General features: G+C 59.7%; 55 protein-coding genes and 1 tRNA gene (1 of these 56 only partly in view). 30 read left to right on the forward strand and 26 right to left on the reverse strand.

The window, feature by feature from the left end; all coding sequences use genetic code 11:
* The first annotated feature begins 57 nt into the window (after window positions 1–57).
* The 6 genes from AAFH49_RS10450 (at window position 58) to AAFH49_RS10475 (ending at window position 4,775) form a co-directional block, all read left to right on the forward strand.
* Window positions 58–384, forward strand: coding sequence for a helix-turn-helix domain-containing protein (locus tag AAFH49_RS10450; RefSeq protein ID WP_342297906.1), 327 nt, complete (start codon window positions 58–60; stop codon window positions 382–384).
* A 328-nt stretch (window positions 385–712) separates the two neighbouring features.
* Window positions 713–1,936 (forward strand): hypothetical protein, encoded by a 1,224-nt coding sequence (locus AAFH49_RS10455; protein ID WP_342297908.1) that lies wholly within the window; start codon window positions 713–715, stop codon window positions 1,934–1,936.
* Between the two features lie 170 nt (window positions 1,937–2,106).
* Entirely contained in the window at window positions 2,107–3,195 is a 1,089-nt protein-coding gene (locus AAFH49_RS10460) for a DUF6371 domain-containing protein (RefSeq protein WP_342297910.1), read from the forward strand.
* 68 nt (window positions 3,196–3,263) lie between these two features.
* Window positions 3,264–3,851, forward strand: coding sequence for a hypothetical protein (locus AAFH49_RS10465; protein WP_342297911.1), 588 nt, complete (start codon window positions 3,264–3,266; stop codon window positions 3,849–3,851).
* Window positions 3,852–4,026: 175 nt separating this feature from the next.
* Window positions 4,027–4,395, forward strand: coding sequence for a hypothetical protein (locus tag AAFH49_RS10470; RefSeq protein WP_342297913.1), 369 nt, complete (start codon window positions 4,027–4,029; stop codon window positions 4,393–4,395).
* 11 nt (window positions 4,396–4,406) lie between these two features.
* Complete coding sequence (locus tag AAFH49_RS10475; protein ID WP_342297915.1) at window positions 4,407–4,775, forward strand: hypothetical protein; 369 nt, start codon at window positions 4,407–4,409, stop codon at window positions 4,773–4,775.
* Window positions 4,776–4,997: 222 nt separating this feature from the next.
* On the opposite strand, the gene AAFH49_RS10480 is transcribed toward AAFH49_RS10475, so the two are convergent.
* Window positions 4,998–5,888, reverse strand: coding sequence for a hypothetical protein (locus AAFH49_RS10480; RefSeq protein WP_342297917.1), 891 nt, complete (start codon window positions 5,886–5,888; stop codon window positions 4,998–5,000).
* Between the two features lie 593 nt (window positions 5,889–6,481).
* On the opposite strand from AAFH49_RS10480, the gene AAFH49_RS10485 reads away from it, so the two are divergent.
* The 3 genes from AAFH49_RS10485 (at window position 6,482) to AAFH49_RS10495 (ending at window position 8,974) form a co-directional block, all read left to right on the forward strand.
* A complete protein-coding gene (locus AAFH49_RS10485; RefSeq protein WP_342297919.1) occupies window positions 6,482–6,859 on the forward strand; it encodes a hypothetical protein in 378 nt (125 codons plus the stop codon).
* Between the two features lie 67 nt (window positions 6,860–6,926).
* Window positions 6,927–7,094 carry a hypothetical protein gene (locus AAFH49_RS10490; RefSeq protein WP_342297921.1) on the forward strand — a complete coding sequence of 56 codons (168 nt, stop codon included), beginning with the start codon at window positions 6,927–6,929 and terminating at the stop codon, window positions 7,092–7,094.
* A gap of 470 nt (window positions 7,095–7,564) precedes the next feature.
* Window positions 7,565–8,974, forward strand: coding sequence for a T9SS type A sorting domain-containing protein (locus AAFH49_RS10495; protein WP_342297922.1), 1,410 nt, complete (start codon window positions 7,565–7,567; stop codon window positions 8,972–8,974).
* An 88-nt stretch (window positions 8,975–9,062) separates the two neighbouring features.
* Here AAFH49_RS10495 and AAFH49_RS10500 read toward each other — a convergent pair whose 3' ends face one another.
* Window positions 9,063–10,457: a T9SS type A sorting domain-containing protein gene (locus tag AAFH49_RS10500; protein WP_342297924.1), complete on the reverse strand. Its 1,395-nt coding sequence runs from the start codon at window positions 10,455–10,457 to the stop codon at window positions 9,063–9,065.
* A 531-nt stretch (window positions 10,458–10,988) separates the two neighbouring features.
* On the opposite strand from AAFH49_RS10500, the gene AAFH49_RS10505 reads away from it, so the two are divergent.
* Window positions 10,989–12,764 (forward strand): T9SS type A sorting domain-containing protein, encoded by a 1,776-nt coding sequence (locus AAFH49_RS10505; RefSeq protein WP_342297926.1) that lies wholly within the window; start codon window positions 10,989–10,991, stop codon window positions 12,762–12,764.
* Between the two features lie 72 nt (window positions 12,765–12,836).
* On the opposite strand, the gene AAFH49_RS10510 is transcribed toward AAFH49_RS10505, so the two are convergent.
* Window positions 12,837–13,271: a hypothetical protein gene (locus tag AAFH49_RS10510; RefSeq protein WP_342297928.1), complete on the reverse strand. Its 435-nt coding sequence runs from the start codon at window positions 13,269–13,271 to the stop codon at window positions 12,837–12,839.
* Between the two features lie 135 nt (window positions 13,272–13,406).
* On the opposite strand from AAFH49_RS10510, the gene AAFH49_RS10515 reads away from it, so the two are divergent.
* Window positions 13,407–13,874 (forward strand): hypothetical protein, encoded by a 468-nt coding sequence (locus tag AAFH49_RS10515; protein WP_342297929.1) that lies wholly within the window; start codon window positions 13,407–13,409, stop codon window positions 13,872–13,874.
* An 82-nt stretch (window positions 13,875–13,956) separates the two neighbouring features.
* Here the strand turns inward: AAFH49_RS10515 and AAFH49_RS10520 are convergent, their stop codons facing one another.
* Entirely contained in the window at window positions 13,957–14,250 is a 294-nt protein-coding gene (locus tag AAFH49_RS10520; protein WP_342297931.1) for a hypothetical protein, read from the reverse strand.
* Window positions 14,251–14,372: 122 nt separating this feature from the next.
* Between AAFH49_RS10520 and AAFH49_RS10525 the strand changes: the two genes are divergently transcribed.
* Window positions 14,373–14,510: a hypothetical protein gene (locus tag AAFH49_RS10525; RefSeq protein ID WP_342297933.1), complete on the forward strand. Its 138-nt coding sequence runs from the start codon at window positions 14,373–14,375 to the stop codon at window positions 14,508–14,510.
* An 18-nt stretch (window positions 14,511–14,528) separates the two neighbouring features.
* Here AAFH49_RS10525 and AAFH49_RS10530 read toward each other — a convergent pair whose 3' ends face one another.
* The gene (locus AAFH49_RS10530; protein WP_342297935.1) at window positions 14,529–14,798 is read right to left on the reverse strand and encodes a hypothetical protein; all 270 of its coding nucleotides are present in this window, start codon (window positions 14,796–14,798) and stop codon (window positions 14,529–14,531) included.
* Window positions 14,799–14,890: 92 nt separating this feature from the next.
* Between AAFH49_RS10530 and AAFH49_RS10535 the strand changes: the two genes are divergently transcribed.
* The 4 genes from AAFH49_RS10535 to AAFH49_RS10550 all read left to right on the forward strand — a co-directional run bounded on the left by AAFH49_RS10535 (window position 14,891) and on the right by AAFH49_RS10550 (window position 16,669).
* A complete protein-coding gene (locus AAFH49_RS10535) occupies window positions 14,891–15,181 on the forward strand; it encodes a hypothetical protein (RefSeq protein WP_342297937.1) in 291 nt (96 codons plus the stop codon).
* Window positions 15,182–15,315: 134 nt separating this feature from the next.
* Complete coding sequence (locus tag AAFH49_RS10540; RefSeq protein WP_342297938.1) at window positions 15,316–15,801, forward strand: hypothetical protein; 486 nt, start codon at window positions 15,316–15,318, stop codon at window positions 15,799–15,801.
* Window positions 15,802–15,923: 122 nt separating this feature from the next.
* Window positions 15,924–16,184: a hypothetical protein gene (locus tag AAFH49_RS10545; RefSeq protein WP_342297939.1), complete on the forward strand. Its 261-nt coding sequence runs from the start codon at window positions 15,924–15,926 to the stop codon at window positions 16,182–16,184.
* Window positions 16,185–16,186: 2 nt separating this feature from the next.
* The gene (locus AAFH49_RS10550; protein ID WP_342297940.1) at window positions 16,187–16,669 is read left to right on the forward strand and encodes a hypothetical protein; all 483 of its coding nucleotides are present in this window, start codon (window positions 16,187–16,189) and stop codon (window positions 16,667–16,669) included.
* A gap of 56 nt (window positions 16,670–16,725) precedes the next feature.
* Here the strand turns inward: AAFH49_RS10550 and AAFH49_RS10555 are convergent, their stop codons facing one another.
* From AAFH49_RS10555 to AAFH49_RS10575, 5 genes are all read right to left on the reverse strand, one after another.
* Window positions 16,726–18,567 carry a hypothetical protein gene (locus tag AAFH49_RS10555; protein ID WP_342297941.1) on the reverse strand — a complete coding sequence of 614 codons (1,842 nt, stop codon included), beginning with the start codon at window positions 18,565–18,567 and terminating at the stop codon, window positions 16,726–16,728.
* A 208-nt stretch (window positions 18,568–18,775) separates the two neighbouring features.
* Entirely contained in the window at window positions 18,776–19,048 is a 273-nt protein-coding gene (locus AAFH49_RS10560) for a hypothetical protein (RefSeq protein WP_342297942.1), read from the reverse strand.
* Window positions 19,049–19,082: 34 nt separating this feature from the next.
* On the reverse strand, window positions 19,083–20,222 hold the full coding sequence (locus AAFH49_RS10565) for a Fic family protein (protein WP_342297944.1): 1,140 nt from the start codon (window positions 20,220–20,222) through the stop codon (window positions 19,083–19,085).
* 505 nt (window positions 20,223–20,727) lie between these two features.
* Window positions 20,728–20,800: transfer RNA gene (locus AAFH49_RS10570), tRNA-Met, on the reverse strand.
* A gap of 149 nt (window positions 20,801–20,949) precedes the next feature.
* Window positions 20,950–22,050 (reverse strand): acyltransferase family protein, encoded by a 1,101-nt coding sequence (locus AAFH49_RS10575; RefSeq protein ID WP_342297945.1) that lies wholly within the window; start codon window positions 22,048–22,050, stop codon window positions 20,950–20,952.
* 119 nt (window positions 22,051–22,169) lie between these two features.
* Here AAFH49_RS10575 and AAFH49_RS10580 point away from each other — a divergent pair, with 119 nt between their 5' ends.
* The 7 genes from AAFH49_RS10580 to AAFH49_RS10610 all read left to right on the forward strand — a co-directional run bounded on the left by AAFH49_RS10580 (window position 22,170) and on the right by AAFH49_RS10610 (window position 32,282).
* Entirely contained in the window at window positions 22,170–23,426 is a 1,257-nt protein-coding gene (locus AAFH49_RS10580; protein ID WP_342297946.1) for a TCR/Tet family MFS transporter, read from the forward strand.
* A 68-nt stretch (window positions 23,427–23,494) separates the two neighbouring features.
* Window positions 23,495–23,923 carry a hypothetical protein gene (locus AAFH49_RS10585; protein WP_342297947.1) on the forward strand — a complete coding sequence of 143 codons (429 nt, stop codon included), beginning with the start codon at window positions 23,495–23,497 and terminating at the stop codon, window positions 23,921–23,923.
* Window positions 23,924–24,077: 154 nt separating this feature from the next.
* Window positions 24,078–24,458 (forward strand): BlaI/MecI/CopY family transcriptional regulator, encoded by a 381-nt coding sequence (locus AAFH49_RS10590; protein ID WP_342297949.1) that lies wholly within the window; start codon window positions 24,078–24,080, stop codon window positions 24,456–24,458.
* Between the two features lie 2 nt (window positions 24,459–24,460).
* Window positions 24,461–26,053 (forward strand): M56 family metallopeptidase, encoded by a 1,593-nt coding sequence (locus AAFH49_RS10595; RefSeq protein ID WP_342297950.1) that lies wholly within the window; start codon window positions 24,461–24,463, stop codon window positions 26,051–26,053.
* A 156-nt stretch (window positions 26,054–26,209) separates the two neighbouring features.
* Complete coding sequence (locus AAFH49_RS10600; RefSeq protein ID WP_342297951.1) at window positions 26,210–28,306, forward strand: M13 family metallopeptidase; 2,097 nt, start codon at window positions 26,210–26,212, stop codon at window positions 28,304–28,306.
* 178 nt (window positions 28,307–28,484) lie between these two features.
* On the forward strand, window positions 28,485–30,329 hold the full coding sequence (locus tag AAFH49_RS10605; RefSeq protein ID WP_342297952.1) for a T9SS type A sorting domain-containing protein: 1,845 nt from the start codon (window positions 28,485–28,487) through the stop codon (window positions 30,327–30,329).
* 189 nt (window positions 30,330–30,518) lie between these two features.
* Complete coding sequence (locus AAFH49_RS10610; protein ID WP_342297954.1) at window positions 30,519–32,282, forward strand: T9SS type A sorting domain-containing protein; 1,764 nt, start codon at window positions 30,519–30,521, stop codon at window positions 32,280–32,282.
* A gap of 214 nt (window positions 32,283–32,496) precedes the next feature.
* Here the strand turns inward: AAFH49_RS10610 and AAFH49_RS10615 are convergent, their stop codons facing one another.
* The 4 genes from AAFH49_RS10615 to AAFH49_RS10630 form a co-directional block, all read right to left on the reverse strand.
* Entirely contained in the window at window positions 32,497–33,567 is a 1,071-nt protein-coding gene (locus tag AAFH49_RS10615; protein WP_342297956.1) for a chorismate mutase, read from the reverse strand.
* A 53-nt stretch (window positions 33,568–33,620) separates the two neighbouring features.
* Window positions 33,621–34,466 (reverse strand): prephenate dehydrogenase, encoded by an 846-nt coding sequence (locus tag AAFH49_RS10620; RefSeq protein WP_342297957.1) that lies wholly within the window; start codon window positions 34,464–34,466, stop codon window positions 33,621–33,623.
* Window positions 34,463–35,641 (reverse strand): pyridoxal phosphate-dependent aminotransferase, encoded by a 1,179-nt coding sequence (locus AAFH49_RS10625; RefSeq protein WP_342297958.1) that lies wholly within the window; start codon window positions 35,639–35,641, stop codon window positions 34,463–34,465. The genes AAFH49_RS10620 and AAFH49_RS10625 overlap by 4 nt, the downstream gene beginning before the upstream one ends.
* A gap of 143 nt (window positions 35,642–35,784) precedes the next feature.
* Complete coding sequence (locus tag AAFH49_RS10630) at window positions 35,785–36,687, reverse strand: prephenate dehydratase (RefSeq protein WP_342297960.1); 903 nt, start codon at window positions 36,685–36,687, stop codon at window positions 35,785–35,787.
* Between the two features lie 571 nt (window positions 36,688–37,258).
* Between AAFH49_RS10630 and AAFH49_RS10635 the strand changes: the two genes are divergently transcribed.
* A complete protein-coding gene (locus AAFH49_RS10635; RefSeq protein ID WP_342297961.1) occupies window positions 37,259–38,350 on the forward strand; it encodes an NADH:flavin oxidoreductase/NADH oxidase in 1,092 nt (363 codons plus the stop codon).
* Between the two features lie 86 nt (window positions 38,351–38,436).
* On the opposite strand, the gene AAFH49_RS10640 is transcribed toward AAFH49_RS10635, so the two are convergent.
* The gene (locus tag AAFH49_RS10640) at window positions 38,437–38,976 is read right to left on the reverse strand and encodes a DinB family protein (protein ID WP_342297963.1); all 540 of its coding nucleotides are present in this window, start codon (window positions 38,974–38,976) and stop codon (window positions 38,437–38,439) included.
* A 48-nt stretch (window positions 38,977–39,024) separates the two neighbouring features.
* Here AAFH49_RS10640 and lysA point away from each other — a divergent pair, with 48 nt between their 5' ends.
* The gene (gene lysA / locus AAFH49_RS10645) at window positions 39,025–40,269 is read left to right on the forward strand and encodes a diaminopimelate decarboxylase (protein ID WP_342297965.1); all 1,245 of its coding nucleotides are present in this window, start codon (window positions 39,025–39,027) and stop codon (window positions 40,267–40,269) included.
* A 130-nt stretch (window positions 40,270–40,399) separates the two neighbouring features.
* Complete coding sequence (locus tag AAFH49_RS10650) at window positions 40,400–41,107, forward strand: DUF1345 domain-containing protein (RefSeq protein WP_342297967.1); 708 nt, start codon at window positions 40,400–40,402, stop codon at window positions 41,105–41,107.
* Between the two features lie 55 nt (window positions 41,108–41,162).
* Here AAFH49_RS10650 and AAFH49_RS10655 read toward each other — a convergent pair whose 3' ends face one another.
* From AAFH49_RS10655 to AAFH49_RS10670, 4 genes are all read right to left on the reverse strand, one after another.
* Window positions 41,163–41,495 carry a hypothetical protein gene (locus AAFH49_RS10655; protein WP_342297968.1) on the reverse strand — a complete coding sequence of 111 codons (333 nt, stop codon included), beginning with the start codon at window positions 41,493–41,495 and terminating at the stop codon, window positions 41,163–41,165.
* A gap of 157 nt (window positions 41,496–41,652) precedes the next feature.
* Window positions 41,653–42,069 (reverse strand): hypothetical protein, encoded by a 417-nt coding sequence (locus tag AAFH49_RS10660; RefSeq protein WP_342297971.1) that lies wholly within the window; start codon window positions 42,067–42,069, stop codon window positions 41,653–41,655.
* 128 nt (window positions 42,070–42,197) lie between these two features.
* The gene (locus tag AAFH49_RS10665) at window positions 42,198–43,049 is read right to left on the reverse strand and encodes a pirin family protein (RefSeq protein WP_342297973.1); all 852 of its coding nucleotides are present in this window, start codon (window positions 43,047–43,049) and stop codon (window positions 42,198–42,200) included.
* A gap of 163 nt (window positions 43,050–43,212) precedes the next feature.
* Window positions 43,213–44,556, reverse strand: coding sequence for a Gfo/Idh/MocA family protein (locus tag AAFH49_RS10670; RefSeq protein ID WP_342297975.1), 1,344 nt, complete (start codon window positions 44,554–44,556; stop codon window positions 43,213–43,215).
* A gap of 190 nt (window positions 44,557–44,746) precedes the next feature.
* Between AAFH49_RS10670 and AAFH49_RS10675 the strand changes: the two genes are divergently transcribed.
* The 4 genes from AAFH49_RS10675 (at window position 44,747) to AAFH49_RS10690 (ending at window position 50,726) form a co-directional block, all read left to right on the forward strand.
* Window positions 44,747–46,837 carry an ExeM/NucH family extracellular endonuclease gene (locus AAFH49_RS10675; protein WP_342297977.1) on the forward strand — a complete coding sequence of 697 codons (2,091 nt, stop codon included), beginning with the start codon at window positions 44,747–44,749 and terminating at the stop codon, window positions 46,835–46,837.
* A gap of 188 nt (window positions 46,838–47,025) precedes the next feature.
* On the forward strand, window positions 47,026–47,634 hold the full coding sequence (locus AAFH49_RS10680) for a pentapeptide repeat-containing protein (RefSeq protein WP_342297979.1): 609 nt from the start codon (window positions 47,026–47,028) through the stop codon (window positions 47,632–47,634).
* A gap of 248 nt (window positions 47,635–47,882) precedes the next feature.
* Entirely contained in the window at window positions 47,883–48,920 is a 1,038-nt protein-coding gene (locus AAFH49_RS10685) for a LacI family DNA-binding transcriptional regulator (RefSeq protein WP_342297981.1), read from the forward strand.
* 144 nt (window positions 48,921–49,064) lie between these two features.
* Window positions 49,065–50,726, forward strand: a complete 1,662-nt coding sequence (locus AAFH49_RS10690) for an MFS transporter (RefSeq protein ID WP_342297982.1) — start codon at window positions 49,065–49,067, stop codon at window positions 50,724–50,726.
* A gap of 92 nt (window positions 50,727–50,818) precedes the next feature.
* On the opposite strand, the gene AAFH49_RS10695 is transcribed toward AAFH49_RS10690, so the two are convergent.
* From AAFH49_RS10695 to AAFH49_RS10725, 7 genes are all read right to left on the reverse strand, one after another.
* The gene (locus AAFH49_RS10695; protein ID WP_342297983.1) at window positions 50,819–51,250 is read right to left on the reverse strand and encodes a hypothetical protein; all 432 of its coding nucleotides are present in this window, start codon (window positions 51,248–51,250) and stop codon (window positions 50,819–50,821) included.
* Between the two features lie 95 nt (window positions 51,251–51,345).
* Window positions 51,346–51,690, reverse strand: a complete 345-nt coding sequence (locus AAFH49_RS10700) for a DUF433 domain-containing protein (protein ID WP_342297984.1) — start codon at window positions 51,688–51,690, stop codon at window positions 51,346–51,348.
* Window positions 51,691–51,737: 47 nt separating this feature from the next.
* Complete coding sequence (locus AAFH49_RS10705) at window positions 51,738–52,376, reverse strand: HAD family hydrolase (protein ID WP_342297985.1); 639 nt, start codon at window positions 52,374–52,376, stop codon at window positions 51,738–51,740.
* A gap of 69 nt (window positions 52,377–52,445) precedes the next feature.
* Window positions 52,446–53,213 carry a creatininase family protein gene (locus AAFH49_RS10710; protein ID WP_342297987.1) on the reverse strand — a complete coding sequence of 256 codons (768 nt, stop codon included), beginning with the start codon at window positions 53,211–53,213 and terminating at the stop codon, window positions 52,446–52,448.
* A 32-nt stretch (window positions 53,214–53,245) separates the two neighbouring features.
* The gene (locus tag AAFH49_RS10715) at window positions 53,246–53,797 is read right to left on the reverse strand and encodes a GNAT family N-acetyltransferase (protein WP_342297989.1); all 552 of its coding nucleotides are present in this window, start codon (window positions 53,795–53,797) and stop codon (window positions 53,246–53,248) included.
* A 108-nt stretch (window positions 53,798–53,905) separates the two neighbouring features.
* A complete protein-coding gene (locus AAFH49_RS10720; protein WP_342297991.1) occupies window positions 53,906–55,147 on the reverse strand; it encodes a TPM domain-containing protein in 1,242 nt (413 codons plus the stop codon).
* A gap of 73 nt (window positions 55,148–55,220) precedes the next feature.
* A protein-coding gene (locus AAFH49_RS10725) for a NanQ anomerase/TabA/YiaL family protein (protein ID WP_342297992.1) crosses the window boundary here: on the reverse strand, window positions 55,221–55,761 show its 3' portion. 83 nt of this gene lie beyond the right edge of the window; 541 of the gene's 624 nt are visible here — the last part of the coding sequence; its start codon lies off the right edge, out of view; the stop codon is at window positions 55,221–55,223.

The raw sequence follows: 55,761 nt of genomic DNA on the forward strand, positions 1-55,761 counted from the left end.
ATAGGGGCTTTTGCTTTGTAAAACTCGACCGGCGCACTCCCCGGCGAACACATACAAATGCAGGCAATTATCCCTGTGGGCGTTGATTACGCCCAACTACTCGAAGACGTGCGGGCCATGTTTCGCCACGAATTCAACAACGCCGCCCCGGCTGCTCCCGTTGCTGGCACCCCGCCCGCCGACGAGCTACTAAGCATCCAAGAGGCGGCCGGAATGCTAGGCGTAACGGTGCAAACCGTACACGAATGGAAGCGGCGCGGGCTACTGAAGTATCACAAACTGGGCAGCCGTTCCTATTTAAAGCGGGCAGATGTATTGGCCGCCCTGCAAGGCTACCAACGCAGCGAAAAAACTGGGCGAGGCACTAACAAAAAGGGCCAGTAACCATGAGTGGCTCTGACCCTTACAATGCTTTTTCTTTGCCTGGACAGCAAGACAAAGTTACCACAATCGAACCGATAAATCGAGAAGAAAACGCGAAATTATTCGCGTTTAGCCCCGAGGGCCTCCGTAATGTTTGCCGCCGCTTTGGTATCACTGACGAGAAGCTTGAGGCAACACTGTTAGACTATGTGCGGCCCGGCGAATACGCTATCGAAGCCGAACGCCGCGCCGCTGATATAGCCCGTGTGCTCGGAGCCATTGAGGCCGTGGTAAAGTCCGCGCCGAAACACAAAGCTGCCATGAAGGGCAAGCAGAAAGGAGGCGCTACATGCTAGGCACCACCGCCCCTACCTATAAGCCTGCTCTGCTTGCTCATTTCAATCAACTTGCCGACCAGCCACAAACGGCAAACAATTGGCAGCCCCCTACGGCAAAGCCAAGTCCCCCACCGTTCAATTGGGTGCCGCAACTACTCGAAAACCGCGAGAAGCTACGGCACCGTAGCACTGAGGCCGTGCGCTTTGCCGTGCCTTTGGTTTTTCAAGATGACGAACCGGTTATTTGGCCGCGCACCCTCAACTTGATTCAGGGCCAGACCGGCTCCCATAAAAGCCGTGTAGCAGCTTTGTTCGCCACGGTCATGATAGCAGCCGGGATTCCTGCATGCGATGCAGTGGGCTTAGCCCGCCACGGCGAGGAAGGTCAATCTTACACGCTCTGCTACGTTGATACGGAACGGAACGCGAGCGATGATTTCCCCTTCGCCATCCAGCAGATGCGGGAACGCGCCGGGTACGCCCGCAACGAGCACCCGGCCTGCTTCGACTTCATTACCCTAGAGCCTATCCCCCGGGCTGAGCGCTTAAAGGCACTGGGGCAGTACCTCGAATACGTCCGGGGCAAGTATCAGAACCATTTGGTCATTGTGTTGGACGTTCTAACCGACTGCATTTCCAGCTTCAACGATGAGAAGGAAAGCCTGCTGCTAGTGGATATGCTCAACCGGTTTATCAATAGCCGGGACGTTACGTTTCTCTGCGTCATTCACGAGAACCCTGGCGGGGTGAAAGCACGGGGCCATTTGGGTACCGAAGCTCAGAACAAGGCCAGCACCGTCTTGCAGGTGGCGTACATGAAGCAAGCCAACGGCGAGGCCACCGACGTGATAGAGATGCGCTATCTGAAGCGCCGCAATGGTAGCCCTGGCCTCTCCTTTCACGTTGCCTATGACGAGGCCACGAAGGGACTGATTCGGGCCGATGCAACTGCTGTGGCACAAGCCACCGCGAGCCGCCGCGCCAAGGCCACACCCAACGAATTAGCACCCGCCTTAGCCACCGAGCTGGCGTTTGGACCGTTGGCTTCTGGTGAATTAGAAAAGCGCCTGGCGGCTCGCTTGGGAGCTAGTGCCCGAACCATTCGTGAAAGGATAGCCGAGCTAGCCGCTACTGCCGAAAAGCTGCCCAATATGGCTGGCTGCGAGTGTGTGTTGACTAAAGCCAAAGACGGGAAAGAAACTCGCTATTCGCTGACACCCGTCGGGGCCGACTGATGCCCAAAGACGTTGGCACGTTGGCAAAAGCATATAGGCGCTTTTCCAGTCTGCCAACGTCTTTACTGCCACGCTGCTACTACCGGAACGTTGGCACATTGGCAGACCCCATATAAGACTTTGCCAACGTGCCAACGTCTTTTCACCCTACTACCCTCCCCTTTCAATTAATGCCATACGAACGTTTTACTCCTTTGCCTTGGGCTGGAAAAAAGTCCCGCCTTACCTGCCCCAATTGTGACCGCCCGCACTGCTTCCGGCCCTATGTTGATACCGAAACGGGTCAGCTACTGCCCGACATATACGGCATGTGCGACCACGAGGTGAGCTGCAACTACAAGCTCAGCCCGTACTCCCGCCCGGCTGGTGGTGGACTGAGCTACGCCACAGCCACGGAACGCAACGACGAGCCCCAATGGTCACCCCTACTGCCAACGCCGCGCCGTGCCGTGCTCGCTGCCTGCCCGGTTGATGCGCTGACCATCCCGGCCGATGTATATGCCGCTTCACTGGGACACTACGAGGCCAATACCTTGGCCGTGCTATTGCGCGAGCACTTTGGTTGGGGCATAGCCGCCGAATTGCTTCAACGCTTTCACTTGGGCACCTCTGCCCACTGGCCGGGAGCTTGTGTATTCTGGCTGCTCGATGAACAAGGCCGGGCGCGGGGTGGGCAAGTAGTGCTCTATGATGCTACAGGCCACACCGTAAAGACCCCGCACCGGCACACCACTTGGGCGCACACAGCCCTGAGCACCGCCTACACCAAACGCGGAGAGGCCGCCCCGTCCTGGCTAAGCGATTACGCTGCCCACGCCCAAAAGAGCCCGTGCCTGTTTGGCTTGCCGCAACTGACCACAGCCCCGCTGCACATGCCGGTGGCTCTGGTGGAATCCGCTAAAACTGCCATTCTCGCCACGCCCTACGCACCACGCTTTATTTGGCTGGCTACGATGGGGCTGAGCTACCTCACGGCCGAACGGCTGGAGCCTTTGCGGGGTCGCCGCATTGTGCTTTTCCCCGATGCCGGGGCCTACGAGAAATGGCAGACCAAAGCCATCTCGCTGCAAGCGGCAGGTTTCAACATCAGTGTGTCAGCCGAACTGGAAACTACCGCCACCGAAGCAGAAAGAGCGGCTGGGCTGGACGTGGCCGATGTGCTACTGAGGGAATGGCAGGGCTACCCGCCAAACTGGGACGATTTGCCCCCGCGCCCCGCTGAGCCTAGCCAAGCAACGCTTCTATCAAATGCGGCTTAACTCCGTGCCAGTGGGCACACCCCAACCCCATCCATCGAATCAACACATTTACCCCAAACCTCAAACCCATGCGTACCAATACCCCCAAACTCCCCACCACCCTTACCCAAGCCCTGACAGCGGCAGAAGATACGCTGACCGCCGCTTACCACCTCAAACTTGCTGACTTGCTGAGTAGCACCGCCACCGATGCCGAGCGTGTGCAGCTCCTTGCCGAGTTCGGCGGCATCGCTGCGGCCGGCAGTGAGTTGGACTCCATCATTGCCCCTCTCGGTGGGCTGCGCGACCTGTGCCGAAAGAAGAAGCCCACGGCCAGCACTTACGAACTTGTGCGGTATTTGCTCGACACCGAAGCCGCGCCGCTGTCGGCTATCACCACTGACGTACTGAATCACCTCTCGTACCTGGCCGCCGTCGTGGCCGAAGACCGGGCCGCCTACCAGTACAAGCCCGACGAGGCTTTCCCAAAGCGTAACCGCGACTTGCACCCGCGCAAGCTCACGGTGGGTGAAACTAACCAAGCCATTGCTGATGCCCGCGAACGTGCTACGGCTGCCAAGACACTACTGGCGGGGCTGCCGGCCATCCTTACCCGCGTGCGGGAACTGGCCGAAGCCGGCAATGACCTCACGCCCGCAGCCGCCTGGCTTAAGTAGGTGGCATCCCAAATCCCACCGTCCCAAAACATATACTAACGGGATGGTGGGATATGGGACGGGCCTCAAATGGGCTGATGCAAATTCTGTGGTTGTGTATGCGAACGACGACTAGGCTATCCATCTCTTTTCTGCAATTCAATTCCCAATACCAAACATCTCACCACGCGACACTGTGCCGAAAACCACTCCCCTAACCGCCGAGGCTAACACCCTGATATTGATTACCGCTGAGGCCGAGGCGCGTAGAAAAGTCGCCAGGCAAGCCAACGTCCCAAGCGGTGCTCTGCCTGTCCTTGCCTTGGTGGTTTACCGGCGCGAGCAAAGCAAAATCACCCGACCCGCCGCTGTGTACGCCGCCAACATTGCCAATGAGGCCCTAATCAGGAGCTACATCCGGCAGTTGGTGGCCGCTGACCTCTTGGCCCTAACCGTGCGCCGAGGCCGCCGCACTTTGGCTCCCACATTGGCCGGGTTGGGATTAACCGCCAAATACTACAGAGCAATCCGCGAAGGCTGCCACCAAATCAACACCCAAGACTAAATCATGTCAACATGAACAACAGTACCCCACCACTATTTTACCTCTCAGAGCCTCAATTACTGCCCATCATGCGCCGTGCCTGTCACCTGTACGCTTTCCTGCTTCCACCTTGGCAAAAACCCGACGAGCAATGCGCCTTGTTTTGCGCTACAATGCTTGCAGCGGGTTCAGTGGGCAATATCGTTTTCTGTCTAGGCCGGGCTTTCTCGGCAAAGATGCTTCCGCTATTGGTCGAGGCAGAAGCCTTCGAGCTAGTCATGGGACTAGAAAATGCTATCGCCCATGGCCGTAGCCTACTAGATGAAGCGGGCAGCCTCGATGCGGAAGGCTTGGAACTGGACCCCGCCATGCAAGCAGCAAGGAGGGCTGATATTATTTAAAAGCCTTTGAGTAGCTTGGCAGCTCACATTTCATAACTACCCCAAATGGCAGACAAAGACGCCCATTTAACCCCAGATGAAACCGCATCCCTTACGTTGGACATGGTGGGCCACTGGGCGGGTTGTAAGGATGCCGAGTTAGCCGCCTTTATTCGCCAGCAGCGGCGGTAGGCGACGAAACACAAAACGTTGACAAACAATATATTGTTATTGCTTAAAGCTTTACTCCGTCTTATTTCCGAACGTTTGAGGAAAGTCCCTATCCCTATCCCTATCCCTAGCCCGTTTAAGCATACGAGCTTGCCGAGCTTTCACTTGGTTTTGGTATTCGTCTACGGGTGTCTGCTGAAATGGAGATGACTTTATTTCCGTGATTGCGCCTTGACTCATTGAGTCCAATCGTCTAAGCATCCTGTCTTTTTGCAAGGCAGCAATTGCATCACTTAAAGGAGGTATTTGCAGCGGTTTTAGTGGCAATTCTTCGGCCGTAGCTGACTGCTTGCGTTCAAGCGTATACAGTTGCTGCGCGGGGTTCATGCCAACCTGCCAAGTATGCTCAGACACAATTTTGACTTCCGGAAATCTTTCTTCTCTGTGCTTAGGTCGAATAGCTCCATAAGTAGGCGATGTACGGCGTCTTGAGCGTTGTTGAACGGGAATAATTGGAAGCTCAGATGCATTAACAGGCGCTTGACTGGGCACTACTAACGACGAGGCTGAGTCAGGCGTCGCTACGGCTGGAGGGGCTACTGATTTGTTTTCTGGTCGAACGACTGGCTTATTATCGGATGGCTTGGTTACTGGCTGGGATGTAACACCCCCGTCTTCTACTTCGAGTCCGCCAGCGGTATAACCTTTTAGTACAGTAGCTAGAATAATAACTGCGCCTAATACGGCAAAGAAGGTTCCTGGAGCTGCATTGGTGATACTCAATTTATAACCGCCCGGCCCTTCTCCAGCCGCACCGCCGGCCGATTGTCCCGGCCTAAACATCGATGGCTGGGTAAATAATCGATACCCAAGAAACAGGCAAAATATTCCCGCTGCAATGGAAATCAGCTTGTAGCAGAATACCAGCAGCATTGGCAGTTGGCCATAGTCTTGATTTTCCATAGTGCTAGAGTATAGAGATTGAATACCTATCGCCTGTTGCGAAATTTACGATATTTATTATTAATTTATATATTTTATATGTGATAATCTGCGTAAAATGAGCTGAACTCCTTTGCATGGTATAATACGCGCACGCTGTAGGGGCCGGTGGCCACCACCCCTGTGGACACACCGGAATAACTGGGTGCTTCCCACAAGGCCAGTGTCCGCTACACAAACCTAGTGGGGCCGTTCTCCCTGATGGAGTGTCCTCAAAAAAAGAGGCCGTCCCCTAGACTGGTTATCGAAAAAATAAAATTGTGGTGTAGGTGCGCTAATCGACCAGACGGGGTATCTGAGAGAGGCCGGGGCAAACGGGCAACCGGAACCATTCGACCCGGTACCCATCCTTCGAGAGCCGCCCGGCCCTGCTGGCATATTCAGGTTCCTACCTATTCTCAATTGCCAACCGGCGAGCACCTGACACGGGCGTACAACATTGCGCCACAATTAATATGCAATGCACTACGCGTGAGCAATTTACAAATAACAAAATTGGCACGACTTAGAAAGTATGGGATACTTTTGCCGCTTATCTCACCAAAGGCAACAGCATGCAAGTACCCAACTTTAGCCGGCCGCCGGCTCAACACATCATCAACTTCGGAATCGACCCACCTACTCCGCTTCAACTAGTCCTCTGGGAACACATCGCCCCTCTTATCGACTACATCCAAGCACTTGAAAAGAGGGTAAATCAAATCGAGCGGGGACAAAGTGAATGGGTAAGCACCAAGCAGGCGCTGCAAATAACCGGCATCAAGTCCGGCGATACGCTGAAGCGATTGAGAGAGCTTCCGAATGCCATTATCATTGTTCGGTTCGAGGGAAAAACCTCCAAACAACCCAAATACCTGCGTGCCTCGCTTATTGCCTACTGCGAAAGTCGCATCCGAAAACCCACGCAGCCCGGCCGAAACCTCGCTGCGTAACCGGTTAATGTTCCCTACATAACTCACGCAATCCGCCGCCACGAACCTCAACAAAGGGGTGCAGACGATGGCCGCATTCGGCGCTCAGGCCCGCAACTCCTACCCCGCGCAGAACACGCCCCGCATAGGCTCCGGCGGTCCCGCGCAGGGCTACGATTCGGGCGACCCTTATATGGGCGCAGGCGGCTTTAGCCGGCGCAATCGCTACAACATGGGAATGGGCTCCGGCCAATAACCCCGCCTCACCCTCAATGAAAGCCCGGCCCTCATCACTGGTCGGGTTTTTTGTGTCCTGGAAATCGGGAAAATAGAAATTGATGATGTAGGTGAGAGGTGTGACCAGGCGGGGCACGCAGCGAAGGCCGGGGGCTTTGGGCAACCGAAATCCCCAAACCCGGTGGGCCAGATTCAGAGGCCACGCCCCCTACTGGCCGGCAAGCGACCCATTATGTGCCGCCGTGCCGCCGTGCCGTCCACCGGCAACTTCGCAATGGGTAATCGCAATGGATGGGCGAGCAACGGGATGAGGGCAGGGAGGAAAATGGCGCAGGTTCAGAACCATAGCGGCAATGTAGCACTATGGTTAGAAAGGCTTTACCTGCTGTAAAACTTCCGGGCATCTTCCCGGCATTGCCGAGCTTTTCACCAAACCATCACCCGCCGGCCGGTAGATTTGTCCCCCTTGTTTCCCACCCATTTAATTCCATGCGTTCATTCTTTACGTTCCTTGCCGGCGGCCTGCTGGCCTTCACTGGGGCCCGCGCCCAAGCACCCGCCTACAATTTTTACTACGGCAACCTGCACGCCCACTCGGCTTACTCGGACGGCAACCAGGACTCGACCAGCTCGGGCAAAAGCACGCCACTGCAGGACTACCAGTTTGCCAGCGCCTCGCTTCATTTCGACTTTTTGGGCCTTTCGGAGCACAACCATGCCCAGGCCGGTATGCACTTGGTCAACTACGCCCGGGGCCGTGCCCAGGCCACGCAGGCCACTACGCCCACCTTCGTCGCCCTGCACGGCACGGAATGGGGTGTCATCAGCGGTGGGGGACACATGCTCGTCTACGGGATGAGCCAGCTCATCGGCTGGGAAGCTGGCAACTACAACGTGTTCGTGGCCAAAAATGATTACCAAGGCCTGATGCGACAGATTAACCGGGTGCCGGGGGCTTTTGCCCTGTTCGCCCACCCACAGAGCGGCGACTACGGCAACCTGGCCGGCAGCGCGGCCTTCAGCCCCCGCGCCGACTCGGCCTTAGTGGGTGTGCCCCTGCGCTCGGGGCCAGCCACCTCGGCCTCGACACTGTACAACACTGTGGGGACGAGCTACGAGAGCACCTACCGCACGATGCTGGCCAAGGGCTACCACGTGGGCATGAGCCTGGACCACGACAACCACGAAACCACCTTCGGCCGCACCACCCATGGCCGGCTCGTGGTACTGGCCCCGTCGCTGAGCGAGGCCAACCTGCTCCAGGCCCTGCGTGCCCGCCGCTTCTACGGCTCCGACGACTGGAACGCCCAGGTCACGCTCACCCTGGCCGGACAGCCCATGGGCACGATTGCCCGGGGACCGGCCGCCGCCGCGCTGGCCGTGGGCTACGCCGATGCCGACAACGAGGCAGTGAGCAGCATCACGCTCATGCGCGGCGTGCCGGGCTCGGGCACGCAAGCCGTGAGCGTGGCCACCGCAGCTGCCGGGGCCGTGGCCCTGAGCTACACCGACCCGGCCCCGACGGGCACGGCTTACTACTACGCCGTGATTGTGCAGGCCGATGGTGACCGCATCGTCACTTCCCCCATCTGGTACACCCGGGCCACGGCCATGGCTACCGTGGCGGCCCAAGCGTCGCTGCCGGTGGACGTGTTCCCCAACCCGGCCGTAGCTGGTGGCCCGGTGACCGTATCCTATTATTTGGAGGCGACGGCTACGGTGAGCGCCGACGTGCTCGACGAGGTGGGCCGTCCGGTGCGGGTGCTGGCTTCGGCACAGGCGCAGGGCGCGGGGCCGCACACGCTGGACGTGTCCACGGCCGGGCTGGCGGCTGGGCTCTACACTGTGCGCCTGGTGCACGATGGAGCGGCGACCTATCGCAAGCTGATGGTGGAGTAAAAGCCCTGATTGATTGAAATAAAGAAGCCCCGACCTAGTGGTCGGGGCTTCTTTATGCCTGCTTGCGCTGAATCAGTGACTAACTGAATCAGTGACTAATCTGAATGCGCTGTGTAGACACTTTGCCTTGCTGGATGATACGTAACATGTACAATCCATTGGGCAAAGAATGGACATCTAAGCCTTGTTTAGTTGATGCGCCAAACTGTTGCACGACTACTTTGCCTGAGCCATTAAGCAATTCGGCTTGCTCCACCTTTTGAGAAAGCATAATTCGTTCCGTTGCAGGGTTGGGGTAAATGGCAATAGGTTCTTGTGTAGGAGCCGCACGATACATTACGCACTGGTTCCCATCCTCGTCTTGACTGGCAATAGTCAGGCTACGATAACATGCGCCCGCAGGGCAGCTTCCGTAGCTGATATTGCATGTTACGTTTACGTTGCGGTAGATGTAAGGATAAGTAGAAACAGGCGTGAACGACATCGTACCGCCGTTTTCCGTATAATTACGCACTTCGCTTGTGTTGGTCACATCGTATCCACTGACTGACCACTGGAATCCGGTGGCGTATCGACTAAATGCCTCCGGAACTGTGAATGTGAACGTTTGCGAGTAGCAGTAGTCATCGTAGTTATTTATAGAACCTGGATTCTGCGGGTCTGCCATTGGACCAAAGTCCGTGGCCAAATCTAGTGTGCCACCGTTACCACTGGTAGGGGGGCACCCTTGGTCTACAATGGACACGTCGTCAATGACATATTGAACCGGCCCACTCCCACCGTAGGGATAATACCGGACGAATTCTAAGGAATTGTCAGATACCATAGGCGACCCTTCAAAACCAATAGCAATCCAAGCGTCCGTTGTTTGTGCTACAAACGTCCCCGTGACGTGAGTCCAATTATGAGTATCAGTGATATAATCTGCAGAAGTAATGCTGGCATAAGGCGTCGGTGCCAAAATGGTGCCTACTGCGTAGTTTCTGGTTGGCATTGCACTGTGTACTGTCAAAGACACCTTGCTTTTAGACGTAGTAGTTGGCCGCCTTAATACATAAAAATCGGCCTGATAGACATGACTAGCAAGCAAACCCGTCAGGTGCTGGCCAATGAATTCGGAAGTGGACACGCCAGGAGGGTCGCACACGATACTGGCACAACCTGTCCCGCTACGAGGAAAGAATGGCGCGTATTGATGAGGCGTCCCATCAGGGTTGGTTTCGTCGGTATTGTACTGGGTGTTTGAACTAAGAACAGGAGTAGTTGAGGTCAAATAATCAGGTGTATTACTGACATTGAACCAGTTAGACAAATCATCATAATCTGAATTTGGCGCGATATTCCTTTGCCCTTGAGGCTCATGATTGCGCGATTCGAAACTACCATTAGGAACCAAGTTTAGGCCGGTTTGGGCGGATGCTGTGCCAAATGCTCCTAAACCGAGGGCCAAAGCAGCAAGGGTTGAATGTAGGGCTGTTTTCATAAGGGCAAATGGGGTTTGTGAAAAGTATTCACAAATCTTACCCGCACATGACTCATCTATCAAGGACAGTTCGCCCCTGTTTGCGACTATAATTTTTCCATTATCCCTATCATTATTTCTGCCATAGCAGAAGGTGATAAAGCCATTGTGAAGTGCTGAGTTGGCGCTTCTTTCAGCAGGAAAGTCGAATCGGTGACATTGCCTTACCAGCGCTAATAATTTGAAAAAAAACGAGTGTATCCAAGTACAACAAAGTCCGGCCGGTTAGTCGGGGCTTTCTTGTAGGCCTAATTTAATTTATTACTTGTCCTATTTGGAGCAGCAGGCAGTAAATGTCATTTTTTACTTGGAAATCATATGACAAAACACTCCGCCTGCAACGCCATGGCGTGATGCCTTCATTTTATTCTATCAATATATTAAATAGGCCTAGTCGCAACCAGGGCCATATAGTCCTTTTTAGGGTGAAGAATAGCGAGCAGCTTTGCTTATTCATTTTTCACACCTTTTCACCCTTTACCCGACTACCCTATGAAGCATTCCTTATCTCTCCCCTCTGTCGGTCTGTTGCTCTTCGGGGCCGGCCTGCTTGGCCAACTGCCTGCTCAGGCCCAGACGCGGCGCTCCAATCTTCCGTCTGCCCGTCAAGCGGTTAGTCAAGACACAATCCGCCGATACGCGGCCACGTATCAGGTTCAGCAATTGCAAGAGCAGCCTACGACAACCTCGCAACGGAACGGTCCCTGCGACCTGCTGACCAACGGCGATTTTGAAACGCAGGTAGACAACACTGGGCCTACGCGCATCAATAATTTGGGCGGCGGCTACACCGTGGCCAATGGAGCGGTACCACCCAACGATATCATACCGACTCAATTGACGGGATGGCTTTCTGCTAATACTGCTGGCACTCCAGATTATTACGCCAGCAATGCCAGCCCGAGCAACCCTCAAGTCATTCCCAACAGTGGCATATATGCCACATTCACCCCTATTGGAGGTCAAGGAGGTAGCGTGGGTCTGGGTACCTACGAAACGGCCAATCGTCGCGTGTCGGAATACATCAGTACCCAAGTGCCAAACCTCAGCTCAGGGGCTCGCTATTATGCCAGTTTCCAGGTACAGGTGAGCAACGGCGGCACTTTACGGACAAGTGGCGGTGGCAACGTAAGCACTAGGGGAGTAACGAGCGGGTTTGGGATGCTTTTTTCCAATGGGGCATTGCCTTCCATGACAGTTAACGGCAGCGATGACTTCTTGCTGCCAACCGGAGCGGATGGGGTGTTAACCACCACTGCACTCACCAATGCAAACGTCGGGGTATGGACGCCCGTCTCCGGACAATTCACTATGCCTGCCGGGAGCCAGACCATAACCATTGGCCTATTCAACAGCAATTTATCCGACCGAAATAGCTTAATTCTTACCGCCAACGGCGGTACAAGTGCTGATATCGCACGGACGTACTTCTTGGTGGACGATGTCGAGTTGTTCCGCATCCCCACAGCTGGTCCACCAGCGAGCTGTTCTGGTACGGGTGTTACTATAGGGGAAGGATGCTCTATCCCAGGGGCGACCTATTCGTGGAGCCCTGCGGCGGGCCTCAACGCCACCACTAGCCTCAATCCAATAGCAAGTCCGTCTGTCACGACGACCTATACACTCACAGTCACCCTGCCGGATGGTTCAACATCTGTTTCATCTACTACCGTTGCTGCGTGCCCCTGCGCACTTCCAACCACACCGCAATTATCAGGGGATTTGAGTTCTGTGCCTTGTGAATTACAACGGGTGTACATGACCATTACCAATTTCAATCCTGCCTACACCTACACCATGGTCGGCACCGATGTCAGCCCTCGCCCGAGTGCGCTTGGGGCGGGTACGTCTGTTCCCAACAGTAGTAAGTTCTTTGTACAGGGCAATGCAACCTGGACCCCAGGAGGCACCTTTACGATTGTTGCCTCAAATAGCTGCGGCTCAAGTCCGGTGCAGCAATTTGACGTAACCTATCCGCCCTGTGACCCAAATCCTTACGAACGGTATGCCATCTCTCCAAACCCGGCCGCCGATGAAGTCGTCGTGCATACGAACGAGTCGAATTCAGCCAGCAAAGGGCGCGCAGCCAACGGCCTCACTTCCGTGCAGATATACGACAGCTATGGCACCCTGCGCTTGGAGCAACGCGGCGAGAATGCCTTAGACGTTCGCCTGCGGGTCGCCAAGCTGCCTGAGGGCCTGTATACTGTCCATCTATTACGTAATGGTAAAGTAGTCGAACGCCAGAACATCCAGATTAAGCGGTAACCATCCGCACGGCATCACATCATAACGAAGCCCTGGCCAACTGGTCGGGGCTTTTTCGTGGGTACCTCCCTTCTACTTGCGGGATTTGTGCACGGGCTTGGCAGCCGCTGGCGCAGGAGACACGGGCGGCACCGGCGCATGTAGCTCGTCATTGAGCACGGCCTCTTCCAGGGCGGCCAGCCGGGACACGATCATCTGCTGCCGCCGGCTGCGTTCCTTCTGACGCGTGGTCGCACTCTGCTCGTGCTGCTGGTGGAGTCGGCTAATCATGCCCAGTGCTTCATTTGACAGCTTCAGGTGCGTGACGAGAATACGTCCCCGGACCAACTCGCTCGGCATGTCATCCGCCGCTTTAGTGGCAATATGTTCGGCCGCGTCCTGCCGGCTGAGGCAATTCTGCAGGATGAGGTAGTAGCCCCCGCCGGCCTCGTAACGGCGGAGGGTGATGCGGCGGTTGTGGAGTCGCTCGACGACGACGTGAGCCAGGGCAGGCAGTTTGAAGCGCATGGAAAGGAGTTTGGCGCTCAACGGCTATCGAGCACATTTCGTGTGCCAAAGGAGCGAAAGTTCAGTGCTAGCACTGATGTATAAAAAATTAAATAGTTATTTATTGTTACATTATTAATATCCAAACAAATACCCATGAAAAACACCAAAGCAACTCGCCCCAGGGTTTATACGGAAAAGGATGTTGCGGCTGACCCAACCGTTAAAGAAGATGGCTACCTTCAAAAACTCGTCAAGTACATTCCTATCGAAATTGTGACGGCTTATACTGCAACCTCATCTGCCGTTCAGAATAAAAATGGGCCGCTCTTATTGGTTATCTATTACTTTTTACTGGCGCTGACCCCGCTATACACGTGGTTCCTTACGCAGGAGCCCAACAAGCCGAAACCACTATTTCAGACTATTATTTCTCCCATTGCATTCTCTGCATGGGTTTTTGCATTGGAAGGCCCTTTTGACAAGGTTAAAGAACACTGGAATGAACCCGCCATGGGCACTTTTGTACTGACTGGCACCGTGCTTATGATTCCTGTGCTGGAGAGAATATTCTTAGCCGTGTTTACCAATGGTAAGCAAGGCAGCACACCAGAACCAGCCTAGTCCTTCAGAGTGGGATGCCATTACTCCCCTACTTCGTTGCCAAGGGCCCAAGCACAAAAGAGGCCCGCTAGTGAACGTTTTGTTAGTAGCACCACTTGCACGGGTCCATCGCCTGCTGGGCCGAAGCCAGGCTCATCGGGACCACGCTGGCCCCGCACCGGGCGAGGCCCCGGCAGCCGGGCGAAGCGTGGTACTTGACCGTATTGCCGCTGTTGCAGTAGTACACCACCGGCCCGGTAGTGTGCTTGGTCTTGACCTTCACTTTGGCCGCCGCGTGGTGGGTGACGGTTTTGCGGGTCGTGCGCGGGTGATGCGTCTGGGCCGGCGCGGCGAAAGAGCACGCGAGCAGGGCCGCCTGGAGTAGCAGGTGTTTCATGGAGGCAAGCGACAAAAAAGCCCCGATGGGTGGGCTTATCCGTGACGTAACGATTTGATAACGTCCCCGTCGCAACCCTGCCGGCGGAGCGGCGGTTTACTGGATTGCCTCCTGCCCGTGCCATGAAATTCCGCACCCTACGTACGCACCTCAATGCCCTGCGTGCCCGCCAGTCGCGGGTCGTCTACGTCCTGATGAGCGGGACGGCGGCGGCCGGGTTGGTCTGGGCCTTGTGGGAGCATCACCTGCTGGCCTTTTAAACGGCTGGCCCGCCTCCCCTACAAGTCCTCCAACTCATCGAGCTCTTCCGGCAGGGTGATGTAGTGGGCGTAATCTTCGAGCGGGGCCGAGCTGACGAAAGCACGCAGGTGGGTGATGTGGTTCGCCGCCACGTCGTAGCTGAGTTCGGCCCCCCCCCCGCTGGGCAGGTGGTAGAGCAGCACCGACTCGTTCAGGCCCTCCCAGCGAGTAGCCAGGTAGGTGCCCGTTTCGTGCACGGTCGCCAGTTGCGCTTCGTCGGGCAGGGCGCGGAATTGGTAGAGGGTCATCGGGGAGCCAAGGTAGGGAGTTGGCGCAGGTAGCTGTGAAATGATGCGCAGACAATATCTTAATTAGCGTATCAAATGGTTACATTTACGTCATGACCATTCAGACCGACCAGCCCCTTCCTCGTCGCCCAGGCCGCCCGCCCGTGGCACAACCTGAGGGCCGCGACCTAGCTACTGAGGTGAACCACCTAAAGGCGTGGCTGCTTACCATGCCCGCGATAAATGCAAGTACCATCTCCGTAGCGGCGGGCTTGCTACGCGGCGACCTTGGCAATGTGCTGCGCGGCAACCGCAGCCCGCAGGCCCACAAGCTAGATGCTATATATAAGGTACTCGTACCATATGGCTACAAAAACATATCACCTGATAACAAAAATATTTAACCTAATAATGAGTGACTTACATATAAGCCACTCTTTTTTTGCCTAATTATGTTATCAATTGATACTTTAATTAAATCATTCTTCTACCTTTGTCATGTCGCCGCAACGAAGCGGCCGCGTTAACTCTGAAAAGGATGCAAACCCTGACCATCGCCGCCGACTTCGCCCCCGTAGACTTCAACAACCCCGCCATCACCTTCGGCAACTACTTGGCCCCGCTGCCCGCCGCCATCCACAACGCTTTCCCCCTTGCCCCCGACGAGCAGGGGTGCAAGATTCTCGCGCTATCGGCCGACTGCCGCCATGAAGAAGACGAGGCCACCACGGGCCGCTTCGTTGTAGCCCGCCCCGTTGCCCGCGAGGATTGGGCACGCATCGAGCACGGCACCCCGATTATCTACACCGGGCTTTACCGCTGGAATGAAGCTGACCTCGCTCAATACCCGAGCGAGGTTGGGCAGTACTCATCGCACGTTGGCACATTCATTTTGTGCGACGACAAGCGCGGGGCCTTCTATGCTTCATCGTGGGCCATGACGGGGGACGACGAGCCCCAGGACTACACCGCCGCCGATGTGTTCGAGGTGTACACTATCGAGCGGTTTATTGAGATAGTGTAGCACTGTTCAACGAAGCAAATCGCCCCGGCCTCAAGGTTCGGGGCTTTTTCTTGCCCATTACCTTGCAATCATTTGACAATCTGCTATATTCGGACCGAGATTCTACCCCATCTCCTTAGCTTATGAAGCGGTTACTCCTGGCCCTGTTGCTGCCTATCGTGGGCACCATCACCGCCGCCCCTGCCCCGCCCTACAATTCCGGCTTTGCCCAAGTAAAAGCCCACCGAGCTACGGCAGTCTATCTATGCGCCAACGGCAAGAGCGTAGTTTACCACAGTAGCCGCACCTGCGCAGCCATGCGCCGCTGTTCGCATACCGTGCGGGTTGTGTCAGTTAGTGAGGCCACGGCCACAGGCCATCGCAAGTGCATGAAATGCTACTAGATATGAAGCCCCAACTCTTAATCCTTGCTCTTTTTGCCTGCATTTCAACTGCCTACGCGCAAGCTCAACACGATGAGTTCGCGCACCTGGGGAATGCCCATGCCCGCCATACTTACTGGTGGCTTTACTCAAGTGCCACCATCCACGATAGCATGGCCGTTCATAAAGAGTGGCAGCTCGCGAGCCTGGGTGACCAGCAGAGCAAAGACGTTGTTGCGTATGTGTCAAAAGATGGGAATACTGCTCGTTTCTTCACTTTTATCGAGGGGCTGCTGATAAAGCAGTCATACCTAACAGTGCCCGGAACTACAGACTATGATAGGATGGACGGCTGGTTTGCCAGAACAATTGCACTGGGGGACGGAAGCCGATTTGACCGCAATTCAGGCTTGATATTGAACAAAAAAGCCACCAGTCAAGGTACCATGTTTACCATTGAGCCTGATTGGCAAGACGAGGCAGCTATAAAAACGAGTAAGCAATAAACAAAGCCCCGGCACATTACACGCCGGGGCTTTCTGCATCTGGTTGGAATAGAAAGCTAGTATAGGCCGCCCGTGTTTGGTTTGGGCGTGTACACCTTACCGCCCCGGCCCCAATTAACGCCCGTCGGCTTGGAGTCGCCAAAGCCCAAAGGGTCGGCCTTCTCTTTCGGTGCGGGCTTCGCGGTTAGGGCTTGCGAGTATGGCGTAACGAGCCGCCCGCCTTTCGCCCGTAGTGCATCAATAACCGCCCGCTGTTCCTTCGTGGGAATGCGTGGGTGCCACTTGCCCCCAGTAGCCTGCACGAGCTGCGCGTCAGTGTATTGGTCGGCAGGCACAATCACGCTGTATCGCTTTTCACTTGTGCCGTTGTCGTAGGTCGGGCCGCCGTTGGCGTTATTGCCAATGGCTTGCGGCTTGCCTCCCAAACCGTCGCCCGCTGTCTTTTCCTTATCCACCACTGCGCCCCGGTACTCGGTGCGTAGCTCTGCCTTGCGGGCCTGTTCGGGCGTGAGGTCGTGAATAGTGGAAAGCAGGTGTTGATACGCTTCAGCGGGCGTGGCAAATGGTTCGCGCCGGCCTACCCGCTTGCCTCCAACGTACAGGCTATAATCCCGGCTCGTGAGTTGCATTTGAATCTTGCCATTCGGCGCAGCTTTCGGCAAGTGCGTCGGTTTGCCATCCTGGCCCACAATTTCGGCGCGGGCATTGTCCACCACCACGGGCGTAAACGGCTGGCGGGCGCTCCCAAAGGATTGCCCGACGGTGGGGTAATGGTTCGCCACCAACGTAGCCGAGCCGGGCTTCGCGCCAAGCGTGCGGGCGATTGCGCCGGGCTGCTGACCGGGTTGTTCGTAGTGCGAGAGCTGAAAGCCCACGGCGGGTGTTACCATCACCTCGTCACGGCTGGGCTTCGCAGCGGCGCGGGGTTGTGGTGGGCGCGGGTTCAGTGCCTCCTCGTGGGACTGAGAGTAGGCCAGTTGCGGTCCGAACATCATCGAGAGGTGCCCGTTGCGGCTAATCTTTGGGAGGCTGGGCAACGTGGGGTCAGTCTTACGGGCTTCCTCCCTTGCTTCCCGCTGCTTATTATAGGCAGCTTCCCGCGCATCGGCCAACAACTTCACCGTGCCTTGGTCGAGCAATGCAGCTGCGCCTCCGTCGAGGTTCAGCCGGGGCGAGCCGTCGGCGTTCAGTGCGGGCTTGCCGTGCTCCATGTAAAGCAGTTGGCCCCGTACCTGGTCGGCGTAGTGCTGACCGCCCAATGTGCCCGCTTCGGCTACCTTTTGGGTAATCGTGGGCACCACGTCATGCAGCACCTTCGCCACTACGGCCGGCTCGTTGTAGGTCGTGGGGTCGTTGTCGAGGGCCGCCGCTGTGGCTTCGGGGTCGTGGGCCGTAGCCAGTACGCGCTTGCCATCGGGGCCGATTAGGGTACGCCCTAGCGCTGTGGTGTAGTTGGTGAGGTTACGGGTAGGGTCGTGGGCCAGCTGCCCTGTGCGCTCATCCCAATACCGTTGTTTTTCGGTGCCGTGAATCCGTAGGGCTTCGATTTCCCGCTTGTACTGCGCGGCTTGGCGGGCGGATTCGGTTGCGTCAATCTTGCCAGCCATTTCCTGCCGTTTGATGCCCGTCAGCACATCGTAGGCGTTCGCCGTTTGCTCATCGAAAGCAGGCTGAAACAGGCGGCCGGTTTCTGTCTTGTACTTCAAGTCTTCCTGGTGGGCCTTACCAATTTGTTCGGCCTGCTTCTGCTTGGCTTCGGCTTGCTTCTGCTGGGCAATGTCGCGGGCACGTTGGCCGGCTGCTAGTAAGGATAACGCATCAGGGCCGGTGCGCCCAAGTATGAAGGCTGCGCCGTTACCGGCACTAGGGGCAATTGCTTCGCCGTTGATTTCTGACATTTAGTAGATGATGGTCTACTTGCAAGATAACTCCTAGCACAGGATTTTTTTCTGTCAGCAATCCGTGTGCTGTAGCTGTTCATTTCGACCAAGCGGGGTTGCTGTAGAGATGCCGACCAATTAGGAAACCCGAACCTAAGAACCCGGCACTATCTTGTTAGATGCTACCATCCCTACGCGGCAAGTATCCATCAATGGCATGGCTTTTTTATTCAGTATAAGGCCCCCATTCCGGCAGTTCCACAAATATGGCGTAGTCTGGTAATCTGTCGTCCTCCCCTCCCGCCTCGAAGGCAAATAGGAACTCGATTTCGTTTTTCTCTGTGTCATAGTTGACCTCGACAAAGAAGCCGCTGGGCATCCGGTATAGGTTCACCGCTTGGTGAAAATCATCCCAGCGCCGGGCCAAGTAGGTGCCGCGCTGAAAGACGTTGGCCAGTTGCACCTCGGCGGATAGGTGGTTGAAGTCATGGATGGTCATGGGTAGGCAAGGCAGGGCGCGGGCATAAGGCTTGTTATGATGCGTTGAACGCTTTCATATACGGCTCAAATATGAATAATCTATTCCTACTTTGCCCAGTAGCCTCTCTTAGGTACCCGCTTTCCTGAAGTTGAGCAACTAACTTGTTGGCGGCGCTGTAGCTCAAGTCGCAAATAGTAGCAACTTTCTCGACAGTAACAGCTGGATTTGCGAACAAAGCCGGTAGAAGTCGTAACGCAGATGTTGCACGTTTACCGAAGCTTTTGTGAAAATCCTCTTCCATCTGAGCCTTTAGCTTCAATATTTCGGATAAGGTCTGAACAGCCTGTGTTGCTGTCTGCTCAATTCCTACTAGGAAATATTTGAGCCACTGCACTAGGTCATTCTTCTGACGTACAACAGTTAGGTTATCATAATAAAGACCCTTGTTCTTCTCAAAGTATGCTGAGAGGTAGAGCAGAGGCTTATCTAGTATTCCCTCGCTCACTAGATAAAGTGTAATCAACAGTCGACCAATCCGCCCATTACCGTCTAGAAATGGGTGAATAGTTTCGAACTGATAGTGTGCCATACCAATACGAATAAGTGCAGGCACACTGATTTCGTCATTGTGGAGAAAAAGCTCTAAATCGCCCATCATCTCATTAACATACTTATCATGAGGCGGAATAAATCCTGCATCTGCTAGGCTGTTGCCTCCAATCCAGTTCTGGCTACGTCGAAACTCCCCTGGCTGCTTATGCTCTCCCCGAACGCTGCTAAGCAGTATTTGGTGTGTTTGACGTAGAAGACGAGAGGACAGAGGCAGAGTCTTGAGTTCGTCAATGGCCATATTCATGGCTTTGATGTAATTATTAACTTCCTGCCAATCATTGCGCCGTTCAGGTTGTACCTCCTCCTCTGGCAACACTGCCTCATCCATATTGGTCTGTGTTCCCTCAATACGACTAGATACCACTGCTTCCTTCGTGACGTGAAGCTGAATGAATAGACCAATATTAGGGACCAGTCTAGCGAAGGAATTCAACTCACCTAGCTTCACCGCTGCCTTTTCTAGCAAAGCATTAAGCGATGCTGTACGCCAGGTCCATTCCTGATTGATAGTTGCTGGAACGAAATAGCGGTATGCCATTCCCTTCTCAAGTCTGCCCGCTACAAAGTCTTCTAGGTTCATGTGTATCTATGCTTAAGGAAGTGTACACGAAACTACAATAAGAAAGTTGTTATTATACTTTAACCCACCCAAAGTATAATAACAACTTTCTTATTATAGTTTCGTGTATCATGCACTAAACTACTTGACTAAGAGGAAGCACACTAAAGAAGCATTGCTTAAAAACGTGATTATCAGCGAATAATACACGCATAGAACTATCGAGAACGTTCGCAGGATAAGTTATTGATAGTTATTTCTATAATGAATGAAACTTTTTATAAAAGTTTCATTCATTGAAAACACTGTGACATAGACGACATAGTGTTTCGCACACTATGTCGCACACTGACAATAAAAAAGCCCCTCACAAGATTGTGAGAGGCTTTTATGTGGCAACAGTTGAAGCCACACAAATGAAGCCACACAAAAAGCCTTTTGCATGTCTAGGTTTAATAGTGTGTACCCCTACGCGTACCCTAAGAAAGAAAAAAGGCCGTTTCCTTATTGGAAACGGCCTTTTAGGTAGCGGGGACTGGACTCGAACCAGTGACCTTTGGGTTATGAGCCCAACGAGCTACCAACTGCTCCACCCCGCACTGTTTGGTTCTGCAAAGGTAGAAAAATTTTCTTGTAAAACAAGCCCTCCGTAATCATTTCGCCCTTTTGACGTGTTTTTCTTCTGCTACGGCCGGCGACGCGCCGGCATTTCGAGGGATAACGCACAGGTTATCGGCACTTTGGTTAGCTAAGCTATTTCAGCAGCCACGACAGACGGTTTCTGATACTGGAAGCGGTTTTTGAACCGGTCGAGAGGTTCTTCCATGAAATGCCAGGAAGCGGCGGCCAGCCCGGCCAGCACCGGGCCCAGCACCAGCAGCGTGGGCAGCGGCCCCATCCAAGTGGTGCGCCCGGCGGCATCGGGCACGAAATGGTACACCAGCCGCTGCCAGAACACGAACAGGGGCAGATGGTAGAGGTAGAAGCCGTAGCTGCGCCGGCCCATCCACTGCGCCACGGGCTGCAAGAGGCCGAGCCGCCGGGCGGCGTCCGGGCTGCCCAGCAGCCAGTTGATGGTGAGGAAAGCCGCCCCGGCAATGCACGTCCCGAAGCTGCCGTGCCAGGCCAGCGCCCACGGCCCGCCATCGAACACCCGCACGCCCACGGCCCAGCCGCCCCAGGCCAGCAGTACCAGCCAGCCGCTGCGCCACCGTGCCAGCCAGGCCTGGCGCTGGCCCAGCCGCAGCAGCGTGCCCAGCGCAAACAGGTCGAGGCTGGAGGGCAGCAGCAGGTGCATCATGCCCGAGCCGAACTGCGTCAGCCAGAACAGTCGGAACGCCCAGGCCACGGCCGCCAGCCCTAGCAGCGGCCACACCCGCCGGCCCACCAGTCCCAGCACCAGCGGCCAGAGCAGGTAAAACTGCTCATCTACAGCCTGGGTCCAGTAGTGGCCGCAGCCGTCGCCCCAGCCACGCATTTTGTAAAACAGCAGGTTGGCTCCCGGCAGCAGAAACCAGCCCAGGTGCTGCTGCACGGTTTCGAGGGGCAACAGGTAGCAGCCGGCCAGGGCCAGATAGTAGGGCGGAATGATGCGCAGCACCCGCCGAATGAAAAACGTGCGCAGCTGCGGGCCCCAGCCGCCGGGCGCACCCACGTAGGCCCCGTACTTCCAGATAATGCCCGACACCAGGTAGCCGCTGAGTACGAAAAACAACGCCCGGCCCATCTCGCCAAACGGAAACGGCGGGTGCACCCAGTGCTGCAGCACCACCACGCCCACGGCCACGGCACGCAGGCCATTGAGCTCGGGGCGAAAAGCAAGGGGCGAGGACGGCGGCGCGGTGGGCATATCGAATAAAAGGCCCGCGAAATTACGCGGCAGCCAGCCGGCCCGAATCGGGTAGCCGGCTTTATGCGGACCTTTGCCCTCCCACCCGGCCGCCCTGCGGCTTATTTGCCCGCTTGCTTATGTCTGACAAACGCTCTCCTGCCCTTGGTTTCATTTTCATCACCATCCTGATTGACGTTATCGGGCTGGGCATCATCATTCCGGTGGTGCCCAAGCTCATCGAGCAACTCACGGGCGAGGGGCTGAGCCGGGCCGCCATCTATTCGGGCTGGCTCACGTTTGCCTACGCCAGCGCGCAATTTTGCTTTGCTCCGGTGATGGGCGGCCTCAGCGACAAGCTGGGACGGCGGCCGGTGCTGCTGACCTCGCTGCTGGGCCTGGGGCTCGATTATGTGTTCGTGAGCTTCGCCCCAACGCTGGCCTGGCTGTTTGTGGGGCGCGTGATTGCGGGGGTGGCGGGGGCCAGCTTCACCACGGCCACGGCCTACATTGCCGATATCAGCACGCCCGAGAAACGGGCCCAGAACTTCGGGCTGGTGGGGGCAGCGTTCGGCATTGGCTTTATTGTGGGGCCGGCCATGGGCGGGCTGCTGGCGCATTTTGGCCCCCGCGTGCCGTTTATGGTGGCCGCCGGCCTGAGCTTGTGCAATGTACTCTACGGCTATTTCGTGCTGCCCGAGTCGCTGGCCCTGGACAAGCGCCGGCCGTTTGAGTGGCGGCGGGCCAACCCCGTGGCCTCGCTGCTGCGGCTGGGCAAGTACCCGGCCGTGTCGGGGCTGGTGGCCTCGCTGGTGCTGCTGTACCTGGCGGGCTCGGCCACGCAGTCGGTCTGGACGTTTTACACCATGCTCAAATTTGGCTGGACCGAAAAGTTAGTAGGCATTTCGCTGGCCGTCATCGGGCTGTTTACCGGGCTGGTGCAGGGCGGGCTGGTGCGCGTGGCCATTCCGAAGCTGGGCGCGGCCCGCGCCATCGTGACTGGGCTGCTGTGCTACACGGTGGGCTTCGTGCTGTTTGCCTTCGCGCCCAATGGCTGGCTGATGCTGGCCTTCCTGGCGCCCTACTGCCTGGGCGGCATCTCGGGGCCGGCGCTGCAAAGCACCATTTCGGGCCAGGTGCCGGCCACCGAGCAGGGCGAATTGCAGGGCGCGCTCACCAGCCTCATCAGCGTGACGGGCGTAGTGGGGCCGCTGATGATGAGCTATTTGTTTGGCGAGTTCACACACAAAGGCGCGCCGATATACTTTCCGGGTGCGCCCTTCATTCTGGGGGCGGTGCTGGCGCTGGCCAGTGTGGGACTGGCCGTGCGCTCGCTCCGCAAACACCCGCCGGTGGCCATCAGCGCGGTGCCGGCCGAGGCTATGCCGGCGCACTAGCGGCGCAACGGCAAAATCCCGACTGCCGCCCGGGCCGTACTTTGCCGTTCCATTATTTTGCCCAGCCTATGACGACCGAAACGCCGCAGACCCTGCTTGAGCTTACTCACCGGCCCGATTTGGATATTCTCGTTGGCCGTTGGGCTTACCAGCCGGTTGAGCAGGAACTCCCGGCCGTATACCAGCACGTTGAGGCCGTGGCCTTGCAGGAAGACTGCCGTTTCTGGCTTCAGGACATTCGTCGCCGCACCCTCAACGACCCGCACACGACGGGGTGGCTGCTGAACGACTTTTTTCCGCGCATGGCCCGGCAGCTGGGCGGCCGGCTGTTTGTGGCTTACCTGGTGGGGCCGGCCCTGCACGCATCCATCGTGCAACACCCCAATTACATCTCGGCCGAGGCCTATGACGACAAGCCCTTCGCCATCTCATTTTTTGGCGATGAGGGCGCGGCCATCCGCTGGCTGCAAATTCAGCAAACCGACAAGGTGCACTGAGCCAGCATTATTCCTGACTAACTTTTTATACACTCAAAAGGCTGTTTCCTTATCAGGAACAGCCTTTTTTGCTTTTAGCCAAAATTATTTCAAGGCAGGGGCAATCGCAATTACGAAAACTTCGTAGATTTACGACATAATCGTATCACAGCTTATGTCCACCTCCCTCGAACGCCTCACCCAACCCGAAGAAGACGCCCTGCGGGTGCTCTGGCCGCTGCCCGCCGGCAGTTTTGTGAAGGATGTGCTCGACGGCCTGCCCGCGCCGCCGCCGCCCTACACCACCCTGGCCAGCACCCTGCGCAACCTGGAGCGCAAGGGCTACGTGCGCGCCGAAAAGCTGGGCAACTCCTACCGCTTCGTGCCCCTGATTTCGGCCGATGACTACCAGCGCCGCTCACTGGGCACGCTGGTGAAACAGCATTTCCAGAACTCCTACAAGGACCTAGTGTCGTTTTTCGCGCAGGAAAACAAGGTGAGCGCCGCCGATTTGCAAGAGATTATCAAGCTCATCGAAAGCAAAAAGGAGGACTAGCCATGCTGCCGATTCTCGTTTACCTGCTGAAGGCTAATGTGGCGCTGCTGCTGTTTGCGGCGGCGTATTTCGGGCTGCTGCGTCGGCTCACGTTTTTCACCTTGAACCGGGCTTACCTGGTGTTCGCGCTGCTGTTTGCGGCGGGGTACCCGGCCCTGCCGCTGCCGGCTCTGCTGCCGGCCGAGGCCACTCCCACCGTAGTCTTTGCGATGGTCGAAGCTACGGGGGCCGCTGCTGGTGCCGCTCCGGCGGGGCCCGTGGCCCCAGCGGTAGATTGGGCCGCCGTGGGAGTGGCCTTGTACGCGGCGGGCGTGGCCGTGCTGCTGGCCCGGCTGCTGGTGCAGCTGCTGGCGCTGGCCCGGCTGCGGGCGCGGGCGCGGCCGGCGGTGGTGCAGGGCCGGCCGGTGCGGGCGCTGGCGGAGGCGGTCAGCCCGTTTTCCTTCTGGCAAACCATTTACCTGAACCCCGCCCAGCACCCCGCGCCGGAACTGGCCGCCGTGCTGCGCCACGAGCAGGTGCACGTGCGCCAGTGGCACACCCTGGACGTGCTGCTGGCCCAGCTGGCCCAGGCGGCGGCCTGGTGCAACCCGGCGGCGTGGCTGCTGCGCCGCGCCCTGCTCGACAACCTCGAATACCTGGCCGACCAAGCCGTGCTCGAAACCGGCCTGGTTGACCGCCGGGCTTACCAGTATAGCCTGCTACGCCTCAGTCACGCGGCGGCCGGGCCTTCCCTTGTTTCCCATTTCACATTTCCAACCCTCAAAAACCGTGTTATCATGATGAATTCTCCTGCTTCTGCATTGGCCCAGACCGGGCGCTACCTGCTGGCCCTGCCGCTGGCGTTGGGCCTGGCCCTGGGCGTGGGCGCGGCGCTGTCGCCCGCCGTAGTGGCCGCGCCGTCGGCCGCTCAGGCTGCTGCGCCCGGCCCGGCCGTGTACTACCTCGATGGCAAGCTCAGCGACAAAGCGGCGGTGTACGCCCTCGACCCAAAGAGCATTGCCTACATCCACATGCTGGATGAGAAGCAGGCCCGGCAGGTGTTTGGCGCGGCTAGCGGGGCGGTGGCCATCGTGGTCACTTCTACCAACCAGAACTCGGACGCCGTACTGGCGCTCAACAAGAAAGTGGATAAAGTGGCCCCGCTGATGCCGGCCACGCCTGAGCAAAAAGCCGCCATTGCCGCCGCCCAGGAGTATTTGCAAAAGACCTATCCCAATGCCAAGGTGAATTTCATTGGACCTGACCGCAAGGCCGGGGCTGACGCGCCGCGCTACCGCGCCCAGTTTGAGGACGGCGGCCAGACCAGGCAGCAATATTTCGACGCGAAAGGCCAGCCCGTGGGTGCGCCCACCGCTGGCAAGCCGGTTGGCGCAGTGGCCCCGGCGGCCCAGCCTATCCCCTACCTGGCCGCGCCCGCGCTGGCATACATCACCAAGAACTACCCCGATGCCCGCCTGCTGGCCATGACCGAAGTGCCGGCCGCCGCTGGTAATCCATCGACTTACAAGGCGGAGCTGGCCGTGGGCCGCCGGCCGGTGAGCCTGCTGTTTGATGAGCGGGGCGGGTTTATTTCGGAGGTTTCCTCGGCGCGGTAGGGCTGGTTGGTTTATCAGGACGGTGAAAAGAACGGTCATGCTTCGCCTTTGCGCTACATGACCGTTCTGCTTTTTAGGCAAGGCTCCGTGCAATCATTGGGCAACGGCCTGGGTCTTTGGCGCTACTTTGCGCTTCAAAACCTTGCCCGCCCATCCATGAAAAAAAACCCTACTTATCTCGGCTTAGCCACGGCGCTGGCGCTGGCCGGCTGCACCAGCACCAAGCCGGCCACTACTGCGACCACGGCCACTGTCACGCCGGTAGCCGCCGCGGCCCCGGCCCCCAAAGGCGTAGGCCTTGACATGGCTGACATTGACCGGGCGGTGAGCCCGTGCGACGACTTCTTCCAGTTTTCGGGCGGCAACTGGCTGCGGAATAACCCCGTGCCGAGCTACGCCAGCAGCTGGGGGCCGCGCAACCAGCTCGGCGACCGCACGCAGGCGCTGCTGCGCAGGATTCTGGAAGACGCGGCGGCCAACCGTAGCGCCGCGCCCGGCAGCAATGCCCAGAAAGTGGGCGACTTCTACGCCGCCGCCATGGACACGGTGGCCATCGACCGGGCCGGCCTCACGCCCATAAAGCCGGAGCTAGACCGCTTGGCCGCCGTTCGCGACGCGGCCGGCCTGCGCGCCGAAATCGCGCATTTGCAGGACATCGGGGCCAGCGTATTTTTCCAGGCCGGGGTGGACGTGGACGAGAAAAACACCACCCAGTATGCCGTGCAAATGGGCCAGGGCGGCCTTACCATGCCCAACCGCGACTTCTATTTCAAGGAGGATGCGCGGACGGCCAAGGTGAAGACGGCCTACCGCACGTACATGGCCCAGCTGTTTGGGCTGCTGGGCGAGGCCCCGGCCGTGGCCCAGCGCAACGCTGCCACCGTCGAACGCATCGAAACGCGGCTGGCCAAGGCCTCGCGTACGCCAGTGGAACTGCGCGACCCGCAGGCCAATTACAACAAGCTGACCCTGGCCGCCGCCCAGCAGCGCTACCCCGCCCTCGACCCCAAGGGCTTGCTGGCGGGCATGCAGCTGGGCAAAGCCCAGGAAGTCATCATCGGTCAGCCGGCGTTTTTCGATGAGGTGAATGCAGTGCTGAAAACCGAGCCCCTGGCCGACCTCAAAACCTACCTGCGCTGGCATGTAATGCGCGTGGTGGCCAACGCCCTGCCCACGCCCTACGCCGAAGCGGCCTTTCATTACAACCAGGCCCTGACCGGGGCCAAGCAGCAGGCCGCCCGCTGGAAACGCATGCAGTCCGCCACCGACCAGACCCTGGGCGAGGCGTTCGGCCAGCTCTACGTCGACCAGGCGTTTTCGCCCGAGGCCAAGGCCAAGGCCCTCGAGATGGTGGCCAACATCAAGGCCAGCATGGCCGAGCACATCAAGACCAACACTTGGATGAGCGCGCCCACCAAGACCGAGGCCCTGAAGAAGCTGAACGCGCTGCGCGTGAAAATCGGCTACCCCGACGTGTGGAAGGATTATTCGGCCCTAAAAATCTCGCGGGAGAGCTACCTGAAGAACATTCTGGCGGCCCGCGCCTGGGAGAGCCGGCGCGAGGCGGCCCACTTCGGCCAGCCCATCGACCGCAACGAGTGGGGCATGACGCCGCCTACCATCAACGCCTATTACAACCCAGCACTGAACGAAATCGTGTTTCCGGCCGGCTACCTCCAGCCCCCGTTCTTCGACCCCAAGGCCGATGACGCCATCAACTACGGGGCCATTGGCGGGGTGATGGGCCACGAGATGACCCACGGCTTCGACGACCAGGGCCGGCAGTACGACTCGGAAGGCAACCTGCGCGACTGGTGGACGCCGGCCGACGCGGCCGAGTTCACGAAGCGCGCCGCCGTGGTGGGCAAGCAGTACAGCGCCTTCTCGCCCCTCGATTCGGTGCACGTGAACGGCCAGCTCACGATGGGCGAAAACCTGGCCGATTTCGCCGGCCTCACCGTGGTGTACGGGGCCCTGGAGAAGCAATTGCAGCAGCGCTACGGCAACGGCCCGCGCCCTAACTACGACGGCTTTACGCCCGAGCAGCGCTACTTCCTGAGCTGGGCCCAGCTGCGCCGCACCAACATCCGCCCCGAGGCCCTGCGCCAGCAAATCGCCACCGACCCGCACTCGCCCGGCCAGTACCGCACCATCGGGCCCATCATGAACATGCCGCAGTTTCAGCAGGCCTTCGGCTGCCCCGAGGGCAGCAAGATGACCCGCAGCGCGGTGGATAGGGCGGTGATTTGGTAGCGCACTATTTGGTAGCGCACTAAATCATCAGGGCGGATGAAATGGAGAAGCCCCAGGTGCCAGGCATCTGGGGCTTCTCCATTTTTTTTCGGCGTGGAAGCAGCCTTTTAGCGGGCTGCGCGGTCTGCGGGGTATTGTTGTAATCGTATCCTTGTTAACACATTTTACTTTCCAAACCATGAGACACATTACTCCTCTCGCACCGGGCCGCTGGCTGGCCGGGTTGCTGCTCCTGCTGACTGGGCCTGTGGCCCGGGCCCAGGCCCCGACCTGGCAAATGGCGGTGGCGACCAACCAAACCGGCAGTTATCGCCCCCAAGTGAGCGCTACTGCCACCGATGCCAGCGGCAATGTCTACCTCACCGGGAATTTTTCGGGCACGACCAGCTTTGGTTCTATCACGCTCACCAGCGCACCTCGCATTACCACTCCCGGCAGTACATCTACCTATGACGCCGATATATTTGTAGCCAAGTGGAGCCCAATCAGTAATGATTTTGTGTGGGCCCAGCGCGCTGGCGGAGGTGGGTATGATGCGGCATCTGCCATTGCGGTGGTGGGCACCAATGTATACATAGCCGGAGCCTTTAGTGGGCCTACCGCTACATTTAGCGGCACCACGCTGGTGAATACTACCTACGATGGTACCTCATCCACCGTCTACAATGGCACCGATTTATTCGTGGCCAAGCTCACTGACCTGGGTACCACGGCCAGCTTTACGTGGGCCCAACGGGCCAGCGGCACCAGCAACGAGTTTGCCACCGGCCTGGCCGCGAGTGGCTCCAATGTGTACGTGACCGGGTGGTTCAGCTACAGCCCCGTCACCTTCGGAACGACTACGCTAACGGACTACAGTGCCTTGGGCCACCCGTTTGTGGCCAAGCTGGTGGATAATGGGGCGACGGCCAGCTTTGCCTGGGCCCAGCAGGGCGGCGGCCCGAACGGCAGCGTAGCCACCGCCCTGGCGATAAACGGCCCCAATGTGTACGTAACCGGGCATTTCAGTGGCGCTACGGCTACGTTTGGCCCTTTTACCTTAACCAATGCCAATACCGTCACGGGTCCCATATACGGCAATAGGTCCGATGTTTTCGTGGCGAAGCTCACCGATGCGGGCCTCACGTCCAGTTTTACCTGGGCCCAGCAGGCCGGGGGGGTTGGCTTCGACCAGGCGCTGGCGCTGGCCGTCAATGGAACCAGCGTCTACATCGCCGGGTACTATGGCAGCTACAGCTACAGCCTGAGTGGCGACCTGGGCAATACGCCCGCCACTTTTGGCAGCACCAGCCTGCCCAGCATTGGCGAATACGATGCCTTTGTGGCGAAACTTACCGATGCCGGGGCGACAGCCAGCTTTACCTGGGCCCAACGGGCCGGCGGGACGGGCATCGATTCGGCCACGGCCATTGCGGTGCGGGGCAACAACGTGTATGTAGCCGGAACGTTCCGCAGTACCCAAATCAGCTTTGGAGCCACCACGCTGGCCAAGGCCAGCGGAGCCAGCAACTACTACCGGGATGTATTTGTAACCAAGCTGCTTGATGCCGGCAACGCTAGCAGCTTTGCCTGGGCGCAGCAAGCCGGCAGCTCCACCGACGACTTTGCCACCTCGGTGAGCGTAACCGGTGCCGATGTATATGTGGGAGGAGCCGTTGGCCCAACGGCCAGCTTTGGCAGCCATAGCATCAATAATTCTACTACGCAAGCCGCCTTCCTCGCCACCCTCACCGACCCCACCCTCACCGCCACCAGCGCCGCCCAAAGCAACTTAAGTTTCGCCCTCGCCCCCAACCCGGCCCGCACTGCCGTCGCCCTCACCCTGCCCGCCCTGCCCGGCACCGCCACGGCCACCCTCACCCTGCGCGATGCCCTGGGCCGGGCCCTGCGCACTGAAACCCTAGCCCTGCCCGCCGCCGGCCTGCGCCACGAGCTGGACCTGCGCGGCCTCGCTCCCGGCATCTACGCCGTGCAGGTGCTGGCCGGGCCGGCCACCGCTACGCGCCGCCTCGTGGTGGAATAAACCCTGGCTTTTGCTGCTCATCGGGCTTGAATCTCACTTAAATCGTCGGACCTTTGCTTCCTGATTTGGCAGCCTTTAGCTTTATTCCGGCCCTTGTTATCGAAAAGCCCCGGTGCCCGGCATCGGGGCTTTTTTGCGGCCCAACTTTACCCGATATGCTACGTATTGTCGTGCATATCTCTTATTAAAATGAAATACGTTATCAATTTCTTATCAGGCAGCTGGTTGGCGGGCGTACTGCTGCTGGCCGGGTTGCTGGCCGGATCCGCGGCCCAGGCCCAAACCCCTGCCCCCCTCTGGCAGTCGGCCCTGGTAGTGGGCGGCGGCAGCTCCAATCTATCCATTAAAGCCACCACTTCCAACCTCAGCGGCGACCTATACGTGGCGGGGTCTTTCTCCGGCATTGTTACCATTGGCAGCACCACGATGATTAGCACCGGCGGCACCGACGGCTTCGTGGCCAAGTGGAGCCCGGCTACCAGCGCCTTCGTGTGGGCCTACCGCTTCGGCGGCTCCGACCTCGACCAGGTAACGGCCGTGGCCCTAAGCGGCACCCGCGTGTACGTGGCCGGCACCTTCATCAGCCCCAATGCCGCCTTCGGCACCCTCAACCTGGCCAACTATGGCAGCGCCAACTCGGTGACCACCGATGCCTTCGTGGCCCGCCTCACCGATACCGGCTCTTCGGCCACCGTCGATTGGGCGCAGCAATTTGGTGGCACCAGCCAGGACGCGGCCAATGCCCTAGCCGTGGCCGGCACCAGCGTGTTTGTGGGCGGGCAGTTTGCCAGCGCCACGGCCCAGTTCGGCAGCACCACGCTGACCAGCTCCAATACCGGCACGGCCTACGACGGTTTCGTGGCCAAGCTGACTGATGGCACCACCAGCGCCAGCGTGAACTGGGTGAAGACCATCACGGGCTCGGGCAGCAAGTACGTCAACGCCCTGGCCCTGAACGGCTCCAGCGTGTACGCCACCGGCTCCATCGGGGGCCAGAATGCCACCTTCGGCGCTACCACCGTCCCGAACGGCGGGGCTTCCAATGCCTACGTAGCCAAGCTGACCGATGCGGGCACCACCGCTACCTGGCAGTGGGCGCTGCGGGCCAACGGCGCGGGCACCGACCAAAGCAATGCCCTGGCCGTGAACGGCCCCGTGGTGTACGTCGCCGGCACCTTCTCCAGCACGGCGCTGGCCACGGGCAGCCACACCATCACCAACGCCGGCCCCACCGGCACCACCGATGCCTTCGTGGCCGCCGTGCAGGATGCCGGCAGCACGGCCGTCTGGAGCTGGGCCCGCCAGGCCGGCGGCCCCGACGACGACAAAGGCACCGGCCTGGCCCTCTACGGCAACAGCGGGGTGTATCTGGCGGGCAGCTTTGCCAGCAGCACGGTCACCATCGGCAGCACGACACTGGCGGCCGGCAGCGGTGGCGCCCTGGTGGCCCGCCTCAGTGACGATGGCACCAGCGCCACTGTCGACTGGTCGCAGCGCGGCGGTAGCCCTACCAACACCACCGCTTCGTGCGTCACCATGAGCGGTACCCGCATGTACCTGACCGGCAATTTCCAGAACACGGCCACTTTCGGCAGCCAGACGCTCAACAGCTCCTCGGCCGGCCAGTCCACCAATTTCATGGCCCACCTCATCGACCCCTCCGCCCTCACCACCACGGCCACTACCTCGGCCCTGAGCGGTTCGGACTTTGCGCTCTACCCCAACCCGGCCCACGGTACCTCCACCCTCACGCTGCCCGCGCTGCCCGGCACGGCCACGGCTATCCTCACCCTGCGCGATGCAATGGGCCGGGCCATCCGCACCGTAACCGTGACCCTGCCCACCGCCGGCTTGCGTCAGGAAATGAACCTGACCGGATTGCCGTCCGGCATCTACGCCGTGCAGGTGCAGGCTGGACGGAACACCGCCGCCCGCCGCCTAGTGGTGGAGTAGACGCTGTCGGAGCGCGTCGCGTCTGTCATTGCGAGCATTACGCGCATCAAGCGGCGACGAAGCAATCTGTCCTGTCAACACCAGACATTTTCTTATACCAGAAAGCCTCGGCACTGCACAGTACCGGGGCTTTTCACATCTCAGGGCTTCGCACATTGTACCGGATTGCTTCGGCTACGACTCGCAATGGCAGCACTGCTGCAATGACAAACAACTATCCTTCCATCACCTTATTCTGGCGATTGATGGACTCCAGATGCACGGCAGCCAGGTATTGCTCCACAAAGTCACTGGTGAGGCCTACCGAGGCCCCTTGGCGCTGGGCGCGCTCCAGCACCTCGTTCCAGCGGCTGGTCTGAAGGATGGTTATGTCGTTTTCCTTCTTGTAGAGGCCGATTTTCTCGGCCACAGCCATGCGGCGGCCCAGCAGCTGCATAATCTCGGCATCGAGCTGGTTGATTTGCTCGCGCAGGCCGGAGAGAGCGGTGAGGAACTCGCGCTGGTCGGTGGTTTCGTGCCGCCACACCAGGTCCTGAATCAGGTCGCGCAGCACCTCCGGGGTGATTTGCTGCTTGGCATCGCTCCAGGCGTGGTCGGGGTCGATGTGGCTTTCAATCATGTTGCCATCGAAGCCCAGGTTGAGGGCCTGCTGGGCCACGGCAAACAGTGTATCGCGCCGGCCGCAGATGTGGCTGGGGTCGCAGAGCAGCGGCATTTCGGGCATCCGGCGCTTCATCTCGATGGGCAGGTGCCACATCGGCGCGTTGCGAAAATCGGTGTTGCCGTAGCTCGAAAAGCCCCGGTGAATAAGGCCCACGTGCGTGAGGCCAGCCTTTTGCAGGCGCTCCACGGCCCCTACCCACAGCTCCAGCTCGGGGTGAATGGGGTTTTTCACCAGCACCGGCACGTCCACGCCGCGCAGCACATTGGCAATCTCCTGCACCGAAAACGGGTTGCCCGTGGTACGCGCGCCCACCCACAGAATGTCCACGCCAAAGGCCAGGCAGTCCTCCACGTGCTTGGCCGTAGCCACTTCCACGGCAATGGGCAGGCCGGTTAGCTCACTGGCTTTCTTGAGCCAGGGCAGCCCTTTCGTGCCCACTCCCTCGAAGCCGCCGGGCTTGGTTCGGGGCTTCCAGATGCCGGCACGCAGGGCCTGTACCTTGCCGGTAGCAGCCAGCCGCTGGCAGGTTTCGAGCACCTGCTCCTCCGTCTCAGCCGAGCACGGCCCGGAGATGAGGTAAGGCTTGTCATCGGGCTGGCGATTGAACAGGGCGGATTTCATGGTTGGGTTCATGGTATTGCTTTTAGTATTGATTGATTTCTTGATTTCGTCTATCACGGCAGAATCTTCCGAATGTGATTAGCCTGCCGAATCTGCTCGGCCAGCCCGTCGTAATCTTCCCGCGCCAGCAGCTCGCGCAGGTGCTGTAACTGATGCAAATGCTCATCAAGCACATCGAGCACGTTGAGCCGGTTTTGCCGGAAAATGGGCACCCACGTAGCCGGCGCGCTCTTGGCCAACCGCACCGTCGACTCGAACCCGCCGCTGGCCAAATCGAAGATGCGCTGTTCCTCTTTCTCCTTCTCCAGCACCGTGAGCGCCAGGGCAAATGAGGTGATGTGCGAGATGTGCGACACGTAAGCCGTGTGCACGTCATGGTCGGCCCCGTTGAGGTACAGCAGCCGCATGGGCAGCGCCTGAAACAACTTTTCCACCAGTTGCACGGCGTCATCATCGCTGTGCTCCACATCGCAAAGCACCACCGTTTTCCCCTCAAACAAGCCCGAAACCGCCGCTTCCGGTCCCGAGTGCTCGGTGCCGGCCATGGGGTGCGCGGCCACAAAACGGCCCCGGTGCGGGTGCCCGGCCACCGCCGCCAGCAGTGCCTGCTTGGTCGAGCCGACGTCGATAACCACCTGCTGCGGCGTGATGATGTCCAGCACCGGTGGCAACACGGCCACCATGGCATCCACGGGCACGGCCACCACGATGAGGTCGGCGCGGCGCACGGCAGCCGTCAGGTCGGTTTCGATTTCATCAACCAAGCCCAACTCTAAGGCGCGGCGCGCGTGGACCGGGCTGTTTTCAACGCCGATGAGGTGCTGCGCCAAACCGTGCTGCCGCAGGCTCAGCGCCAACGAGCCGCCGATAAGGCCTAATCCGATTACAGTAACTTTCATGATTTGACAGACTGAGAAGCAACTTGAATGCGCTCCAGCGCCTCGCGCAGCAGCGCTTCCGGCTGGCACAGGCTGGCCCGGATGTAGCCGTTGCCATTGCTGCCGAAAATGCCGCCCGGCGTGAGAAACACGCGCGCCTCGGCCAGCACGGCATCGCTCAGGGCGAAGCCATCGGCGAAGCCAGCCGGCACCGCCGCCCAGATGAACAGGCCCGTCTGGCCTGGCGCGGGCGCGCAGCCCAAAGCTTGCAGCAGCTCTACCACCAGCTCGCGCCGGGCGCGGTAGGTGGCGTTCAGCTCTTGAAACCAGTCGTCGCCCAGCGCAAGGGCCGCCACTGCCGCCTGCTGCACCGGCAGAAACATGCCCGAATCCATGTTACTCTTGAAGCGGAGTACATCGGCGATAACATCGGCGCGGCCGGCCAGCAGGCCCACGCGCCAGCCCGCCATATTGTGGCTCTTACTTAGCGAGTTCAGCTCGATGGCCACTTCGCGGGCCCCGGGCACGGCCAGCAGGCTCACCGGCGGCGTTTCGTTGAGGATGAAGCCGTACGGGTTGTCGTGCACCAGCAGAATATCGTTGGCTTTAGCAAACGCCACGAGGCGTGTGAGAAATGGCAAATCTGCCCCGGCTCCGGTGGGCATGTGCGGGTAATTCACCAGCATGAGCTTCACGCGGGAGAGGTCCGTGGCGGCCAGCGCATCCAAATCGGGCAGCCAGCCGGCGGCGGCCGTTAGGTCGTACTCACGCACCTCGGCTCCGCAGATTTCGGCCACGGCTCGGTAAGTCGGGTAGCCGGGGTTGGGGATGAGCACGGCGTCACCCACTTCCAGAAATGTCATCCCGATGTGCATCAGGCCCTCTTTCGAGCCCAGCAGCGGCAGAATTTCCGTGGCCGGGTCCAGCGTCACACCGTAGTGGCGCTGGTAGAAATCGGCCATTGCGCCGCGCAACGCCGGGGTACCCTGGTAGCTCTGGTAGCCGTGCGCGTTGGGGAGCGCTGCCGATTTGGACAGCGCTTCAATTACGTTGGGGTGCGGCGGCAAATCCGGACTACCAATGCCCAGGCTGATGATATTGGCCCCGGCCGCGTTGAGCGCGGCCAGCTCACGCAGCTTGCGCGAGAAGTAATATTCGCCGGTGTGGGCCAAGCGGCTGGCAATGGGGATATTCATGGTATCAGGTTGAGTTGTTGAGCAAACTCTCCTCCTTACCAAGGAGGGGATGTTTTTGCGCCAGCGAAAACGGGGGTGGTTGTGGGCGTTGAACGGTGGGCGCTAGGTTCGTTCGGAAAATTGTTCGGGCATCGTTCAACGTCTTAACCACCCCAGCCAGCGCTTCGCGCCGGCGTCCCCTCCTTGACAAGGAGGGGAGTTTGCTCGCCCATCGCCTCGGCCATGCTGCCGCGCCGGTAGGCTCCCAGCACCCGCAGCTCCTCCGTCACGGGCTCCAAATCCCGCAGCAGCGCTTCCAACTGGCCGATTTCCTCAAACTCTACATCGGCGTGAAATCCATAGTGCCAGGGTTGGCCCGGCCGGGGGCACGATTGCAGCTTGCTCAAATTCAGTCCGTGGGCAGCCACGCGAGTGAGCACGGCGGCCAGGCTGCCCGGCGCGTGCGGCGCACAGAAATAGAGAGAGGCTTTGTCGGCCTGTGGGTCAGCAACCGCCGTTGCGGCGCGCTCCAGCACCAGAAAACGGGTGTAGTTGTGCGGGTCGTCGTGAATGGCAGGGGCCAGGATTTGCAGGCCGAACTGCTCGGCGGCCTGCGCGCCAGCTACCACGGCCACGCCGGGCGTGCGCTGCTCGGCCAGGAGCTGGGCGCTGTGGCCGGTGTCGTCGGTTTCCACCAGCTTCCAGTGCGGGTGGCGGTCGAGGAACTCGCCGCACTGGCGCAGGGCCATGGGGTGCGAGTGTACGGCCTGCACTTCTGCCAGCGTGGTGCCGGGCAGCGCCAGCAGGTGCTGGTGAATGGGCAGGTACACCTCGCCGGTTACGCGCACGGCGTGGCGCTCCAGCAGCAGGTAGTTGGGCAGGATGCTGCCGGCCAGCGAGTTTTCCATGGCCATAAGGCCGGCATCGGCGGTGCCGTTCACGACGTGCGCCACCACCGCGCCGAAGGTGGCGCAGGCCAGCAGCGCCGGCTGCGCGCCGAAATATCGACGGGCCGCGACTTCGTGGAAACTTCCCTGGAAACCCTGAATGGAAACGTGCTGGGGCATGATGCGTGCGATTTATTGGGCAATAAAAAAGGGCCTCCGTTGTGCGGTGGCCCTGGGCTTGTTGGGAGGCAGTGTGGTGGTTAACACTGGCAACAAAGGGCCGGCTTCTTCGGATAGAAGAAGTAATAAGCGTAATAAAAAAAGACGTGGTGCAGGGTGGTCATCGAAAAACCGGGCATTAAAAAAGCGCCTCCCGAAGAACGAGCGGCGCTGGAGAAGTTTGTGGGAGTTAGCTACAAACGGCGGCTCGTTCTACGCGGTGGCGTAGAAGTAATAAAAGCCAAAAAAGTAGCGCGTCTGGAGCATGGTTGGGTGCGTTTGCGGTTGCAAGGTAGGGATGGATTTGGGAAAAGCAAATTTCGACGGAATTCGTTCGCGCTGAATTAAGCACGTCATGCTGAGCGCAGCCGAAGCATCTCTACTGCCTCGTTGTTTCGATTGAATTATTTCTGAGGTAGAGATGCTTCGACTGCGCTCAGCATGACGTTTTGGCCTTACCCACCCACGTAACACCATAACCCAAACGCCCCAAAACGGGTTTACTCAGCTTCGCATCTCCCCTAGCATCTTTATGATTAAGCTATTTGAACCCCTCGCGCTCCGCAGCGTCATCCTGAAAAACCGCATTGTGGTATCGCCCATGTGCCAGTACAGCGCCGAAGACGGCTTTGCCAACGACTGGCACCTGGTGCACCTGGGCAGCCGGGCCGTGGGCGGGGCCAGCCTCATTATTCAGGAAGCCACGGCCGTGTCGCCAGAGGGCCGCATCAGTCCTGAAGACCTCGGCATCTGGAAAGACGAGCACGTGCCCATGTTGCAGCGCATCAATGCCTTCATCGCGGCGCAGGGCAGCGTGCCCGGCGTGCAGCTGGCCCACGCCGGCCGCAAGGCCAGCACCTACCGGCCGTGGTCGGGCGAGGGCGTGATAATAGAGGGCGAAGGTGGCTGGCCGGTGGTTGGCCCCACCGATGTACCATTCAACGACAACTACCCGATGCCGACGGCCCTTGATGCGGCCGGTATTCAGAAGGTTATTGCCGATTTCCAGGCGGCGGCCCAGCGGGCGTTGGCGGCGGGCTTCAAGGTGATTGAGCTGCACGCGGCCCACGGCTATTTACTGCACGAGTTTCTGTCGCCGCTGAGCAACCAGCGCACCGACGAGTATGGCGGCACGTTTGAAAATCGCATCCGGCTGCTGCTGGAGGTGGTGGCCGCCACCCGCGAAGTGTGGCCCGAGGACCTGCCGCTCATCGTGCGCCTCTCCGTGACGGACTGGACCGAAGGCGGCTGGAACGCCGACGAATCAATCCAGTTGGCGGCCATGCTCAAAACGCGCGGCGTAGACCTGATTGACTGCTCCACGGGCGGCAACGTGCCCAAAGCGCCCATCCCCGTGGGCCCCGGCTATCAGGTGCAGTTTGCCGAGCGCATTAAGGAAGAAACCGGGATTCTGACCGGCGCGGTGGGGCTCATCACCACGCCGGCCGAGGCTGAAGCTATTGTGGCCAGCGGCCAGGCTGATATCGTGCTACTGGCGCGGGAGTTTCTGCGCGAGCCATATTTCCCGCTCTTTGCCGCGCAGGATTTGGGCGCGGAGGTGCAGTGGCCGGCGCAGTACGAGCGTGCCCGGCCGCGGGTGACTTCGGCGGCGGGCCCGCGTTAGAAGTAGGGTGCGGGGCTTGTCCCCGCCCGTCGTTGAACGGCACGTTTTGAAGTAGTTCAACGACGGGCGGGGGCAAGCCCCGCACCCTACATTTTTACCCATTTTGCCGTTACCAGCAGCTGGCCCAGGTGGCGGGTGGTGTGCTCAGCGGCGTGCATCAGCAAGCCGATGACGGTGGACGGCAGTTGCGCCCGACCCACTCCACGCCCTTCCGTTAGCGTTATTTCATCAGTGCTCCGAAGCTGCGCCAACGCGTTATCTACCTGCACGCTAAAGCACTGCACCAGCTTCTGCACCGCATCATTCTCAATAGCTAAAGGCGGATTCTCAGCGGCTAAAGCTGCTAGTTGATTCTCCGAAAGCGCTTCACCCCGGGCGTAGGTGAAGATGCGGTCGAGCACGCCGGTCAGGTGCTGGAGGTGGAAGCCCACCGAAGCCACCCCGCTGGGCCGCTCGTTGAGCAGCGCGGGCGGGAAATCCTGCATCCCGGCATTTAGCTCTTCGCGGGCTTGCAGCAGGGCGTGCGCGATGGGCTGAAGTAGCGGCGGCATATCAGGCAGCGGGCCGCGCAGCCAGACTTCGCGGGTTTCGGGCGGTGAGAAGGCGGGGAACGTTGGGCTACTCATTGGTTGTACGGTATTCGGAGCGGCTGCTTAGGCCGTACTTTTGTGATTATGTCAGGTATTAACGATGCGCTGCGCGCTGCGGCCGACCAGTTCGGCACCCCTCTTTACGTCTACAATGCGGCCACCATCACGGGGCAGTATAAGAAACTGGTGAAAGCCTTCGCGGGCCATAAAACCCGGTTTTTCTACGCTTGTAAGGCGCTGAGCAACGTTTCTATTCTGCGGCACATCCACAGCCTGGGTTCGGGTCTCGACTGCGTGAGCATCAACGAAGTACGCCTGGGACTGCACGTAGGCTTCGCGCCGGAAAACATTCTGTTTACGCCCAACAGCGTGACGTTTGAGGAATTGGTGGAAGCCAAGGAATTGGGAGTGAATCTAAACATTGATAACATCTCGCTGCTGGAGCGGTTCGGGGCCACGTTTGGCGGCTCTTACCCAGTGTGCGTGCGCCTGAACCCGCACATTGAGGCGGGCGGCAACTACAAGATTCAAACCGGCCACATCGACTCCAAGTTTGGCATTTCGATTCACCAAATGCGGCATTTGGAGCGCGTGGTGAAGGGCACCGGCCTGCACGTGCGCGGCCTGCACATGCACACGGGCTCCGAAATCAAGGACGTGGGCGTGTTCCTGCGTTCGCTCGAAATTCTGTTCGACGCCGCCGGCCGCTTCCCCGACCTCGACTTTCTGGACCTCGGCTCGGGCTTCAAAGTGCCCTACAAGCCCGGCGACCCCGAAACCGACGTGGCCACCCTGGGCAAACAGGTGGCCGAAGCCTTCAAGACCTTTGAGAAGGAATACGGCCGCCCGCTGGAATGCTGGTTCGAGCCCGGCAAGTACATGGTAAGCGAATCCGGCTACCTGCTGGTGAACGTGGCCGTGGTTAAGCAAACCACTGCCACGGTGTTTGCGGGCGTGAATTCGGGCTTCAACCATCTCATCCGGCCCATGTTCTACGACAGCTACCACCACATCAGCAACCTGACCAACCCCAAGGGCACGGAGCGCCTGTACACAGTGGTGGGCAACATCTGCGAGACGGATACCTTCGCATGGGACCGGCTGCTGCCCGATATCCGCGAAAACGACCTGCTGGCATTTCACAACGCCGGGGCCTACGGCTTCGAGATGAGCAGCAGCTTCAACTCGCGCACCCGCCCCGCCGAAGTGCTCCTGACCGAAGCCGGCGAGCTGCGCCTCATCCGCAAGCGCCAGACGTTTGAGGACCTGCTGGCCGGGCAGATTGATGTGGCGGCCGAAGTGCCCGCCCAGCCGGTACCAGCCGCCTAGCCCGCAGCCCGACGAACGCCGGGCCAAATATTCAAGCCGCGCTATTTTTACTATCTTAGTAGAGCCTTCCCGATTGCCGCTGGCGGTTGGGGATGCCACGGTCCGATGGTTCACTAGCGGTTTTTCGGCTATGGCTTCTACTGCCGTAATGATGCGCTCCGCTTTGCGGCATTCGCGCCGGGGCCTGATTGCGCGCCTGCTGCAGCTGCTGCTGGCGCTGGGCGTCGCGGTCGTTTTTTACTTATCATCCCCGGCTGATTTCAAGTTTATTACCCGCTTCCTCGTGGCTTGGGATGGGTTTGTGCTGAGCATTCTGACCATCAGCTGGATAACCATTTTGCAGACGCACTTTGCCGATATGCGGAGCATTGTGAAGTCGCTGCACCCCAGCCGTACCTGGGCCTTGCTCTTGGTAGTGGTATTCTTATGCTGCACCGTTTGTATTGTGGCCGTGCTGCTGCTGCTGCATGACATCCGACAGCTGCCCATTGAAGAGCGCATCGAGCACATCCTGGTATCAGCCGTGGCGATAGTGGGTACCTGGTGCCTGATGCACACGCTGTTTGCGCTGCATTATGCCCACACCTACTTTAGCCTGCTGCCCGATATTAAGGAGAATGCCTGGCATACCGGGCTCGTGTTCGCAGGCGCGCCGCCTGCCTCGTATTGGGATTTTGTCTATTTCGCCTTCGTGGTGGGAATGACGACCCAAACCTCCGACGTCACCGTTACCACGCTGCGCATGCGGCGGCTGGTGCTGTTCCACAGCATGCTATCCTTCGCTTTCAACACCACCATTCTGGCCCTGAGCATCAACATTATCTCGGGCCTGCTGTGAGTCCGGCGGAGGGCACACACGGCCAAACACTCGTGAATTTAATCGCGACCAGAACCTATTTGGCCCGCCGCAGCAAATAGCCCGTTTGAGAATCAACGTAACCACCCGTGGCCTGATTAATCCTCGATGGCAGTGTGTTGAGCCCGATGCATTCCCACCCCAAACTGCTCATGTAGTTGAGGGCCGCCACAACATTACCGAGCTTACTGATAGCCGCATCGGCGTGCACCATTTGAAGGTCGACCACGGCATTTTTGACGTTCTGCCCGTAATCCAGCCGCACATCCGTATCGGAGTAGTGTGAGCCGGTGCTCACCAGAATACAGTACTGCGACTGGGCAACCGTGGTTGGGCTGGCGGTGGGGGTGGTCTGGGCAGAAGCAGACATGCTTGTCACGGCAAGCATTAGCACAAGGCAGAAGGATTTGAGCATAACCAGGCTGGGAAAGAGTTGGAATCAAAACTACACAGCGAGCCCATTATTATCGGCACGGCCGAATCATTACCCTGAATTAGCCCGGCACTATGGCATGCTACTGCCAGTTTCAGCGCTGCTCTGTCAGCCAGGTCACGGCCTCTGCTTCTATTTCGAAGGTGCGGTAGGTGTGCGGCAATTCCCGCGAAGCCATGATGAACTGATTGGTAGCCAGCCGGGCAAATACGTTGTGGGCCACCAGAATAGCGCCAAAACGGTAGCCGTTTTCCCGCACGGTGCGGGGCAGCCACTCGTTGGTCATCCAGTCCTGCTCGACAGGGTTGTAAGGGGCCATCTCACGCTGGTCGACCAGAATTTTGCTCCACTTTCGCCGGCTCAGCGCTTGGGCCGTGTGGGTGAGCAAGGCCCGAAACTGAGCCACCTCGCGGGTTCCGGCGCGGTATTCCAAGCGGATGTAGCTGGCGGGCTCTTCCCAAACGCGCCCGGCGCTATTTTCAAAATACAGGGAACGACTGGGAGTAAGCATCAACTAATTACAAACGAGAAAACGGCCTCCCAACTTTAGCAACCGGCGCAAAGCATCGGCGCGCAGCAGGTCGCACGCCTCAACCACTAACCCTGGGCAGAGGTTATGAACCCGGCACTTTTTTGCGGTCAGCCGTTCCAGCTCCCGAACGCGCCGCGCTGGTAGTCGCGGTAAGCCTGCTGAATCTCGGCCTCCGTGTTCATCACAAACGGCCCCGCCGATACCACGGGCTCGCCAAACGGCTGGGCATGACCCAGTAGCACCACGCTCGCCTCGTGGGCAGCGATGGTCAGCTCGTCGCCGTCGTGGTTGAATTCGACCAGCTGCAGGGCCTTGGTTTCGGTATCGTTTACGCGCAGCGTGCCGCGTACGGTGTAGAAAAAGATATTGCGCGCCGCCGCGATGGGCAGCGTAACGCGGCTGCCGGCCGGCAACTCCAGCCAGGCCAGCGCCACGTCGGCCAGCGGCTGCACGGCCCCGGCGGTGCCCGCCCACTCGCCCGATACGGCGTGGATGACCACGCCATCGGCCAGCGTCACGGCCGGGATTTCGTCTTTTTGCAGGCCGATGTAGCGTGGGGCCGTCATCTTGTCCTTGGCCGGCAGGTTCACCCACAGTTGCAAAATTTCGAGCGGCCCGCCGTGGGCTTTGAAATTATCGGAGGAAACTTCGGCGTGAATCAGGCCGCTGCCGGCCGTCATCCACTGAATGCCGCCGGCCTCAATCACGCTTTCGTGCCCGCTGCTGTCCTTGTGCAGAATGTCGCCTTCGAGAATGAAGGTGACGGTTTCGAAGCCCCGGTGCGGGTGCGGGCCGAAGGGCAGGCCGCGGTTGTGGGGCCGGTACACCTGCGGCCCGTGGTGGTTCAAAAACAGAAACGGGTCGATGTATTCGACCGAATTGGTAGGCAGGGCGCGGTAGGTGGTGAGGTCGGCAATGGGCGCGCTCACGGCGCGGTGCTGTTGCTTGATGGTGCGCATGACTGGGCGGGTTTATCGATTTATGGAACGGCGCAATACGGCCGTCATGCAGAGCGCAGCGAAGCATCTTTACCGCAATAAGTAAATCTGATTACTGCTGCGGTAAAGATGCTTCGCTGCGCTCTGCATGACGGGTTACTAAAGCTGGTAGCCGGCTTAAAGTTTACGCCTCGTCCTTCGGCGCCTCGCCCCGGAAAGCGTCTATTTTAGCCACGGCAGGCAATTTTACCGGCCGGTTTTCGCGGGCCGACTGGTAGATGGCTTCCATGATGCGCTGGTCCTGCAAGCCTTCTTCACCGGGCGTGTAGGGGGTTTTGTTCTGGCGCACGCACTCGGCCATGTGGTCCATTTCGAGGGCAAACTGGTCTTTGCCGGGGTCGTTTGGCGTCTCCTTCATCTGCTTGCCGTCGGGCGCATGGATACGCTCCTGGTGGAGGCCGTGGTAGGGGAAGGCCGGGTCCATTTCGATGCTGCCGGTTTCGGCATACACCGTGTAACTCTTGTTGTTAAAAGAGCCGTAGCCCGTCATGCACTGCGAAATCACGCCGCTGGGAAAGCGCAGCGTAAAGCTCACATTCTCTTCTATTTCCTTGAACCGGTCGTCGCCCGACGTGCTGTAAATCTGGGCCGAAACCTCGGTCGGCTCCTCGCCCAGCAGGAAGCGCGTGGTGTTGAGGCAGTACAGTCCCACATCGGGCAGCGAGCCGCCGCCGGCCAGGGCCTTTTTGTGCCGCCACTGCTGGTCGTGGGCCTGATTTTGGGTGTTCATCATCTGCAGCATTTTGGTCGCGCCGTAGGTTTTATCGCGTACCAACTTCTGCACCTGGCGGTTCAGCGGCTCGTACTGAATGCGGTAGGCAATCATGAGCTTTTTACCGGCCTTTTTGCAGGCCTCAATCATTTCCTCGCACTCCTTCACGGAATTAGCCATCGGCTTTTCGCAGAGAATGTGCTTGCCAGCTTTGGCCCCGCGCAGCGTGAATTCGTGGTGCATGGAGTTGGGCAGCACGATATAAATCACCTCCACTTCGGGGTTGTCCTTGATTTTATCGTAGGTCTGGTACGAGTAGCAGCTGCTGGCTTTGATGCCGTACTGCTTGGCCACTTTGGCCATTTTGTCGGCGTCGCCGCTCACCAGAGCCACCGGCTTGGCGTGCTTGCTCTTGCCGAAAGCGGGCAGAATCTCATTGAGCGTGAGGTGGCCCAGGCCCACCAGCGCGTAGCCCACGCGGCGGTCGGGCGCGTCGGGGTTGAAAGGGTCGGCACCTTTGGGGTCGGTAGGCGCTTCGAGGGGCGGCAGCTTGATATCGAGCGGGCCGGTGGCGGGCGGCGCGGCGGCTTCGGCGGCTTTGTGGGCTTCGGCGGCGGCGATAGGTAGTGCGCTGGCTACGCCCACGGCCAGCAGGCCGCGCCCGGCGTGGTTGATAAAGTGGCGGCGGGACTCATCATAGCCGTTTTCGGCTTCGGCGCTGAAGGCGGTATTGAAAGCAGTATTTTCCTGGAACATGGGTTTTTAACGGGGAAAGGCAAGGATTTAATATCAACAGCCCTGCTTACGTACCCGGCCTGGCCCAGAGTTGCCGCCCGCCGACGTATGGCTGAGCTTATTGCTGCGGTTTGACGCAATCGATTCCAACCACCGAAACGCTAGTATATTTATAGCCCCGCATTGGGTTTTCTTAATTTTCCACTTGCTGATGAAGGTTTTTACCCGCTCGTTTTTCCCCTTTGTTGTTGCCTTAGCCGCCGGTAGTCTGGCTCCGGCCCTGGTGCAGGCCCAGACGGTCACACCCATCGGCACCATTCAGGGCACCGGGGCACTGGCCACGGCGGGCACCTACACCATCGAGGGCGTGGTGACGGGCGTGTACGCCGACCTGAGCCCGGCCGGCTTCTACATCCAGAACGACGCGGCCAGCGCCGACGGCAACCCCGCCACTTCCGATGCGCTGTTTGTGGTGCAAACCAGCCCCACGGTAGCCGTGGGCAACCGCCTGCGCATCACCGGCGTGGTGCAGGAAGACTTCGTCTCGCCTTCATTCGGCCAAGCCGTACTCACCGCGCCCACCATCATGGTGCTGGCAGCCAGTAGCCCACAGCCCGCTTTTCGCGTCATCGACAACGCCACCTTTTCGATGGCTGATGCCGAGCCGTTGGAGGGTATGCGGGTGCAGTTTTCGGCCCCCATCACGGTGTCAGACGTAGCAGCGCTGAAATCGCGCGGCGAGCTGAATATCTCCCTGCGCGGCCTCGTGTACCAGCCCACGCAGTTCGTGGACCCCAACGACAACCCCGCCAGTGGCACCAGCAGCAGCGGCACCAGCAACGTGGCCGCCGTGAACGCCTATCAGGCCGATAACGTCAACAAAAGCCTGTTGCTCGACGACGGCCGCGCCGCCACCAACCCCACGCCCATCCCCTACCTCGATGCCGCCACCCAAACCGTGCGGGCGGGCAGCACCGTGGCCAGCCTGCGCGGCATCATGGGCTACGGCAACAGCAAATGGCGCATCCAGCCCCTGGCCGGGGCCGACGCGCCGGCCGTGGTGACGGTGCGCCCCCCGGTGCCCACCTTCGGGCCGATTGACGTGAAAATCGCCAGCATGAACGTGCTTAACTTCTTCAATGGCAACGGCCTGGGCGCGGGCTTCCCCACCTCACGCGGGGCAGCTACCTTTGATGATTTCCAGCGCCAGCGCAGCAAAATCCTCGTCGCCATCTCCCAGATGAACGCCGACGTGGTGGGCCTGATGGAGGTGGAGAACGACGGCACCGGGGCCAACTCGGCCGTGCAGGACCTGGTGAACGGCCTGAACCAGCTCATGGGCGCGGGCACCTACGCCTTTGTAAATGACGGCGGCGCGAACTCCCAGCCCAACGATACCGACCTGATTCACTGCGCCATCCTATACAAGCCGGCGGCGGTGACGCTCTCCGGCCCGGCCCTGCTGGCCACCGTAACCGGCGTGTTTGAGCGCCCGCCCCTGGCCCAGATTTTCATCACCAACCGCACCACGGCCGCGGCCCGCGACACGTTTGCCCTCGTCGTTAATCATCTTAAGTCGAAGGCCAGCGGCAGCGGAGCCAACGCTGACCAGTTCGACGGCCAGGGCCCATCTAACCTGCGCCGCAAGGGCCAGGCCACGGCCCTGGTGCAGTTCATCAACAACACCGTGAAGCCCGCCGGCACGCGCTACGTGGTGAGCGTGGGCGACTACAACGCCAACTACGAGGAAGACCCGATGGACATTCTGCGGGCCGCCGGTTTCGTGCTGCCCAGCCCGGCCAGCAGTGCCTCCTACCTATACAGCGGCCTGAGCGGCAGCCTCGACCACGCCGTGCTCAGCGGCAACCTGACGGGCCACGCGGCCGTGGAAAAGTGGCACATCAACGCCAGCGAGCCCGAATTTCTGGAGTACGACATCGCCGGTGCGGCCACCGACATCACCAGCCCCTTCCGTTCGTCGGACCACGACCCGGTGCTCATCGGGCTGAATTTCCGCACCACCGTCACGGCCACCGGCTGGGCCGCCACGAGCGGGAAAATCGACGTTTTCCCGAACCCCGCGCCCGGCGCGTTCAACCTCCGCATCAGCGGCTTCGCGGCCCAGCCGATGACGCTGGAAGTGGTGTCGGCCCTAGGCCAGCGCCTGCTCACGCTGCATGGCACGGCCGAGGAGTTGCAGACAGAAATCGGGCCGCGCACGGCCCGGCTGGCGGCCGGCACCTATGTGCTGCGGTTGAGTGGGGCTGATTTCAGCCAGGTGCAGCGCGTGGTGAAGCTGTAGCTTTGCCTAGGCGAAACGACTCGCCCGAACTCTTAAAAAAAGACCGTCATGCTGAGCGGAGTCGAAGCATCTCTACTGTGCAAGTAATTCATTTACTATTGCGGTAGAGATGCTTCGACTCCGCTCAGCATGACGGTCTTTTTATCAGCAGGACGCTCGTTCTTGCTGTTTATAAAAAACCCATCCCGATGGCCATTAAGCCCCGCCGCAAGCCCACTGTCCTCCGCAAGCCCACTCATTTTCCCGAAGACAATGTGGCCGAGCGCTGGGATGCCCGCCACCTGCTGGGCCACACCGAATTTGATGAATTCCGCTTTGTGAACTGTGATTTCAGCGGGGCTGATTTTAGCCGAATACGCTTCACCGACTGCCTTTTTGAGCACTGCAACCTGAGCTCGGCCAAGCTGGCGGGTACGGCCCTGCAAAACGTGGCTTTTGCCGATTGCAAGCTACTGGGCCTGCAGTTCACGGCCTGCCGCGATATGCTGTTTGGGGTGCATTTCGACCAGTGCCAGTTGCGCTACGCCTCGTTTGCGGGGCGCGTGATGCCGGGCACGCGCTTCGTGGGCTGCACGATGGAGGAAGCCGATTTTGCCGATGCCGACCTTTCGGCGGCCGTGTTTCAGGGGTGCGCGCTGGCCGGGGCCGTGTTCCAGAACACGCGGCTGGCGGAGGCGGATTTTCGCAGCGCCACCGGGTTTGTTATCGGCCCCGAGAGCAACGTTATCACCGGGGCGCACTTCACGCTGCACGGCCTGCTGGGCGTGGTGGCCAAGTACAATTTGGTGGTAGAATAACCCGGCCTTTGGCAGCCGCTAAACTGCCGGTTTCGATTTCGGCTAGTAGATTGCGGCAGAATTCCCATCTATGCCCGAAAGCCGCCATTTGATGAACGAGTGGCCTCCTACTTTCGGTTAATTGTCAGCACCCCGCGCCGTGGTACGGTTGGGCCATCGGGTCCTCGTTTTCGGCCGGGGCAGAGCCTGTTGCCGTTGGTCATACTGGCCAGCGCGCGGGTATTTCCTCACTTCGCTACAACGACCAGATGGCTAATCGCCGCGCTTCCATTACCGACCTGGCTAAGACGCTGGGCCTCTCGCCTTCCACCATTTCCCGCGCCCTGAGCGACCACGACGACGTGAGCGAGGCCACCAAGGCCCGCGTGCGCAAGCTGGCCGAGGAGCTGCACTATCAGCCCAACCAGCTGGCCGCTGCCCTGCGCCGGGGCCGCAGCAACACACTGGGCGTGCTGGTGCCGCACATCACCGGCCACTTTTTCCCACTGGTGGTAAACGGCATCGCCACCGAAGCCGCCAAGCTGGGCTTCAACGTGATGATTTGCCAGTCGAACGAAGATGCCCAGCAGGAGCAAAAGAATATCGACCTGCTGATGAACTCGCAGGTCGAAGGCATCCTAGTGTCCTTGGCCAACACCACGCAGAGCTTCGGCCACTTCGAAGCTGTGCGCCAGCAGAACATTCCGCTGGTGTTTTTCGACCGCATGGTGGAGGATTTCCAGGGCAGCAACGTGAGTGCCGTGGTGATTGACGACTATCAGGGCGCGTACCAGGTGGTGACACACCTCATCGAGCAGGGCTGCACACGCATCGCGCACTTCACCGGCCCGCTCCACCTGAGCATCCACAAAAACCGCCACCAGGGCTACCGCGACGCCCTCACCGCCCACGGACTGCCCATCGACGAAGACCTGATTGCCTGCTTCGACATGAACCAAAAAAGCGGGGCCCAGGCCATGCGCCAGCTCCTGAAGCTGCCCCAGCGCCCGGACGCCGTGTTTTCGAGCAACGACCTAGCCGCCGTGGGAGCCCTGCAAGTCGTGAAATCCCAGCGCCTGCGCGTGCCCGAGGACGTGGCCATCGTGGGCTTCAGCAACGAGATGTTCACCACGCTCACCGAGCCCATGCTGAGCAGCGTGGACCAGCGCTGCGAGCAAATGGGCAAAACGGCGGTGCAGCTGCTGCAAAAGATGCTGAAAAGCGGCCCCAACCGCGTGGGCCCGCCCAAGCCCATCGTACTCAAACCCAAGCTGCTGGTGCGCGAGTCGTCGCAGAAGCGACGGTAGGTGTAGCGCGGACTTTTGGTCCGCGAGTGCAGGGTCTTGCCGGCGCGGACTAAAAGTCCGCGCTACACCTTCACGGTCCCAAAGCCGTAGGAAGCCATTTGTGCTGTTTCGCTGTTATCAATGGCGAAATCCTACCGCTGCCTGATGTCTGATTCCGTCGCTACGCCGCCCGCTCCCCCCTCCCCCGTCACACTCTGGACCCCGTTCATGTACGCCCTGTTCCGGGCCATCTGGATTGCGGGGCTGGTATCGAACGTGGGTACCTGGATGCAGAACGTGGCCGGCGTGTGGCTCGTGACCACCCTCACCACCTCGGCCCTGCTGGTGGCTCTGATGCAAACCGCCACCTCGTTACCAGCCTTTTTGCTGAGCATGCCGGCCGGCGTGATGGCCGATTTGGTGGACCGCCGCCGGCTGCTGCTGCTCACGCAGGGCTTCATGGCGGTGGTGGCTACCGCACTGGGCGTACTGACGTTGAATAACGGCATTTCAGCCTACGGGGTGCTGGGTTTCACATTTTTGCTGGGCATGGGCGCGGCGTTGAATGCCCCTATCTGGCAATCAATTGCTACGGAGTTGGTGCCGCGCCCGGCGCTGGGGTCGGCCATCACACTGAATGGCGTGAGCAACAACATTGCGCGGGCCATCGGGCCGGCCATTGGCGGGGCCATCATTGCGTACTACTCATCGGGCTGGGTGTTTTTGCTGAATGGGGTGTCGTTTTTGGGCACTTGGGCGGTGGTGTATTTCTGGAAGCGCCAGCCCACCGTGACCAGCGGGCCGGCCGAAAACTTCATCGGTGCGCTGCGGGCCGGGATGCGCTACGTGCAGTATTCGCCGGCCATTTATGGGGTGCTGGTGCGCACATTCGCCTTTTCGTTCGGGGCGGCGGCCATGTGGGGGCTGGTGTCAGTAGTGGTGGCGCGGCGGCTGCACCTGAGCTCGGGGCACTACGGGGTGATGCTCTCGTGGCTGGGCGCGGGAGCCGTGACGGGGGCCATCATTATGGGCCGGGCGGGCTCGCGGCTCAATTTCAACCAGCGCGTACTACTGGGCGTGCTGGCCTTTGTGGGCACCAATACGGCGTTGGCACTGGTCAATCAGATTTATATTTTGTACGCGGTGATGTTCGTGTCGGGCATTGCCTGGCTGCTGGTGATGACCAGTTTCAGCACCACCGTGCAGCTGAGCGTGCCACGCTGGGTGCAGGCCCGCGTCATCAGCGTGTACATGCTGGTGTTTCAGGCCGGCTTATCGGTGGGCAGCCTGGTGTGGGGCGAGCTGGCCGACCACCTCACCCTGGAGATTTCGCTGCTGGCCGCCGCCAGCTGGATGCTGGCCAGCACCCTGCTGGCCCTGCCCTTCCCCATGCGCTCGGCCGAGGGCCTGAACCTAGACCCCGCCGACGACCGGCCCCACACCGTGGGCAGCGGCACCATCGACCCCGACGACGGCCCCGTGCTCGTCACCATCGAGTACCACGTGGAGCCGGCCAACTGGGCCGCCTTCCACGCGGCGGCCGAGCAGCTCAAGCGCCTGCGCCTGCGCGACGGGGCTTTGCGGGCCGGCGTATTTGCCGATGTGAACGACCCCACGCGCATTTCCGAGTTCTTCTACCTCGCCACCTGGGGCGAGCACCAGCGCCAGCACCACCGCTTTACCCGCGAAGACCAGGTGGTGGAGGCCGCCGTGCGCCGCCTCCACACCGGCCCCGATGCGCCCCGTGTGACGCACCTGCTGGCCTTCCCCAACACCTCGAACGTGGAAGAAGCCACGCCCATTTCCACCCTGGAAAGCCAGCGTTGAGAAACAGGTTTGTCATTCCGACGCAGGAGGAATCTGAGTGAAACTATCTGACGGTTTTACTCAGATTCCTCCTGCGTCGGAATGACAATGCCCTACTTCCTGGACTGGCGGCGCTGCTCGTCGAGCCAGGCATTGGCTGCGCCTTCGTCGATGAAGCGGGCGTACTGAAACGGGTCGGTGGTGTTGGGTGAGCTCAGGGGCAGGCCGGCTTCCTCTTCCAACTCGCGCAGATGGTTGGGCAGCACGAGGAAGGCCACGCACAGGCGGGCGCCCATTTCGCGCTGCACCTTGGGCAGGAAGGTGGTCACGACCCACTCGGGGCCGTTGCGGCGGCGGTCAACGCGGCGGCGAGCGTCCATCATCCAGTGCGAACAGTTGTGCTCCAGCGCGGCTATGCGCATGGTTTCGTAGCCTTCATGCAGTTGCTCATCGGTGATGGAGCACAGCCAACGGCCAATCAGCAGGCAGGAATCCGGCCGGTAGGCCACGTGCAAAAAGGCAGTAGAAGCTAATTCCTGATACATAACTGGCGGCAGAGGAGGCGGCCAAAGCTACACAAAATAGCTCGGCATTGGCGCGGGCGGCATTAGGCCCAAATCACCTTTGCCCGGCAACTACACTACGCCGGATTGTTGACTGAATTGCGCTCCCAGAGCTGCTTCAGAAATTCCTGCTCGGCCAGCCACTGGCCCTGCCGCCCCAGCAGCCACTGCTCCGATTTTTCATCCTGCGGCGCTTCGACCACGTGGCCCAGCGGCTTGAGGCGGCCGGCAGCAAAGGCCAGGCAGGCCCGAAAATCCTCCGGTTCCAGCGCCGGGTGTTTGGCCTGGATTTCGTCAATAGTCAGGCCGGAAGCCAGCCACTCAAGCACTTGCCACACGGGATAGCGCAGCCCCCGCACGGTGGGCTGCCCTTCACAGATTGCCGGATGAATAGTGATGCGGGGAATGGCCGGGAAATTCATCCCCCAAAATACAGCCGCGCGCCGAAGTGCGCAACCCTGATAGGCTGCTACAGCAATTTCTCTAAATCGCCGGGGCAGTTGATGCGCAGCGGCGCTTCGGCTTCGCTGAGCTGGCCGAAGCCGTAGGTAGCGAAGATGAACGGTACACCGGCCGCGTCGCTGGCGGCCAGGTCGCCGGGCGTATCGCCCACATACACGGGCGCTTGCAGGTCATATTCAGCAATGATTTCGCGAATGTTTTCCGATTTCGGCAGCAGCTTGGTGCCGAAGCACTGGTGGCCTTCGAAGTAGCGCGCCAACCCGCTGTGCTTAAAAAACCCTTCGATGTAGCCCTGCTGGCAATTGCTCACGATGAACAGCCGGTAGCCCTGATTCAGCAGGTAGCGCAGGGTGATTTCGAGGCCGGGGTAGAGCGCGCCGCCGTGCTCCACAGCCGCGGCCAGCTCCTGCCGGGCGCAGAGGGCGCGGTATTCGTCGAGCTTTTCGGCGGGCAGGTTGGGGAACAGGCGCTCGTAGACCACGGTGTAGGGCTGGCCGGTCACGGCCTGCACTTGGGCCAGGGTCACGTCATTGTCGATGTAATCGACGCTGCTTTTGGCGGCCTGGAAGGCTTTGGTGATGGCTACGGAGGCATCCCACAGAGTGCCGTCGAGGTCAAATATTACGCTGTCGAATTGGTCGGGCATTGGGCAAGGGAAACGGAGCGGGCGACTGGTTTCGCCCGGTTCCTAACCGGCGGGGGCAGGCCGGGGTTCTTATTCGTACAAATCCTGCGGGTCGGCGGCGGCCAGCTCCACCAGGAATTGGGCAATGTTGGTGGTCACGACTTCGAGGAAGGCCGCGCCTTTTTCGGCGGTGGCGGCGGCCGGATTGCCCACGCCGGTATCGGCCGAAACCTGGCTCCATTCGCGCTGCGCCCAGGCCCAGCCCTGGCGCAGCGCCGCAATGCGGAACTGCTTGGCCGCGCCATCGCCGGCTTCGGACAATGGACTTACCAAATCGGGCGTGAGGTGCATCATCACACTGGTTTCCAGCTCGTCGGCGTGGTCGCCGGGCGCGGAGAAATATTGGTTGCGGTCAGCCGCTTTGAACCAGTTGAGGGTGCTGAGGAATACGTTGGGGAAATCGGCTTGCAGCTCCCGCAGAATCTGGCGGAAGTCGTTGCCGCCGTGGCCGTTTAGAATCACCAGCTTGGGGATGCCCTGCCGGGCCAGCGTGTGCACGATGTCGCCCAGAATGGCCAGCTGGGTGCTGGGGTTCAGGTTCATATCAAGGGTGATGTCGAGCTGGCCGGTATTCACCCCGAACGGGATGCACGGCAGTACCACCACCTTTGCGCCCTGGTCCCAGGCCTTGCGGGCGGCCTCGGCGGCCACGTAGTCCGACTGGATGTTATCGGTAGCGTAAGGCAGGTGGTAATTGTGCGCCTCGGTGGCCCCCCAGGGCAATATCACCACTTCATAGTTGGCTTCCTGAACGGTTTTCCAGGTGGTTTCGGCGAGGATGTAGGGACGTGGGGCCATGGTGGGAAGGGGAATAGATTTGACAGAAACACTTACGCCGCGCCAGGCCGCTCCAGCAGCACGATGGGCTGGTCGTGGTACGTGGCGCGGGCGTATTCGTGGTAGCCGAATTTAGCCGCCAGGCGCAGCGAAGGCTCGTTTTCAGGATGAATGATGCACACGGTACGCACCGGCCCGAAATGGCTTTCGCCCCAGGCCAGCACGGCTTCCACAGCTTCCGAGGCGTAGCCCCGGCCGTGGATAGCGGGGTCCATCACCCAGCCGATTTCCGGGGCGTCGCCCAGCGGCGGCTCGATAGCGCGCTTCAAATGCAGAAACCCGACGGCTCCTACAAAGCGGCCACTCTCCTTTTCCTCCACCGCCCAGAATCCGTAACCCGTTATCAGCCAGTGGCCGGCGCTGCGCAACACCAGCTTCCACACTTCTTCGGCGGGCATGGGCTCGGGGGTGAAGTAGCGGTGGTAGGCCAGCTGCCGGCTCATGGCAAACCAGGCATCGAAGTCATCGGCGCGGAAGCCGCGCAGGCGCAGGCGGCTGGTTTCCAGCACGGGCACTACCGAGGGGGGCGTGTGGGGTAAAGACATGGCGGCAACTTACGGCCGACCGGCCAGATTTGTGGCTTTCATAAAGCAAAAAGCTCCCGCACCAACCGGTACGGGAGCTTTTGAAATGCTCTGGAATACCGCGTTACACTACCACGAGCCGCTGTTATCATTGCCGCTGTCGAAGCCCCCGCCGCCGGTGTCGTTGGACGAAGTATCGTCGTAGGACGAGTTATTGTCGTCGGAGGAGAAGTAGTCCGATTTGTTATCGGCCGCCGTGTTGTCGTCGGAGAAATAATCGGGGGCCGAGTTGTCGGCTGTGCCGCCGTCGCGGTTGGAGAAGTAGTCGCTGGCAGCGCCCGTACCCGCCGCTCCGGCTGCGCCCGCGCCGGTGTTGAAATTGCTATTATTGTTACCGTAGTTTGATAGGTTCTGTCCCGACGTGTCGTGGCCCGAGGCCATGCGATTGCCGAGGTAAGCGCCGGCCGCCGCAGCCGCGCCGGTGGCCAGCATCCCGCCAATGCCGGGGCCGCTGCTCTGGTTCGGGGCCTGGCCGTAGTTGCCTGGATTCTGGCCGTAGCCGCCGACAGGGCCGTTCGGCCGGTTGGGCAGGAAATCGGGCGTGCCGTTCGAGTTATTAGCCGCCGCGCTCCGGCCCTTAAACATCCGGATTACAAACCACAGAATACCGCCGATAATTAGCGCGCCGATGAGAAGCGTACCCATGCCCAGCCCCGGCGAAGATGGCTCCGCCGCCGGCACCGGGTTCACCGGCTCGGAAGTGGTGGCGGGGTACTGGTTTTCCTGCGAGAGATTGGTGGAAGAATTGTCTGTAGCCATATTGCTACCCGCCACACCCGAGGCGGCAGCATCAGCCGTCTGGTCTTTTTTGGGAGCCGAGCTGGGGTTGGCCGTCACCATCAGCGTGTTCAGACCCGTGCGTAGACCGGCGAAATAGTTGCCCTGCTTGAAGCCGGGCGTCATCTCATTGATAACCCTAGCGGTGACTTCCGGCGTGATAACATTGGCCAAACCGTTGCCGGGCTGGATGGTGACTTTGTGCTCCTTAGCGCCTATCAGCACCACGATGCCGTTGTTTTTATCGCGCTGGCCCACACCCCAGGCGGTGCCGAGGGCGCGGCCATAGTCGGCCACGTCGCGGCCGCCCAGGGTGGGCACGGTCACTACCACTACCTGGGTGCCGGTGTTATCGGCATAGCGGCGCAGGCCGGCATCCAGCTTCTTGGCATCGGCCGGCTGCATGAGTTGGGCCTCGTCGTTCACGAATTTGAACGGTGTGGGCCGGGGCGGCATGGCATCGGTCTGGGCCAGCGCGGGTTGCGCCAGCCCAGCCGAGACAAATAGAAAGACGAAAAACAGGAGACGGGACATAGCTCAGCGGGTTGAAGTGAAGAAGGAACGTGCGTTTGCGGACCTTCTACGACTGTTGCCGCCAATTGGCTGCCTACGAGGCCACCCGGACTTTCAGCACCAGCTTTTTATCCTTCTCCACACCGTCGACTTTGATATTGGGCCGGTGCACATCCTGCGGGAAAAAGATGTAGATGGTGCCCGGCTTGGCTTCGTAGAGTTTGCCGTCGGCGCTGTAGTTGGCCACGTCACGGGCCTCGTCGTAGGGCTTGATTACGGTGGCTTTGGCTATGGGCACCACGCCGATTTTCTCGGCACCCTGCACCACGTACTGCATATCGATGTACTTGCGGTGCGACTCCCAGTTGGTTTTATCGTACTCTTTGGTGGGGTTTTCGGTCACGGCGGCCGTCACGTTTTCACCATCCACCGGGTACTTGCCGGGTGTGAGCTGGTCGAGGTTGGTATCGCGGAAGTAGGCAAAAGCCTTGTCCCAAACCGCCTTGTTGGCGTGGTACTGCTTCGCAAACTCGACCTTATCAATCGACTCCTGCACGTTCAATTTCAGGCCGTTGGCCCACTCGCGCTTTTTAAACCACTTTTCGGCTTTTTTCTTGGTCCAGGTTTCGGCGGCG

The sequence above is a fragment of the Hymenobacter segetis genome, from assembly GCF_038448715.1.
In the GTDB taxonomy this organism is placed as follows: Bacteria; Bacteroidota; Bacteroidia; order Cytophagales; family Hymenobacteraceae; genus Hymenobacter; species Hymenobacter segetis.

Coding starts and splice junctions, on each gene's coding strand:
- AAFH49_RS10560 (WP_342297942.1), bottom strand. CDS start 19,048: ATGACCATCCATGACTTCAACCACCTATCCGCCGAGGTGCAACTGGCC.
- AAFH49_RS10670 (WP_342297975.1), bottom strand. CDS start 44,556: ATGTTCCAGGAAAATACTGCTTTCAATACCGCCTTCAGCGCCGAAGCC.
- AAFH49_RS10715 (WP_342297989.1), bottom strand. CDS start 53,797: ATGTCTTTACCCCACACGCCCCCCTCGGTAGTGCCCGTGCTGGAAACC.
- AAFH49_RS10710 (WP_342297987.1), bottom strand. CDS start 53,213: ATGGCCCCACGTCCCTACATCCTCGCCGAAACCACCTGGAAAACCGTT.
- AAFH49_RS10510 (WP_342297928.1), bottom strand. CDS start 13,271: ATGCGCTTCAAACTGCCTGCCCTGGCTCACGTCGTCGTCGAGCGACTC.
- AAFH49_RS10520 (WP_342297931.1), bottom strand. CDS start 14,250: ATGAAACACCTGCTACTCCAGGCGGCCCTGCTCGCGTGCTCTTTCGCC.
- AAFH49_RS10625 (WP_342297958.1), bottom strand. CDS start 35,641: ATGAATATCCCCATTGCCAGCCGCTTGGCCCACACCGGCGAATATTAC.
- AAFH49_RS10590 (WP_342297949.1), top strand. CDS start 24,078: ATGTCCACCTCCCTCGAACGCCTCACCCAACCCGAAGAAGACGCCCTG.
- AAFH49_RS10600 (WP_342297951.1), top strand. CDS start 26,210: ATGAAAAAAAACCCTACTTATCTCGGCTTAGCCACGGCGCTGGCGCTG.
- AAFH49_RS10490 (WP_342297921.1), top strand. CDS start 6,927: ATGGCCGCATTCGGCGCTCAGGCCCGCAACTCCTACCCCGCGCAGAAC.
- AAFH49_RS10525 (WP_342297933.1), top strand. CDS start 14,373: ATGAAATTCCGCACCCTACGTACGCACCTCAATGCCCTGCGTGCCCGC.
- AAFH49_RS10705 (WP_342297985.1), bottom strand. CDS start 52,376: ATGCCCGACCAATTCGACAGCGTAATATTTGACCTCGACGGCACTCTG.
- AAFH49_RS10545 (WP_342297939.1), top strand. CDS start 15,924: ATGAAGCGGTTACTCCTGGCCCTGTTGCTGCCTATCGTGGGCACCATC.
- AAFH49_RS10475 (WP_342297915.1), top strand. CDS start 4,407: ATGAACAACAGTACCCCACCACTATTTTACCTCTCAGAGCCTCAATTA.
- AAFH49_RS10565 (WP_342297944.1), bottom strand. CDS start 20,222: ATGAACCTAGAAGACTTTGTAGCGGGCAGACTTGAGAAGGGAATGGCA.
- AAFH49_RS10585 (WP_342297947.1), top strand. CDS start 23,495: ATGACGACCGAAACGCCGCAGACCCTGCTTGAGCTTACTCACCGGCCC.
- AAFH49_RS10530 (WP_342297935.1), bottom strand. CDS start 14,798: ATGACCCTCTACCAATTCCGCGCCCTGCCCGACGAAGCGCAACTGGCG.
- lysA (WP_342297965.1), top strand. CDS start 39,025: ATGTCAGGTATTAACGATGCGCTGCGCGCTGCGGCCGACCAGTTCGGC.
- AAFH49_RS10610 (WP_342297954.1), top strand. CDS start 30,519: ATGAAATACGTTATCAATTTCTTATCAGGCAGCTGGTTGGCGGGCGTA.
- AAFH49_RS10460 (WP_342297910.1), top strand. CDS start 2,107: ATGCCATACGAACGTTTTACTCCTTTGCCTTGGGCTGGAAAAAAGTCC.
- AAFH49_RS10605 (WP_342297952.1), top strand. CDS start 28,485: ATGAGACACATTACTCCTCTCGCACCGGGCCGCTGGCTGGCCGGGTTG.
- AAFH49_RS10465 (WP_342297911.1), top strand. CDS start 3,264: ATGCGTACCAATACCCCCAAACTCCCCACCACCCTTACCCAAGCCCTG.
- AAFH49_RS10655 (WP_342297968.1), bottom strand. CDS start 41,495: ATGTCTGCTTCTGCCCAGACCACCCCCACCGCCAGCCCAACCACGGTT.
- AAFH49_RS10635 (WP_342297961.1), top strand. CDS start 37,259: ATGATTAAGCTATTTGAACCCCTCGCGCTCCGCAGCGTCATCCTGAAA.
- AAFH49_RS10555 (WP_342297941.1), bottom strand. CDS start 18,567: ATGTCAGAAATCAACGGCGAAGCAATTGCCCCTAGTGCCGGTAACGGC.
- AAFH49_RS10720 (WP_342297991.1), bottom strand. CDS start 55,147: ATGTCCCGTCTCCTGTTTTTCGTCTTTCTATTTGTCTCGGCTGGGCTG.
- AAFH49_RS10495 (WP_342297922.1), top strand. CDS start 7,565: ATGCGTTCATTCTTTACGTTCCTTGCCGGCGGCCTGCTGGCCTTCACT.
- AAFH49_RS10690 (WP_342297982.1), top strand. CDS start 49,065: ATGTCTGATTCCGTCGCTACGCCGCCCGCTCCCCCCTCCCCCGTCACA.
- AAFH49_RS10575 (WP_342297945.1), bottom strand. CDS start 22,050: ATGCCCACCGCGCCGCCGTCCTCGCCCCTTGCTTTTCGCCCCGAGCTC.
- AAFH49_RS10550 (WP_342297940.1), top strand. CDS start 16,187: ATGAAGCCCCAACTCTTAATCCTTGCTCTTTTTGCCTGCATTTCAACT.
- AAFH49_RS10660 (WP_342297971.1), bottom strand. CDS start 42,069: ATGCTTACTCCCAGTCGTTCCCTGTATTTTGAAAATAGCGCCGGGCGC.
- AAFH49_RS10700 (WP_342297984.1), bottom strand. CDS start 51,690: ATGAATTTCCCGGCCATTCCCCGCATCACTATTCATCCGGCAATCTGT.
- AAFH49_RS10640 (WP_342297963.1), bottom strand. CDS start 38,976: ATGAGTAGCCCAACGTTCCCCGCCTTCTCACCGCCCGAAACCCGCGAA.
- AAFH49_RS10665 (WP_342297973.1), bottom strand. CDS start 43,049: ATGCGCACCATCAAGCAACAGCACCGCGCCGTGAGCGCGCCCATTGCC.
- AAFH49_RS10650 (WP_342297967.1), top strand. CDS start 40,400: ATGGCTTCTACTGCCGTAATGATGCGCTCCGCTTTGCGGCATTCGCGC.
- AAFH49_RS10450 (WP_342297906.1), top strand. CDS start 58: ATGCAGGCAATTATCCCTGTGGGCGTTGATTACGCCCAACTACTCGAA.
- AAFH49_RS10505 (WP_342297926.1), top strand. CDS start 10,989: ATGAAGCATTCCTTATCTCTCCCCTCTGTCGGTCTGTTGCTCTTCGGG.
- AAFH49_RS10595 (WP_342297950.1), top strand. CDS start 24,461: ATGCTGCCGATTCTCGTTTACCTGCTGAAGGCTAATGTGGCGCTGCTG.
- AAFH49_RS10535 (WP_342297937.1), top strand. CDS start 14,891: ATGACCATTCAGACCGACCAGCCCCTTCCTCGTCGCCCAGGCCGCCCG.
- AAFH49_RS10455 (WP_342297908.1), top strand. CDS start 713: ATGCTAGGCACCACCGCCCCTACCTATAAGCCTGCTCTGCTTGCTCAT.
- AAFH49_RS10630 (WP_342297960.1), bottom strand. CDS start 36,687: ATGCCCCAGCACGTTTCCATTCAGGGTTTCCAGGGAAGTTTCCACGAA.
- AAFH49_RS10685 (WP_342297981.1), top strand. CDS start 47,883: ATGGCTAATCGCCGCGCTTCCATTACCGACCTGGCTAAGACGCTGGGC.
- AAFH49_RS10615 (WP_342297956.1), bottom strand. CDS start 33,567: ATGAAATCCGCCCTGTTCAATCGCCAGCCCGATGACAAGCCTTACCTC.
- AAFH49_RS10485 (WP_342297919.1), top strand. CDS start 6,482: ATGCAAGTACCCAACTTTAGCCGGCCGCCGGCTCAACACATCATCAAC.
- AAFH49_RS10500 (WP_342297924.1), bottom strand. CDS start 10,457: ATGAAAACAGCCCTACATTCAACCCTTGCTGCTTTGGCCCTCGGTTTA.
- AAFH49_RS10480 (WP_342297917.1), bottom strand. CDS start 5,888: ATGGAAAATCAAGACTATGGCCAACTGCCAATGCTGCTGGTATTCTGC.
- AAFH49_RS10540 (WP_342297938.1), top strand. CDS start 15,316: ATGCAAACCCTGACCATCGCCGCCGACTTCGCCCCCGTAGACTTCAAC.
- AAFH49_RS10695 (WP_342297983.1), bottom strand. CDS start 51,250: ATGTATCAGGAATTAGCTTCTACTGCCTTTTTGCACGTGGCCTACCGG.
- AAFH49_RS10580 (WP_342297946.1), top strand. CDS start 22,170: ATGTCTGACAAACGCTCTCCTGCCCTTGGTTTCATTTTCATCACCATC.
- AAFH49_RS10620 (WP_342297957.1), bottom strand. CDS start 34,466: ATGAAAGTTACTGTAATCGGATTAGGCCTTATCGGCGGCTCGTTGGCG.
- AAFH49_RS10515 (WP_342297929.1), top strand. CDS start 13,407: ATGAAAAACACCAAAGCAACTCGCCCCAGGGTTTATACGGAAAAGGAT.
- AAFH49_RS10675 (WP_342297977.1), top strand. CDS start 44,747: ATGAAGGTTTTTACCCGCTCGTTTTTCCCCTTTGTTGTTGCCTTAGCC.
- AAFH49_RS10680 (WP_342297979.1), top strand. CDS start 47,026: ATGGCCATTAAGCCCCGCCGCAAGCCCACTGTCCTCCGCAAGCCCACT.